The sequence below is a fragment of the Ancylobacter lacus genome (genome assembly GCF_018390635.1).
Classification (GTDB): Bacteria; Pseudomonadota; Alphaproteobacteria; order Rhizobiales; family Xanthobacteraceae; genus Ancylobacter; species Ancylobacter lacus.
Map to the genome: position 1 here is coordinate 1 of NZ_JAHBGE010000047.1, position 53,735 is coordinate 53,735.

The following is a 53,735-nucleotide window of genomic DNA, read 5'->3' on the forward strand; positions in this document are numbered from 1 at the left end:
GAACGGTGGCCGGATAATGATTGGAATAGGTGGCCGGTTACGTCGGAATCCGCACTCAATCCCCGCCAGACGGTCGGTACCGTGCTCGCCCGGCCGCTTGCGCTCTACGACCGCGTGCGCGGCGGAGCGGCGCGGAAGCGGCGCGTCGAGGCATTGCTGGAGGCGGTCGAGCTCGATCCGGCCCTGCTCGCGCGCTACCCCGCCGCGCTGTCCGGCGGGCAGAAGCAGCGCGTCTGCATCGCCCGCGCGCTGGCGGCCGAGCCGGATGTGATCGTCTGCGACGAGCCGACCTCGGCGCTCGATCCGCTGGTCGCCGAAGGCGTGCTCGATCTTCTCGCGCGGCTCCAGGCACGGACCGGCGTCGCGCTCCTGTTCATCACCCACGATATCGCCATCGTGCGCGCGCTGGCCCATTCCGTGGCGATCATGGCGCGCGGGCGCATCATTCGGCAGGGCCCGACGCGCGAGGCGCTGGCCCCGCCCTTCGACGCCGAGACCGCGCGGCTGCTCGACGCGGTTCCCGAACTCGATGCCGGCTGGCTCACGGGCTGGCGCGAGCGCCGGGAGCGCCGGGAGCGCCGGGAGCATGACAAAGGCACAGCCGGGCAGCGTGTCAGCGTCTAGGGTCCAGACTCATAACCGGTGGCTGACGGTCGCGGCGACGCGGACGGCCGCGAGGACGTTGACGGCGTTGCGGTCGTATCGTGTGGCAACGCGCCAGAAGTATCGCCGGATCTGTAATCGCGAGTTGGTCAAGGCGGTACAGCGCATCGCCGGCAACGGCACCGGCGATATGCGCTGGAAGGCGCCGGGCGCGCTCGACTGGTCGACGGGAACCTACAATCCGCGTGTCGACACCACGCGGCGTGTGAAGGACCTGACTGACGCGGACATGAACAAGGCCCTCAAAGACATCATGGCCGGCACAACCCGAGCCACGCTCAAGACGAAGAACCTACGCGGCAAGGCCATCGTGCGGTTCGACATCCGCTAAATCACTGAGGCGTCGTCCGCGTGGCGGATCGTGATCACGGCGCCAGGATGGGCATCGCTCACGGTGAGGGTCGCGCCCAGATTTCGGGTCAGCGCCTCGACGATCCGGGAGCCAAGGCCCGCCTTGGGTGCATCCGTCCCGCTCCGCAGGCCGATGCCGTCATCGGACACCGACAGGGTCCAGTTCTTGCCGGACGAACGGTAGTCGATCCCGATCCGACCCTTTGCCTGATCGGGAAAGGCATGCTTCAGCGCATTGATGACCAGCTCCGTGACGATCAGCCCCAAGCTGATGGAGCTGGCCGCCTCGACGGCGCTGTCATCCGCCGACACGATGATCGACAACCGAGCCGGATCGGCAATCATTGAGGCGCCGAGGCTCTCGCACAGTTGGGTAAAATAGTTCCGAAGCTCAACTTGCCCTGTGTCCGAGGCCGCGAGGTGCTTCTGAACCGCCGCGATGGAGACGACCCGGAAATGGGCGTTCTGGAGGTGCCCGCGCGCTTCCTCCGACTGAACCTGCCGGGCGCTCTGCATGAGCACGCTGGCAATGATCTGGAGGCTGTTCGCCACCCGATGCTGGATTTCCTGCAGCAGGATCGCTTTCTCCCGCACGAGGTCTTCGCGCTGCCGCGTCTCGGCGCGTGCGTCGGTGACGTCGCTCACGGCCATGAGCAGACGGGTTCGATCCATGTCCCCATCTTCCAGCCGGCGTGCATTGATCACCAGGCGCCGTGAGCTTTGGCCCGGCCGCACAAGGTCCATTTCATAGGCATCAATGCCGGTGCCTCCCGCCGCCACAACCTTGAGAAGCGAAGCCAGCGTGGGCAGGCCCCACTCCCCTTGCCCCAGCTGGCTCAGCCGGCGACCCGGGATCGTCGCCGGATCGATCTGGAAGGTGCGGCAGAAGGACGTGCTGGCGGCAATGAGCGTCTGATCTGCGTGCAGGAACAAGAGCGGCTCGTTCGACGAGACCACGACCGCAATGGTGCTCGCCGCCTCGAAATGCGCAGTCGGTTCCAGTGTCACAGCCTACGCTTTCATGAGCCGAAAACGCGCGGGGCGTGTCATCACTCGGCGGCGCCGGCCCCGTTCATAGCTCGGGCTGAGGCTGGTCCGAACCTTAGCACATCGGTTGAAATCCTGGCGGTATTCTGGAGGTGGCGCAACGTGCGCGCGTATTGCTGAGCTTGGTGCGCGGGGGGCCGGGGCGGGGGCGGGGGACAGCTCATCGCGTGCCCTGCCACACGAGTAGCTCGTGCGACCGGCCATCGAGGGCAATGCGCACCGGCCCTTCCGGCAGTGGCCCGCGCCGGCCATCCAGCACCAGGCCCGGTGCCCCGTCGCCCTCCGCCGGTCCTGACCGCACTTCGATGTGCCACACGGTCCCGTCCAGGCGCACCGTGGCGGAAAAGCCCGGCCAAGTGGCGGGAATACACGGCTCCACCAAAAGCCACTCACCCTGCCGCCTCAGGCCGAGCAGGCCCTCGATGCCGGCCCGCTGCATCCAGCCGGCCGACCCCGTGTACCAGGACCAGCCGCCGCGGCCCACATGGGGCGCCACCGAATAGACGTCGGCCGCGACCACATAGGGCTCGACCTTGTAGCGCCCCGCCTCCTCAGCGGTGCGGGCGTGATTGATCGGATTGAGCAGCGAGAACAGCGCGTGCGCCCGGTCGCCGGACCCCAGCTTGGCGAAGGCCAGAACAGCCCACATGGCGGCGTGAGTATATTGCCCGCCATTCTCACGCAGGCCCGGCGGGTAGCCCTTGATATAGCCGGGATCGAGCGGCGTCCGGTCGAAGGGCGGCGTGAACAGGGGGGCGATCCCGTCCTCCACACGGACCAGGTGGCGCTGGAGGGAGGCCATGGCGGCCTCGGCCCGCGACCCATCCGCTGCCCCGGAGAGAACGGCCCAGGATTGCGCGATGGAATCGATGCGGCATTCCGCGTTGAGTTTCGAGCCCAGCCACGTGCCGTCGTCGAAGGTGGCGCGGCGATACCATTCGCCATCCCAGGCGGAACGCTCGATGGATCGGGTCACCGATTGCGCATGGTCCCGCCAGCGGCGGGCGCGCGCGGGATCGCGCGCCTCGGCGCACGGCGCGAACATCTCGATGGTGCGGATGAGCAGCCAGCCGAGCCAGACGCTCTCCCCCTGCCCCTGCTCGCCGACACGGTTCATGCCGTCATTCCAGTCGCCGGTTCCCATGAGCGGCATGCCGAGCGCGCCGGTGAGCGCCACCGCGCGATCGAGAGCGCGCGCGCAGTGCTCGAACAGGGTTGCGCGCTCCTCGGAGGGCATCGGCAGGAAGAAGGCGTCGTGCTGGCCCGGTTGCAGTGCCGGCCCTTCGAGAAAAGGAACGACCTCGTCCAGAATCGAGGCATCCGCCGTGGACTCCATATAGGTCGCGGTGGCGAACGCCAGCCACACCACGTCGTCGGAGATGGCGGTGCGCACGCCCTGCCCCGTTTGCGGCAGCCACCAGTGCTGGACGTCGCCTTCGACGAACTGCCGGCCGGCGGCACGCACGATATGGGCGCGGGTCTCCTTGGGCAGGGCCAGCGTCAGGGCCATGCCGTCCTGCAACTGGTCGCGGAAGCCATAGGCGCCGCTGGCCTGATAGAAGCCGGAGCGCGCGGTGATGCGGCAGGCGAGTGTCTGATACAGCAGCCAGCCATTCAGCATGATGTCCATGGCCCGGTCCGGCGTCTTCACCTGCACGGTCCCGAGCACCTGCGTCCAGTGCGCCGTCACCGCGGCCAACACCGCGTCGAGGTCGGCCTGACGGTAGGCGGTGATCAACGCGCGGGTCTGCTCAACGGACGCGCCCTGCCCGAGGAACGCGACCACCTCGATGCTTTCGCCAATGCCGAGCTCGACGACCGTCTGAAGGGCGGCACAGGGATCGAAGCCCGCGCCGGTGATGCCGGATAGGGGCCGGCCGCTCGCAAGACCGAGCGGCGCGGCAAGGCTGCCGCCACGGCCCAGAAATTCGGTGCGGTCCGCTGTCCAGGCGGTCTGCCGCCCGCAAAGATCGAGAAAGGCGACACGGGAGCCGAAGGCCGTGCTCCAGCGGTTGCGCGCCAGCATCGCGCCGCTGTGCGGATCGATCTCGGTAAGAATGAAGGGGGCGGACGCCCCGCGCGACGTGCCGAGGACCCAATCCGCATAGGCGGTGACGGAGAGCCGCCGCGGCCGGCCGGAGAGGTTGGTGAGCGTCAGGCGGGAAATCTTGATCGGGTCGTCCAGCGGCACGAACTGGAGCAGGTCGAGGCCGAGGCCGTTCGACTCATGGGAAAAGCGGCTGTAGCCGAAGCCGTGCCGGGCCACATAGGTCCCTGAGTCGCGCAGCGGCTGCGCCGTGGGACTCCACAGCTCGCCCGTGGCCTCGTCGCGGACATAGAAGGCCTCGCCGGGTGGATCCACGACAGGATCGTTCGACCACTGGGTCAACTGGTTCTCGCGGCTGTTGCCCGCCCAGCTGAACCCGCTGCCCTCGGCCGAAACCTGAAAGCCGAAGCCCTCATTGGCGATCACGTTGATCCAGGGCGCCGGGGTTGTGTCGCCGTTGGAAAGGACGGTGACATATTCCCGCCCGTCCTTGTCGAAGCCGCCCAGCCCATTGAAATACTCAAGCACCGGCGGCGGGCGAGCCGCGTTCGCAGGGGCCGGCCTGGGCTGCGCGGGCCGGTGCGGCAGCAGCGCCCCGGATGCGCGGCCGATCCGGGCAAGCTGGTCGGCCAGCGGCCCGCCCCGGGCCAGCAGCACCACGCGCGCGGCGGATTGAAGGAGGTCGCGGGACTCGATGCTCATGAGATCGGCGCGCAGCACATGGACGGCCCCCAAGACCTGCGCGTCGCCCAATGGCGGGCGGGTCTCCTGGGTCCGTGCTGCCGTTTCGATGGCAATCTGCAGGTCCTGCACATAGGAGGCCGCGCGCTCGTTGACGATCACGATGTCGATGGCGAGGCGCTTCATCCGCCAGTATTCGCGGGCGCGCAGCAATTGCCGAACCTGCGCGATATCCTCAATTTCATCAATGCGCATGAGTACGATCGGCAGGTCGCCGGAGATGGCGTGCTGCCACAGACCGGATTGTGGCCCGGCACCGCGCCGGATGATCTCGGAGGAGGACCTGAACCGGCGATCCATACAAAGCAGCGGGGCGGTGAGCCGCTGGAAATCCGAGGCCTCGGCCAGATCCACGTCGATGTGGCGCAGCTGTACCTGCGCCTGCGTCCAGGCCAGCGTTCGGGCACGGTCGAAGGCATTGCGGTCATGATGGGCGTCGATGAGGCCCATCAGTTCCTCGCGCGTCGACGCCACCACCGTCCAGAAGGCGATGCGGGCGCTCCGGCCCGGTGCGATGCGCACGCTCTGGCGCAGCGAGAAGATGGGATCGAGTACCGTGCCGACCGTCTGGGAGAGCGCCGCGCCGTCCGTGATGGCGCGGGCCGTCGCAACGGTGCGACCACGGCCAATGAAGCGGGCGCGGTCGGTCTCGTATTGCGGGTCGCCAGCGCTCTCGCCTTCCACCACCATAAAGTGCGCCGCCCAGATGCGCGGTTCGCCCGGAGCGCGAGGACGCCGTGTCGCGACGAGGGCGCCGAATTCCGGCAGGTGCTCGGTCTGAACGAACATCTTGGCGAAGGCGGGGTGGGCCGTGTCGATGGCGGGTGTCGTGAGGACCAGCTCGGCATAGGAGGTCAGCTCGATCTCCCGCGCGCGTCGACCGGTATTGGTCAGGCAAACCCGCCGCACCTCGCCATTGTGCTCACCGGAGACGATCACATCCATGGTGGTGGTGAGGCCGGCATCCTGGCGGATGAACTCGGCATGGTCCTCGCCGAACAGGACATCTCCATGCGCGTCGTCGCCACCCTGCGGTTGGCTGGTGGGCGACCATAAGGTGCCGCGCCTCAGGTCCCGCAGGAAGATGAAGGATCCCCTGTCATCGCGGGTGGTGTCCTCGTGCCAGCGTGTCACCGCAATGTCGCGCCAGCGGCTGTAGCCGCCGCCGGCTCCTGTCAGCATGACGGTATAGCTTCCGTTGGAGAGCAAATGCGTTACCGGCGGACCTGACAAGGGCAATGTCAGGTGGCGCACGGTGGTTGAGTCGTCCCCGGCCACCACCGCGGCGGCACGGACCTCCTCCGCGCGCGGGCGGGCTATGAAGACGTCGCGCGGTGACCGTTCCTGGAGGAGCAATTCGCTGGCGCGGATCATGGGCTCGCGGTGAAAACGGCTCCGCATTTCGCCGTCCCGCAGCGTATTGGCAACGGCAACAATGGTCATGCCTTGGTGGTGGGCCATGAAGCTGCGGACGATGGCGGCGTCCTCGCCGTCGGGCACGCGGGTGCGCGTGAAGTCGAGGGCTTCATAGAAGCCATAGCGCCCGCGCGCTCCCATCTCGGTGAGGCGGTCATAGTTTCGGACCGCGTGCTCGGGCGAGACCATGCTGGCCAGGCCCGTCGCATAGGGCGCAACGACGATATTCTCGGCCAGGCCACGCTTGAGGCCGAGCCCGGGGACGCCGAAATTGCCATATTGGTAAGTAAATTCAATGTCCCGCGCATTGTAGGCGGACTCGGACATTCCCCACGGCACGCCAAGGGACCGGCCATAGGCCTGCTGCCGCTCCACCACCAGGCGGCTGGTCTGTTCGAGCAGGCTGCCACTCGGTGCCCGCATTACCAGCGAGGGCATGAGATATTCAAACATCGACCCCGACCAGGAGATCAAAGCGGACGCATTGCCCAGCGGCGTGGCGAGGCGCCCGAGCCGGAACCAGTGGCGTGTGGGCGCGTCCCCCTTGGCGATAGCGAACAGGCTCGCAAGCCGGGCCTCGGAGGCCAGCAGGTCATAGCAACTCGGATCAAGGCCATTCTCGGTCAGCGCATAGCCGATGGACAGCAGCTTGCGCTCGGGATCCAGCAGGAAGGCGAAGTCCATCTCCAGCGCCATGGCGCGGGCGGTGGCGGCGAGCGCGGTGAGCCGCGCGGGAGTGTCTTCACTTACGCCCGGCATACGCAGGCGAAGGCGATCCTGGTCATGGCTGTTGACCGCCCGTCCGATGGCCTCGATCCAGAAAGCCACATCCGCCGATGGATCCTCCCCCGTCGCCGGCGCGACCTGAAGCGCCAGCCGGGACGCCTTGTCCACCAGGCGCTTCAGCACGGGTGTCATCACCTCCACGGTCTGGGTGCCCGTTAACTGCCCATCGATTTCAGCAAGCACCTCCTCCAGCGCCCGGGCAGAGGGGCTGCCCGCGCTCGGCAGCGCGGCACAGGCCGAGCGCGCCAGCGCAAGGGTGTCGGCAATGCCTTGCAAGGCGTCGGCGGCGAGCGGCGCCTGGACCCATTCCTCGCACGCATTGGCCAGCGTGATGAGATGTCCGGCAAGATTGCCGCTGTCCACCGACGAGACATAGTCGGGTGGCAGAGGCGCGAGATCCCGGGTGCCGTACCAGTTGAAGAAGTGTCCCCGGAAACGGGGCAGCTTCTTCAAAGTGGCGAATGTGGCTTCCAGCCGTTCGAGCGTCTCGATCGTCCCCGCCCAGCCGAAATCCCGCGCGGCCACCGCCGAGAGCAGATAGAGGCCCATATTGGTGGGCGAGGTCCGATGCGCGAGGACGGGCCGTGGCACTTCCTGGAAATTGTCAGGGGGCAGCATGTTGTCGTCGGGCGTGACGAATGTCTCGAAATAGCGCCAGGTGCGCCGGGCGATCAGCCGCAAGGCGGCTGCATCGGACGGGCCGATGGCGAGGCGGACGGGCACGCTGGGCGAGCGGCTGACCACCAGGGCCACGGCCGGCGCGGCGAGCCAGAGCAGCGCGAGGGGCAGGATCAGCGGCCATGTGCCGGGCGCCAGGAACAACGCGGCCGCAGCCGCGACCGTCACGAGCCCCATTCCCCCGGCCATTTGCCGGCAGAAGCCCGACAGGGTCAGGCGGGGCCCCGCCGAGAATGTGGCCGCCGTGGCCCATTCCAGCAGATGTCGCCGCGTCACGAACAGCCGCACGAGTGTGCGAACCGCCGCATCCCCCGCGGACCAGGCCTGATCCGCCAGGAAGGCGAGGGACAAAAGAGTCTGCGAGGCGGCGAGCCTGAGGTCGTCCAGCACCTGAAGAAAGTGGCTGCGCACGCGCAAGCCGGGGCGGGGCGGCATGAAGTTGAAGAGAACCGGCAGGAGGGCGGGCACCGCAAGGGCGAAAACCAGGAGCGCGGTGCCGGTGAGCGCGGCCGGCAGGGGAAACAGCCAGCACAGCCAAAGCGCAAGGAACGTGAACGGAGCGAGCAGCGCGCGCCGCAGATTGTCGAGCATCTTCCAGCGACCCACCGGCATCACGACGCCCGGCACCGTGCGCCCGCCGATCAGCCAGGGCAGAAGCTGCCAGTCGCCGCGCATCCAGCGGTGCTGCCGACGGGCAACCACGTCGTAGCGGGACGGAAATTCTTCCACGACCTCCACGTCCGAGGCCAATCCTGCGCGGGCGAACATGCCCTCCAGAAGGTCGTGGCTGAGCAGCGTGTTGTCCGGAATGCGCCGGGCAAGCGACGCCTCGAAGGCGTCCACCTCATAGATACCCTTGCCGGTATAGGAGCCCTCGCCGAAGAGGTCCTGATAGACGTCGGAAACGGCTGCCGCATAAGGGTCCATGCCATCGCCACCGGAGATGACCCGCTGGTAGAAAGACCCCTCGCGTCCGATGGGCAAAGAGGGTGTGACGCGCGGCTGGAGAATGCCATAGCCCCCCGTCACACGCTGCGCGGCCGGGTCGAAGATCGGCCGGTTGAGGGGATGGGCCATCTTGCCGATGAGCCGCAGCGCCGCATCCCGCGGCAGCCGTGTATCGGCGTCGAGCGTGATCACGTAGCGCACTTCCGCCGGCACCCAGGGGGCACGGCCGGCGATGGCCATGAACGAGGTATCCGGCGCGCCGCGCAGCAGGCGGTTCAATTCATGCAGCTTGCCGCGCTTGCGCTCCCATCCCATCCATTTGCCTTCGCCCGGATTGAAGCGGCGATGCCGGTGCAGCAGGAGAAAGCGGTCGCCGGCCGGGCCGGGGCCATGGCGCTGGTTGAGGTGCGCGATCGCCTGCGCCGCCCGGTCCAGCAGCGGGGCATCGGACGGCAGGACCTCGCCATCGGCATCCGGGAAATCCGACAGCAGCGCAAAGGTGAGGTCGCCGGCGGCGCCTGAAAGATAGTGGACTTCGAGTTGCTCGATCTGCTCTTCCAGATCCGCCGCATGGGTCAGCAGGGTCGGCACCGCCACCAGCGTGCGCAGGGAGGCGGGAACTCCCTCCGCAAGCTCGAGACCCGGCAGGATGGCGCAGCCGAACAGCCACGCCACGCCCCGGTTCACCAGCGCCGTCGCCACCTCGCTGGCCGGAAGCAGGCCCACAATCCCGAAGACGGCGAGCCAGATACCGGAGAGGCCAGCCGCGGAAACCGCCCAGAGCGCCAGGGCCAGGAGACCGAGCGTCACGGCCAGGATGGTCCCCACATAGCCGATGATGCCCAGGCGGATGCTCAGGCGCGTGAGCCGAGCCTTGGCCGGCGGTCGAAAGCCGATCGTGGCCTCGAACGCCACCCGGCCATGGCCGATGAGGTGGTGACCGGGGTCGCCGGCGGGTTCACAGACGCCGTCCAGGGCGGCGGGCGAGGCCGCCGCAGCCGCCAAGGCCAGGCCGGCGACGTCCAGCTCCGTCACCGGCGAATGGCGGGCAAGCTGTTCGATTGCGCCCCGGTAGAGGTCGCGTGTCGGAAAATCCATCGCCGCAAAGGCACTGTCCGCCCGCAGGCGCCTGTCGACGAGGCTCACGCTTTCGAACAGATCGGCCCAGTCGATGTCGGAGATCAGGCGCATGCTGGTGATGACGTTGCGCACGCTGACATTGGACGCGCCGAGCCGCTGCTGAGCGTGCTGAACGACGCTCTCCATCGAGGCGCCTTGCGCCGCGAGCCGGACCTCCAGCCAGGCGAGGCCGGGGGTGGTGCGGGGATCCTGGTCCCGCAGCCGCTTGGACAGCTGCGCGGCGAACACCTCGTCCAGCGGCTCCGACGACCGGGTGAGGAAATCCGCGTCAAGCGCCACGGAGGCCTCGCCGGCGGCAAGCAGCTGACTGGCCAGGACGTCGGCCTCGTGTCGCCACTGGCGCCCGGCGGTGATCTGGTCCGCAAGGCGCCGCAAATTTTCCACCAGAACGATGCGCAGGCTGATGGCCACGGCCCACAATTCGCCGATAGTCAGAGGCTCGACCTGCTGGTACGCCGCAAGAAAGCGTCGCAGCATCTCAGGGTCGAAATAGCTGTCCGTATGCGCCACATAGGCCCAGGCGAGGCCGATGACACGGGGATAGCCCGCGAGCGGGCCGTCCGCGAGCTTGGGCAATTGCCGGTAATAGCCGATGGGCAGGTCATCGCGGATTTCACGGACCTGCTCTTCCACCAGATGATAATTGTCCAGGAGCCATTCAGCGGCAGGCGCGATTGACCGCCCGCCTTCCGCATCCGCCGCCGTTTTGCGATACGCGGAGAGGAGAACCGCGGCATTTTCCTTCAGGCGCCCGTTCAGGTGCGGCACCTTGGGCGGACGGGATGTGACGGGCTGAGCGGCCGCCAGGCTGCGGGCATGCTGTTCCAGGCGCTCGGCGCCGAACAACTCCTCGCGGATCGGATGCTGATCCGCCCAGAGCGGACGTTTCGGGTTCAGGCCGATGGCAGCGGACAGGAAATGAAGCGGATTCGGAAAGCGTTCGGCCCGCGCGGTCATGCCCGAAGGCCAGCTTGGAGCGACCGGGCCCCCGCAGACCGGAGAAGGGAGACCGTGCCCCAAATGCGTTCAACGCTCATTCCACCACCTCATTGACCGTGAAAACTATCTGCCCTCGTCCGCTGCGAGGGCCTGCATCAGTTCATCGTAATTCACCACGAACACTTGGCTTGCGCCCTGCACATCCACGGCCGGCGTATGCAGCATCGTCGCGGTGCGTCGATAGGCGAGAAAGCTGATGTTCGGGATGTCCTCCTCATCAATCACCACAAGGTAGCGGCCGGCAGGCTGCTCCTCCCGGAGGGCCTTGAGGGAAAAGGGGTAACGGAATGAGACCGTCATTTCTTTGGTGCGGGTGGCCATGGTGGCCCGTCACCCCTTCTTCTTCGGTAGCGCGATGGCAGTCACGGAGCCTTTCGCAGCCGTGGACGCCTCCACGGGCGGTTTGATTTTCTTCGGCTTCTTGGCTTCGCGGTTGCCGCGCACTTGGCCTTTAGCCATTGTCATTACCTCAACATTTAGGGTTGCTGGAGAACTCAGGACGAGGACCATCCCGCGACCGGGATGGCGACGGCGCAGGCCATTGGATCGACGCCGCCGATCCGGGTGTCGCGCGCAGTCGCACCGCCGGCGCGGGTTGCGACTCACGCTCCTAACGTATCGATTTCAACGCCCCTGGCCCGTGCGCTCTCGAGCACCAAGGGCATCGGCTTAGCCATCACGGACGAGGGATCGTCCCCCGAGCTTCGAAATCCACGGCCTCAGCCGCCCATGTCGGGGAAACACCGCCCGGTCAGACATAAGGCACCAAAAACCCAGACACCAAATGTGGCGTATTCCTGGAAACTCCACGCGATACGCCGGTCAAATGACAGTCAGTTCGGGTTTTTAATTCAGATAAATTTCGATATTTATTTTCATTAGTAATTATGGATGATGGACTATATTATTACAAGGGAAATAATCTCGCACCAGAAGCGCGCGATCGCCCCCCAAGAAAGCAGAATTTGAAACGGAAGCTGAGCAGGAAGAGGCCCGTGCGGTGCCCGTTCCAGGGCGGCGTCCACTTTCGGCGGTCCGCCCCCGGGGGCGCGGATCGTGCCGATCTGCCCGAATACGGAGAGGCCTGTGATCACGCTCAGCATCCATCATCGCACGATCTACCATTATCACCGTCCCGTACTCCTGGGCGCGCATCGCCTCATGGTGCGTCCGCGCGAATCTCGGGAGCTGCGCCTCAACGCCATGACGGTGTCCATTGAACCGCGCGCCGCTCTCACATGGGCACACGACGTATCCGGCAATGCGGTTGCGACCGCGACCTTTCAGAACTTCACCGACCACTTGTCGATCGACAGCCTTGCCGAGATCGAGCTCGACGCTGTGGAATGGCCGGTGTTCGATGTTGCTGCATCGGCGATCACCTACCCGTTTGTTTACAGCGCGGACGAATGGGCAGACCTCGGCGCCTTGGCCAGCCCTCAATACAATGACCCCGTTGGACGGCTGCGGGCCTGGAGCCAAGCCTTCGTGCGCGGCGCCTCCACCGACACCCTGGCGCTGCTGAAGGACCTCAATAGCGGGGTGACCGCCTGGATCTCTTACCAGGAGCGGGACGACGAGGGCACTCAGACACCCGTCCAGACGCTCGATCGCGGTTGGGGATCGTGCCGGGACATGGCGTTGCTGCTGGTGGAAGCCGTCCGGATCCTGGGTTTTGGCGCACGCGTCGTCTCCGGATACATGCACAACCCCACCCTGGAGGGGACAGGCAGCGGGGGCGCTGGATCAACCCATGCCTGGGCGGAAGTCTATGTTCCCGGCGCCGGCTGGATCACGTTCGATCCGACCAACCGCAGCGTGGGCGGTGCCAATCTAATCCCCGTGGCAGTGGGGCGCACCATGCGCCAGGTGATGCCGGTGACAGGCAGTTTCGCCGGCACGAGCGACGCATTCGATTTCATGTCCGTCGAGGTTGAGGTACGGGACCAATCGTCGGCCCTTGCGGCACCCTTCGGGGCATTGTAACCTAAGCCAGAGCAGCAAGGCCCATCGCCGCCGAAACGCTGGATGCGATGAGGATGCCGAGCTTGACCGTGTCCTGCAGGGCCGGCGCGAAGGCCCGTTCGGCGATGAACAGGGCCATGGCGAAGCCGATGCCCGTGAGCAGGCTGCCGGACGCGATCAGGCCCCAGCTGAGTTGCGACGGGCGGACGGCCAGCCGCAGGCGCACCGCAAGGAAGCTGAACAGAAGGACGCCCGCGGGCTTTCCGATCGCGAAGGCCGCCACAATGGCAAGGGTGAGCGTGGCGTCGAAGCCGACCGTGCCGAATGACGTGCCGGCATTGGCGAGCGCGAACAGGGGCATGATGATGAAAGCCACCCAGGGGTGCATCAGGATTTCGAGGCGTTCGATCGGGGACAGGGCTTCGCGGGCGGCAACGCCGACCCGCCGGAGATCGCCCCGCGCCCTGGTCCCCGCCTCCCAGCGCTCGCCAGGGGGATAGGCCGTCACCCGGTCCAGAATGGCGTGCAGCCTGAGATCACTGACCCAGCTTCGCGCTGGCGTCATGAGGCCGAGGAGCACGCCGGTGAGAGTCGCATGGACGCCCGACAGGTCGAACGCCAGCCAAATACAGCCGCCGAGCGCGAAATAAACGAACAAGCTCCGCACCCCGAACCGCGCCACGCCCCACACTGCGGCGAGACCTAAGCCTGCGGCACCAAGCGCGATGACGTTGAGGCCATGGCTATAGCCGATGGTTACGACAAGAATGGCGCCCACGTCATCAAAGATGGCCAGCGAAAGGATGAAGAGGCGCAGGGTTTCCGGCACACGGGAGCCGAGCAGCGCCAGGCATCCGATGACGAAGGCCGTGTCGGTGGACATCACGGTGCCCCAGCCGACGGCCCCCACCCCGCCCTGCATCACCAGCAGAAAGACCGCCACCGGCACCACCATGCCGCCCATCGCCGCAGCGAGCGGCAGTGCCGCGGCCCGCAGCTGGCGCAGTTCGCCGAGCACCAGTTCACGCTTCAGCTCAAGGGCGATCAGGAAGAAGAAGAGGGTCATCAACCCATCGTTGATCCACTGCTTGAGCGAGCGGACCGCCTCGACGCCGCCGGCCTGCAGGCCGATCTTCATCTCCCAGAAGCCGGTCACGGCTTCGGACAGGCCCGTATTGGCGAGAACAAGGGCGACCACCGTGCAGCCAAGCAGGATGGCACCGGCCATGGCCTCGATGCTCATGAACCGCTTGAAGGCTTGGGTGATCCAGTCGGCCGGCTCAGAGGGCAGGCGCCCCATCGCCTCGCTCATCAGTGTCGTTCGTCCGGAAGGGCGGCCCATGGCGTCGGAACGACCGCCACGTAGGGCACCTCATAGGTCCAGACCCGGAAGGATTTCAGCACATGGGGGCCAAAGGAATTGATGAGCGGGATATCCGCCGCATCGCGGCCCCGGGCGACGACGATCCGGCCGATGCGCGGCACGTTGTTGCGGGGATCGAAGGCATGCCAGCGACCGTCGAGATAGACTTCGATCCAGGCGCTGAAATCCATGGGATCCACCACTGGCACGCCGATGTCTCCCAGATGCCCGTTCACATAGCGCGCGGGAATGTTGAGGCAGCGGCAGAAGGTCAGGGCGAGGTGCGCGAAGTCCCGGCAGACGCCCACGCCCTCCTCGAACGCCTCGAATGCGGACCGGGTGGAGCGCGCCTGCATGTAGTCAAAGCGGATATGGGTGTGCACGAAGTCACAGATCGCCTGCACCCGGCCCCATCCCGGCGCAATCGCGCCGAACATGTCCCACGCAATCTGGCTGAGGCGATCGGTCTCGCAATAGCGGCTGCCCAGCAGATAGATGAGGCAGTCATCCGGCAGTTCGGGGACGGGCACCTCGCGTGCGGCAGTCATCGCCGGAGCGGGAAGGCCGCTGTCCTCGAGCGTGGCATCTCCCCACATCATGAAGTCGCCGGGCGTCGCCACCAGCCTGCGGCACCGATTGCCGAAGAGGTCCCGATAGACCGTGCTTGGCACGGGTGGGGTGGTGAAGAAGGTTTCCGGCGATCGAATATCCGGCCCGCGTTCATCGTGGAGGGACAGCAGGCAGACAAGCGCGGTTGGCTGCGGGCAGGTCAGCGTGATTTCGTAACCGTATCGGATCAGCACGGGTACATCCTGACATGAGGAGGGGTCATCGGATATCCGCCGCCGTGAGAACGTAGTAGGGACGGCGCGGGCCGCCGGCATAGACCTTGGAGGCCGCGGCGTGGACGGCGTTGCGCCGCCGGTCGAAGGCGGAGAGACAGGCATCTTCCTCAAGGCCCGTCAGGTGCGCCGCTGCGGAGGAGGCCCCGAGCGCGCCCATCTCGACGAGGAACGGGATTTCAAACATGCCGTCATGGCCGGCAAAGCGGACGGCGTTGCGGGCCTTGTCGAAACTGCGGCTGTGGTTGGGAAATGCCAGCGTCATGGCGTGCGCCTTTCATGGGACGGCAGGAGAAGAGCGAAGGCGCAGGAATGGAGTTCGCGCCCGGCTTCGTCGAAAATGGTCACGGCATCGGGTCGCTGCGGCATGTCGAGCGACCGGGCGAGGACGCTCGCCAAGGTGAGCGCCTCATCAAGGTTGCGCACCACACCGACTTCGCGGCCTACCTGCGCGTGCGCCCCGTCTTCGGGCCGGATGCGAAAAAACGTGATCACGATCCGCATGATGCGTCACAGCCCGATGCTCAGGTCCGCCCCCCGGACCGCGCCGGGGACGTGCCCTCGCCAGGCTCTTCGATCCGCACCAGGTCCAGGCTGTCTTCCGTCGCCACCCGCTCGAACGCCTCGCTGTCCTGGCGCAGGCGGTATTGAAAAGAGGCGCCCAAGGCCGGCATCAAACCTGTGATCCGGTAAACATCGTCGAGCTTCTGCGCGGGGTTGCCATACCCGCTGAGGAGCCGGACCGACTGGCCGATGGAAAAGCGGCGCATGGGTTCGGAAAAACGGGAAGCACCAGCACGGGCGGGGAAAGATGTTGTCACGATGTGTCTCCTCCTTGGAGAGCCGAGGCAAACTGAGAACCCGCGGCGTGTGAGGCGTGGGCAGCCGGGGTGCGTAAAGGACATCCCGACTGATCCGTGTTCGCTGCGAGGGACCTGCACCACATGGGGGCGCGCCCTTTGCCTTGCCTGATGGCAATGAAATCCCGGACATCCGCGCACGCCAGAGCGGTGGTCACTCGGCTCGCGACCTCCGGGGACGGCGCCCTCGCAACGGCGTTGGCCGGGTCCACTCCCAGATCCACCTGCCGCGTTGAGGTTGGCGCATGCCACGAGCCATTGTTCTATCGCAGACCCTAAATAAAATCGCGAAAAAGTCAATAAATTTATGACACACGTTCATTTTTATTAATTTTGTATCCGCCCTCAAAAATCAAACGGAAAATATATTCGACCAATGCCAAATAAACGGGAACTGCGCATCCGCTTTGAGGATTGAGCTTTTTGCAAACCCTTACGCTGTGAAACTCTGCGCTCCCGGTCAGGCCCTGCAGAACTGTTTCCATGGCAAAGCAAACGCTTGGAAGACCGTTGGCCAGGGCGCCGGAACAGCCACGCCCTTCACCCGTAGCGGGTTCCCTCTGTTCCGGTCCGATCTGCCGGCATCACCCGACGGCGCCGATGCACGTGGCGGCGTGTTCAGCCCGCATATGCGCCAGGATGATCTGACCTGTTGGCGCGATCATCAATCACCGGGCACGCAGTCTACAAAGGAGCTCACCATGGGTCGCGGAATTCTTCTTTGGCTGATCGGCATTCCGATCCCGATCATCATTCTCCTCGTTCTTTTTCTTCGCTAGGAGCTCCCAGATGACATCCACCTACCCAGCGGCCATCGCCGCGACCGCTTCCCTTGCTGCACGGGCCCCTTCGATGAATTGGGGGGCTGTCGTGGCGGGCGCTGTCGCGGCGGCCGCGCTCACCTTCGTTCTGATGCTTCTGGGCTCCGGCCTCGGCCTCACCATCGTCTCGCCCTGGGCCAGTGAGAGCACCAGCCTTTCCACCTTCGCCGTCTCCACGGCCATCTGGCTGGTGATTGTGCAATGGCTTTCCTCGGGCACCGGCGGCTATCTGGCGGGGCGCCTGCGGCCCCGGCGCGGCGGAGATGCCCACGATGAGACCTTCTTCCGCGACAGCGCACATGGCCTGGTCACTTGGGCCCTTTCGACCCTGCTGATCGTCATGCTGATCGGCGGCGCCATGTCCGGCGTTCTCGGCACCGGCATGCGGGCGGCATCGAACGTCGCGTCCGGAGCCGCCATGGGGGCCTCGGCAGGGGCCGCCAATGCTCCCTCGAGCAGGGGCGCCAATCCCGCGTCTTACTTCGTGGACCTCCTGTTCCGCGAGGGCACGGCGGCGCAGGCGAACCCCGCCGCAGACACCGATGGCGGCGCCGCAGCCCAGGCTTCGCGCATCCTCGCCGAGGGCGCCCTCTCAGGCGCGGTCACCGCGGACGACAAGGCCTATCTCTCCCAATTGGTCGCCAGCAGGACGGGACTCTCCCCCGCCGACGCCACCGCTCGGGTGGACGGGGTTCTCGCCCGCGTCAACGACGCCCGGATGAAGGCTCAGGAGACAGCGGAGAAGGCGCGCAAGGCCGGCGCCACCTTCGCTCTCTTGGGCACGCTCTCTCTGGTGATCGGCGGCTTCATTGCCTGTGTCGCCGCCGTGATAGGCGGGCGCCAGCGGGACGACAACGGACATCTGCCCCGGCGCATCGAGCTCTGAAGCCAGCACCGACCGGCCCCTCGCGGGGCCGGTCACATCAACACCAGCATTATTGTGCGACGCAGCAACATTTTGAATCGCGTGGCGTTGTCCGTGTAGTCATGCCTCCTGGCGAGCCGGGCCATCTTTGCCCATGTGGCGCAAAGCCATCGGTCAAGCGATCCCGCTCCACGCGTCAGCGGGCTCCACGACAAGGATGCCCCGATGAAAAGCCTCGCCGAACGTTTCGTGCACCTGTCCGGGCTGCGCTACTGGATGTCCCTGGAAGAGAGCGCCGCCGCCCCTGTCGGGCGCCTTGCCGCGCTGGACGACTTCGGATCCAATCCCGGCGGATTGGGCGCGCATTACCACATGCCTGGCTCGTGTCCGCCCCACGCTCCGCTGGTGGTGGTCCTGCATGGCTGCACTCAGTCCGCCGCCGCGTACGATCACCATGCGGGCTGGTCGCGACTGGCGGATGAGGCCGGCTTTGCGGTGCTCTATCCGGAGCAGCAACAGGCCAATAATCCCAATCGCTGCTTCAACTGGTTCCGGCCCGGCGACATCCGCCGCGATGGCGGTGAGGCGCATTCCATCCGCCAGATGATCGAGGCGCTGATCGTGAGGCACGATCTCGACCGTGATCGCATCTTCATCACAGGCCTGTCCGCAGGTGGCGCCATGGCCGCGGTCATGCTCGCAACCTATCCCGAGGTGTTCGCGAGCGGCGCCGTCATTGCGGGCCTGGCCTATGGTGGGGCCAAGACGGTGTCTGAAGCCCTCGACTGCATGCGCGGATCGCGGGCGACCTCTGACGCGGACCTTCTCGTCCTCCTGCGGTCGGCCTCCAGCCATGGCGGCCCCTGGCCCAGCATCACGATATGGCAGGGTGCCGCCGACCACACGGTTGCACCCTCCAATGCCGATCACATCTCCGCCCAGTGGCGCGGCATTCACGATCTCGGCGCGGTGCCGGACCGGTCGGAAACCCTCGGCATCCGCGCCCGTCAGAGCTGGTGCGACGAGAAGGGCAATACCCTTGTGGAAGTGAATACGTTGCGGGACATGGGCCACGGCGCGCCTGTGGGGGATGATCTGGGATCGGCTGGCCCTCATATGCTGGCCGTAGGTGTATCCTCCACGCGAGAAATCGCGCAGTTCTGGCAGATTTCGTAAAGCGGGCTGCGACCGATTTAAGGGCATTCCCGGCTTTTGGCAGCGCAACGCATCAGCAGACCTGCCGCGATGAACCGCCCGCCATGCCTGCGTGACTCAAGCCATCTGGCCTCCGGCAAACCCGGGGCGGTTCAGACTAGATACCGCTCGTTTTGACCGCCTTAGGTCCTTCAGAACCGGCGCAATCAAAAGCAGCATTGGCGCACCCGGCACGATTCGAACGTGCGACCTTTGCCTTCGGAGGGCAACGCTCTATCCAGCTGAGCTACGGGTGCCCGCGGGCGGCGCGTGGGCCGCCCGGAGAGACGCCGTCTTCATAGCCGAGGGCAGGGATGCCGGCAACAGGGCTTGTGCGTGATCCACCGTGACGGTTCGGGGGAGGAGACGGGCAGGCGGGCGGAAGGGGGCTCACGGCGGGGCATTCTGATGCTATTCGGCTGCATCCGTACCTGTCGGGGAGATGGATGATGCCCGCTTCGCCTGATCGTTTGCCCGAAGGCGGGCGCCGCCGGCCTGCCGAGCGCCCCGTGCCGCGCCCGGCCGGGCCCGGCGCCGCCGGCGCCTGGGGGATCGGCCTCGGGGTCACCGCGCTGTCGCTCGTGCTGCTGCTGGGGGCGGCGGCGACCTATCTCGGCCATCGCGTGCAGCAGCTCGATGCCGAGGTTCAGCAGCTCGCCATCGCCCAGGCCGAGATGAGGGACGCGCTGACGGCGCTGGACGCCGCCGCGGCCGCGCCCCCGGCCCCCGCACCCGCCGACGCGGCGCCGCCGGCAGCCTCTCCACCCCCGGCCGCGCCGCCCGCCGCGCAGCCCGGCCCGGCGGCCTCCGGGGAACCGCCCGCCGGCCCGGCCATTTCCGCGCCGGAGCTTTCGATGCCCTCGCTCACGCCGGAAGCCTCCGGCGCGAGCGAGGCGATGGCCCCCGCCCCATCGCCTTCCGTCAGCACCCCGGCCGCGCCGCAGCCGAACCCGGCCACCCCGAACCCGACGAGCCAGGCCCCCGCGGCCGCGAACGCGGCAACGCCGGCCGCGGATGCCGGCGCGGCGCCGGTGGCCGGCGCCCTGCTCGGCACCGGCTATACCGTGCGCATCTTCGCGCCGGCACAGAACATCGCGGGCGAGCGGCTGACCAGGCTGCAGAAGACGCTGGAGGGCCTCGGCTTCAGCGTCGGGATTTCGGATGACGGGCTGTTCGAGCCGCCGACCTCCTCCATCTCCTACCACCCCGCGACCAAGGCCATCGCCGACAAGCTCATGGCCAGCCTGCGCGCCAGCTTCCCCAAGCTCCAGCCCGACATCGTCGCGCCCGAGGCGATGCCGGATTCGACCCGCAAGATCATCATCCTGACGCTGGCGGCCGGCGCGCTGGGCTGAGGCGCGGCCGCGCTCGGCTCCGCCGCAGGGCCGCCCTCGCCACATCGACCCGGCCGGCCCCCTGTGGCGGCGGATCGCGGCTCGGGCGATCAGCGGGGCACTGGCCGGTTGTCAGGCGCCCTGCGGCGCCATCCGCCGACCGGCGGGATCACGGCTCCGCCTGGCGGTGGCGGGCCTCGGCCACCGCCAGGCGGAAGCCGTCGAGATCGAGGCCCGGCGTGCGCAGCGGCCCGATGAGGAAGGTCGGCGTGCCTTCGAGGCCGAGCGAGGTGGCCTGGTCGTTGTTGCGCCGGAGCAGGGCGCCGATGGTGCGGATCTTCGCCTTGAGGTCGGCGTCGAGCCGGGCCATGTCGATGCCGGCGCCGGCCAGCGCCTCGCGCATGCGCTCGTCGGTCATCAGCCGGCCCGGCATGGCCATCAGCGTGTCATGGGCGATCTGGTACTTGCCCTGCTCGCGCGCGGCGAGCGCCATCTGCGCGCCATAGACCGATTCCTTGCTGAGGATCGGCCAGTCCTTGTAGACGAGGCGGATGCCCCGGTCCTCCTTCAGGAGAGCCTCCAGCTCGGGTTCGGCTTTCTTGCAGTAGACGCAGCGGTAGTCGAAGAAGGCGACGATGGTGACATCGCCCTTCGGATTGCCGGCCACCGGCGATTCCGGGTCCTTGAGGATGGCCTGGGCGTCGATGTTCTGGGCGCCGGCACGGCGCGGCAGAACGAACGGGGCCGCCAGCAGGCCGGCGGCGAGGGGAAGAAAGCTCCTGCGGTCCATGGGCGGTTCCCTCGCGGCCACGCGGCGCCGCGCGCCGCTGCCGTTCCTTTCCCATGACAGGGGGCGGCTCGTACAGCGCTACCTCGATCACTTCCGCGCGGCCGGGGCGCCCTGCCCCGCCCCGGCCGCGCGCAGCCCTCACTTCAGGGTCGGCATCACGAATTCGGCGCCGGCGCGGATGCCGGTCGGCCAGCGCGTGGTGATGGTCTTCAGCCGGGTGTAGAAGCGCACGCCTTCCGGCCCGTGCATGTGGTGGTCGCCGAACAGCGAGGCCTTCCAGCCGCCGAAGGAATGATAGGCCACCGGCACCGGGATCGGCACATTGATGCCGACCATGCCGACCTTGATGGAATGGGCGAATTCGCGCGCCGCGTCGCCGTCGCGGGTGAAGATGGCGGTGCCGTTGCCGAATTCGTGCTCGTTGATCAGCGTGGCGGCGGTCGCGTAGTCGGGCGCGCGCACCACGGCGAGCACCGGGCCGAAGATCTCGTCGCGGTAGATGCTCATCTCCGGGGTGACGTTGTCGAACAGCGTGCCGCCGATGAAGTAGCCGTCCTCATAGCCCTGCAGCTTCAGGCCGCGGCCGTCGACCACCACGGTGGCGCCCGCCGCCTCGCCGGCATCGACATAGGAGCGCACCTTGTCGAGGTGCTGGCGGGTGACCAGCGGGCCCATCTCCGCCTCGGGATCGGTGCCGGGGCCGACCTTGAGCGCCCGCACCCGCGGCGCCAGCTTCTCGATCAGCGCCTCGGCGGTTTTCTCGCCCACCGGCACCGCCACCGAGACGGCCATGCAGCGCTCGCCGGCCGAGCCATAGGCCGCGCCCATCAGCGCATCGACCGCCTGGTCCATGTCGGCGTCGGGCATGACGATCATGTGGTTCTTGGCGCCGCCCAGCGCCTGGCAGCGCTTGCCGTGCTTCGCCGCGGTCTCGTAGATGTGGCGGGCGATCGGGGTGGAGCCGACGAAACTCACCGCCTGCACGTCCGGGTCGGCCAGCAGCGCCTCCACCGCCTCGCGGTCGCCGTTGAGGACCGTGAACACGCCGTCGGGAAGGCCGGCCTCCTTCAGCCATTCCGCCAGCAGCAGCGCGGCCGAGGGATCGCGCTCCGAGGGCTTGAGGACGAAGGCGTTGCCGCAGGCCAGCGCGACGGGGAACATCCACATCGGCACCATGGCGGGGAAATTGAACGGGGTGATGCCGGCGACGACGCCGAGCGGCTGGCGCAGCGCGTGGCAGTCGACCCGGGTGCCGACGCTCTCGCTCATCTCGCTCTTGAGAAGCTGCGGCGCGCCGGTGGCGAATTCCACCACCTCCATGCCACGCTGGATCTCGCCCACCGCGTCGGACAGCACCTTGCCATGCTCGGCGGTGATGACGGCGGCGAGCTGGTCGGTGCGCTCCTCGAGGATGCGCAGGAACCGGTTGAGAATGCGGGCGCGGCGCAGCGGGGTGGTTTCGCCCCAGCCCGCGGCGGCCGCGGCGGCGGTCTTGACCGCCTCGCGCACCTCGGCGGCGGAGGCGAGCGCGACCTCGCCAGTCTGCCGGCCGGTCGCGGGATTGAAGACCGGCGCGGTGCGGCCGGTGCCGGCGACGCGGCGGCCGCCGATGAAGTGGGGGATGCTCTCGACCATGGAAGCGACCTCGCGGGGAGCGCCGGCGCGGCGGGGGCCGCCGGCTTGCTGGGAGGCCTCTTTCTGCTGTAGCGTTTTACGCACATCAACGCCCCATTCGGCGCAAGCATTGTGCGGAATTTGAATAATGGATTGGGACCTGCTGCGCGTCTTCCTCGCCGTGGCGCGTGAGGGGCAGATGCTGGCGGCGGCGCGGCGGCTGGGGCTGAACCACGCCACCGTCGCCCGCCGGCTCGACGCGCTGGAGGCCGCGCTCGGCACCCCCCTGTTCGACCGCCGCCCCACCGGCTCGGTGCCGACCCAGGCCGGCGAGCGGCTGCTGCCCGCGGCCGAGCGGGTGGAGGCGGAACTGCTCGGCATCGCCGACGCCACCCGCAGCGCCGGGGCCTCGGTCTCCGGCACGGTGCGGCTCGGCGTGCCGGACGGGCTCGGCAACCTGCTGCTGGCGGCGGAACTCGGCCGCTTCGCCCGGCGCCATCCCGATCTGGTGGTGGAGCTGGTGCCGCTGCCCCGCGCCTTCTCGCTCTCGAAGCGGGAGGCCGACCTCGCCATCGCGCTGGATGTCCCGGCGGAAGGCCGGCTCACCGTCTCACGGCTCGGCGACTATACGCTGGGCGTCTATGCCGCGCGGGAATATGCCCGGGCCCACGGCGTGCCCGCCACGCTCGAGGAGATCGGCGGGCATCTTCTCGTCACCGGGGTGGAGGATTACGCCTATGCCTCCTCGCTGGACTACGCCCATGTGCTGGAGGCCCATGCGCGGCGGGTGTTCCGCTGCGCCGGCGTGGTCGGGCAGATGGCGGCGGTGCGGGCGGGGGTCGGCATCGGCGTGCTGCACGATTTCGCCGCGCGGGACGTTGCCGAGCTGGTGCGCATCCTGCCCGGCGTCGGGTTCCGCCGCAGCTACCACCTGCTCGCCCATCCCGATACCCGGGGTCTCACCCGCATCGCCGCGTGCCACGACTTTCTGGTGGCGCTGTTCCGTGAGCAGCGGGGCCGCTTCATCGCCGCCCCGGAGCCGGGTTGAGGCCACCGCGGCGGCGGGTGCCGCGATGGCCGCTCTTCAACGGATCACGCCGCCCGCAGGCTCTCGACGAAGCGGCGCACCTCGCGGTTGAGGTCGGCGGCCTGGCTCGAGAGCGCCTGCGACAGGCCCTGGAGCTGGACCGAGGCGGCGCCGGTGGTCTCCGCCGCCTCGCCAACGCCGGAGATGCTCTGGTTCACCACCACCGTGCCGCGCGCGGCGTGCTGGGTGTTGAAGGCGATCTCCTGCGTCGCCGAGCCCTGCTCCTCGACCGCCGAGGCGATGGCGGCGGAGGCGGCGCGGATCTGGCCGATGGTGCCGACGATGTTGTCGATGGACGTGACCGACCGCTCGGTGGCGTTCTGGATTTCCGCGACCTTGCTGGCGATCTCCTCGGTGGCCTTGGCGGTCTGGCCGGCAAGCTGCTTCACCTCCTGCGCCACCACCGCGAAACCCTTGCCGGACTCGCCCGCGCGCGCCGCCTCGATGGTGGCGTTGAGCGCCAGCAGGTTGGTCTGCGAGGCGATGGTGGTGATGAGGCCGACCACCTCGCCGATCTGCGCGGCGGCCTGGGTCAGCGCCACGATGTGGGCCTGGGTCCGGCTCGATTCCTCCGAGGCGGCGGCCGCGATCTCCGTCGCGCGGGAGACCTGCTGGGATATCTCGCGGACCGAGGAGGACATCTCCTCGGCCGAGGCGGCGACGGTCTGCACGCTGCTCGAGGCCTCGTCGGCGGCGTGGGAGACGGCGTGGGCCTGGCGCGTGGTCTCCTCGGCGGCGGCGGAAAGGCTGTTCGCCGCCTGCGCCACTTCGGTGGAGGAACTGTTGAAGGAGGCGGCGAGGGCGCCCATCCGCCGCTCGAACTCGCTGGCGATGCTCTCCTTCTCGGCCCGCAGGCGCTCGGCGGCGCGCTTCTCTTCCAGCGCCGCCTGCTCCCGCAGGCGCTGGTTCTCGATCAGCTCGCGGCGGAAGCGCTCCAGCCCGTTGGCGAGCCGGCCGACCTCGTCGCCCCGCTCGGTGCCGGCCACGGCGGTCTCGAACCGGCCGGCGGTGAGCGTCGCCATGGTGTCGACGATCCGCACCAGCGGCGTGACGATGCCGAACCGGGCCACCACGAAGGCCAGCAGCAGGCAGGCGCCGATCGCGATGGCGGTGCCGGCATACATCTCGAACAGGGTGTCGGACGCCTCCTGGTGCAGCGCCGCCTCGCGCTCTTCCATCTCATGGGTGAGGTCGCCGGTGAGGGTCACCAGTTCGCGCCGCACCTGGTCGAGCGCGGGCTCGCAGTCGGTCCGCATCATCTGGTCGGCGCGGCGATTGTCCTCGGCGGTGACGGCGGCGAGGGCGACCTTGACGGTGGGGCCGCAGGCCTGCTGGACCGCGGTGTCGACCGCGGCCGCGATGTCGCCGATGGCGGCCGCGTGGTCGGGCGCCTTCTCCGCCGCGGTCGCCGCATAGGCGCGCAGCTCCTCGAGGCCCGTCTTCAGCTCCTGCTCCGCCGCCCGGTTCTCCTCCTGCGAGGTGGAGCCGATGGCGTGGAACAGCGAGCGCTCGGTCCACACCACCTGCCGGTTCATCCGGGCGAGGGCCACGGCAGCCTTGGCGTCGCCCTCGATCACCTCGGTATAGGCGGCCTGCATGTGGCTGTAGCGCTGGCCGGCGAACAGGGTGCAGCCGGTCGAGCAGAGGCCGAGCAGCCCGATGATGAGCGATATCTTCCCGAGTATGGACCAGTTCTTGAACGACATGGCGACGCCTGGCGGGTTGTGGGGTTGGTGCGGCGCCACGCTGGCCCGCATCGGCAGCCGATAGGAAAGTGGGTGGGGCCGGCCTGCGGGTGGGAAGGTCCGGCCCCAAGACGGGCGAAAACCGCGCCGGTCCGGGTTCAGGAAGAAGCCGGCGGCGGTGCCGCCGGTGGAGCGGAGGGGGTGGCGCGCCGGCCCCTGTGCGGGGGCCGGCGCCGCCGGTCACGCCGCGTTCAGTTCCTTCACGAAGTTCTCCACCATGCCGCGCAGGTCGCTGGCCTGGGTGGAGAGACCCTGGGAGAGGGAGAGGAGCTGGGTCGAGGCCGCGCCGGTAACCTCCGCCGCCTTGCTGACGCCGGTGATGTTGTCGGTCACGTTCTGCGTGCCGGTGGAGGCCTGCTGGCAGTTCTGGGCGATTTCGCCGGTGGCGGCGCCCTGCTCTTCCACGGCGCCGGAGATGGACGCCGAGATTTCCTTGATGTTGGTGACCACCCGGATGATCTCCGCCATGGAGCTGACCGTGCCGCGGGTGGCGGACTGGATCTCGCTGACCTTGTCGGAGATGTCGGAGGTGGCCTTGGCGGTCTGGGCGGCGAGTTCCTTCACCTCGGAGGCGACCACCGCGAAGCCCTTGCCGGCCTCGCCGGCACGGGCCGCCTCGATGGTGGCGTTCAGCGCCAGCAGGTTGGTCTGGTCGGCGATGCCCTTGATGAGGTTGATGACGTCGCCGATGTCGGTCGCCGCGCTGGAGAGCTCGGCGATGCGCTGGTTGGAGGCTTCCGCCTCGCGGAAGGCGCGGTCGGCGACATTGGCGGAGTGGCCGACCTGGCCGGAGATCTCGCGGACCGAGGCCGCCAGCTCCTCCGACGCCGCGGCGACGGTCTGCACGTTGTTGGCGGCCTCCTCGGCCGAGGCCGAGACGTTCAGCGCCTGCTGCGAGGTCTGCTCGGCGGAGGCGGAGAGGTTGCGGGCGGCCTCGGCCACTTCACGCGAGGACTGCGAGAAGCTGGTGGCGAGGTCCTTCATGCGGTTGACGAAGTCGCGGGCGAGGTTGGCCCGGCGCTCCACGGTGGCGCGCTCCACCGCCTCGCGCCGCTGCTGCTCCTCGCGGGCGGCGCGGCCGGCCTGAAGCTGACCACGCAGCACCTCCAGCCCCTTGGCCATGGCGCCGATCTCGTCGCGCCGGTCGGTCCCGGCGACGACATCGTCGAGCTTCCCCTCGCCCAGCCCCTTCATGACGCCCATGAGATTCTGGATGGGTGCGACGATGCCGCGGCGGACGAGGAACAGGCCGATCAGCGTGACCACCAGCGTCGCCACCGCGATGCTGCTGATGGAGACCATGCGCACATTGTTCGTGGTGGCTGTGAGCCCGTCGCTGATCTCCGCCGCCTCGTCGATCACCGCGTCGTTGAATGAAACGGTCGCCGCGATCACCGCGTCCAGCGCGGGCACGCAGTGCTCGCGGGCTTCCTGGGAGGCGGCATTGATGAGCTCGAGCGTCAGCGGCTGCTGGGCAATTTCGGCCAGCTTCGCGCAGTTCTCCGCTACCACCGTCGCCATCTGCGCCTTGATCGCGTCGATGGCCGTGGCGCGGTCGGGGACCAGCGTCTTGGCTTCGTCCGCCAGCTTCTCGAAGCGGGCGACCGCGTCCTTCTGGGCGTCCGTCGCCTTGGCGATCAGCACCGGGTCGGACTGGATGAGGCCGTAGAGCATCTGCGCCTCGAACGTCACCGCCGCCCGGGCGGCCCGGGCGATCCGCACGGTCGCCTTCTGCGGCCCGTCGATCAGCGCGGAATACTCCGCGTCGATCTCCGACATGACGGTGGCGCTGTAATAGGCGCCGCCCAGGCTGGTCAGGCCCAGGGCTATGAGAAGGCTCACCACCTTCCAGCTCATCGAGAGATTGGCGTATTTCACTGTGAAGGCTCCGCTTGACGTGATCGCGCTCCGCCGCCCGGAACACCCTTCACGGGTGCCGGGCCAGACACGGTTTCCCTAACGGTTAGGGAGGCGAGCTTGCACGGCGCTTGCGTACCCCCGCGGAAGGCGAGGGCGACAGCGGAGCCTCCGGGAGCGACACCGGACGCAGCGGGGCATGGGAGAGGCGACGGCGGCGCCCGGATGGGCTATCGCTCGGCGGGCCCCGTCGCCCGCCCGACCCAGCCCGTACCCGAGAGACCGATGACGACACCGCCGCGCGCCGCCAGCGCCAGCCCCACCCGAACCGTCCCGGCCGGCGCGGCGCCCTCCGCGCCCCTCGTGCGGGAGGCGCGCGACGCCGACCTTCCCGCCCTCCACTCCATCTACGCCCACCACGTCCTCACCGGCACGGCGAGCTTCGAGACGGCGCCGCCCACCCTGGAGGAGATGGCGGCGCGGCGTGCCGCCGTGCTCGCGCAGGGCCTGCCCTATCTGGTGGCGACGCTGGACGGCGCGGTGGCGGGCTATTGCTATGCCTCCGCCTATCGCCCGCGGCCGGCCTATCGCTTCACGGTTGAGGACTCGGTCTATGTGGCGCACGGCCTCGGCGGGCGTGGCGTCGGCTCGGCGCTGCTCGGCGCGCTCATCGCCCGCTGCGAGGCCGGGCCATGGCGCCAGATGATCGCGGTCATCGGCGACAGCGCCAATGCCGGCTCCATCGCCCTGCACCGCCGCCACGGCTTCGCCCCGGCCGGCACGCTCGGCGCGGTGGGCTTCAAGTTCGGCCGCTGGATCGATTCCGTGCTGATGCAGCGCGCGCTCGGCGCCGGAGACGCGACACCGCCGGCAGGCTGAGCGGAACCGGCATCCCCTGCCGGCCGTTTCCCTCGCGAGGCACTTCATGCCCATGGAGGAAAACATGTCCGATATCAGCAGCACCGCCGGTTCCGCCAGCAATGGCGGCAGCCAGTCCGCCACCAATGGCGGCCAGCACAACGACACCGGCAACACCGGCGCCCGCGCCGAGGAGCTGGCGAGCACCGCCTCGAAGAAGCTCGGCGAGGCCGGCGAGGCGGCGCGCGAGACCTTCGACAGCGCCCGCGAGCGCGCCAGCCAGCTCTACACCCGCGGCAATCTGGCGCTGGTACGCAACGCCGACCCGATTCCGAGCCTCGCCATCGCGGCCGCGCTCGGCTTCCTCGCCGGCTACGCCATCAGCGGCCGCCGCTGACGCAGCGACCACGCGCCGGCCGCCCCGGGGCGGCCGGTGCCGTCTGCGGCCCCGCGCCGCCGCTCTGGACCGCGTGAGCCCGGCTTCTCAGCGCGAGGAGTTGGTGAGGTCCGAACCCGAGGACGGCGCCATCGCGCCGGCCTTGTCGTCGACCGGGGAAACCGCCTTCTTGCCGCCCTTCTTCTTGGCGTCCTTGCCGCCCGCGGCGGCGGGCCGGCGCTTCTTCGGCACCTCCAGCGTGCGCTCGATGGTGTCGATGGCGCTGACCGGCTCGTTCTCCGCCGGCGCGGTCTCGGCGGCAAGGGTCTCGTTCTCCGCCGGCGCGGCCGCGGCCTCCGGGGCCTCCGGCTCGGGGGCGTGGGGAATCACCATCTCGCCCTGATCGGTGGTGGTGGGAAATTCGCCGGCATTCTCCAGCGCCTCCACCGGCTCGACCGGCTCGCCGGCCTCGCCGATCGGCAGCAGCGTGTCGCGCTGGCTGTCCTCGATGGCGACCAGCTCGCTCGCCAGTTCCCAGTGCCGCTCGTGCCGGCCATGCGGGTAACCCTCGGCGACCCAGAGGTGGTAGGCTTTCTCGCGTATGCGCTGCTCGCGGTCGTCCATGTCGGCTCTCTCCAGAAACGGGGCGGTGACGCTCAACGGGCGGATCGGCGGGCCGGTTCCGGCGGGACTGCCGGACCCGGCGAATCGCACATCCCATGACCATAGGCCAATCCGCCCCCGGCCGGCGTGACACTGCGCAAATACCGCCGCGCTTTTCCACGCGTGTCAGCGGGGGACGGCACCGGTACCCACGCGGAGGGCGAGGAAATCGACGAAGGCGCGGATGCGGGCGGCGAGATGCTCGTGGCCGACATAGAGCGCGTGCACGGCCTCGTGATCCTGCGGGTTGAAGGGCTCCAGCAGCGGCACCAGCGCGCCGTCGCGCAGGTCCGGCTCGACATGGAAGCGGGCGATGCGGGCGATGCCCAGCCCGGCGAGGCAGAGCTGGCGCAGGGTGACGCCGTTGTCCACCAGCACGTTGCCGAACACCTCCCGCGTCCAGGTGGCGCCGCTCGCGGGATCGCGGAACGGCCAGCCATCGAGGCTGCGGCGGAAATTGAAGCTGAGGCAGTTGTGCCCCTCCAGCGCCTGCGGCACCTCCGGCGTGCCGTGGCGGGCGAGATAGCCGGGCGCGGCGACGATGACGCGGGGGCTCTCCAGGATCTTGCGCGCCTTCAGCGTCGAGTCCCGCAGCGCCCCGGCGCGCAGCGCGACATCGGTGCGCTGGTCGATCAGGTCGATCACCGTGTCGGTGAGGGAGAGGTCCAGCTCGACCCGCGGGTGGAGGGCGAGGAATTCCGGCACCAGCGGCACCACGCAGCGCGTGCCGAAGCCCACCGAGGCGCTGACCCGCAGCCGCCCGCGCGGCTCGGCCCGGGCCCCGGCCGCCACGGCCCGCTCGGCTTCCTCGATCTCGCCGAGCACCCGCCGCGCCCGCTCGGCATAGACCTCGCCCTCCGCCGTGAGGTGCAGCGCCCGGGTGGAGCGGATCATCAGCCGGGTGCCGAGCCGGTCCTCGATCCGGGCGATCGCCTTGCTCACCGCCGAGGGCGACATGCCGAGCCGGCGCCCGGCGGCGGAGAAGCTGCCAAGCTCCACCGCCTCGACGAAGATCATCATCTCGCCCGCGCGATTGTCCAACGCCGCCACCTGTGAATGCGATTCACCGCAGGGTGGATGCAGAAGCGTGCCGCCGGCAAGAGCGGAGCCGGCGTCCGGCGCGCCGGGCTTGCGCCCGCCCCGGCGCCGCCCGCCCCTCGATCCCGCACCGTGGCCCGAGGCGCGACCGGAAGAAGCGGGCGGGGGCGCGACTCTGGGTCCATGGCGCGCCCCGGCGCGAGGCACTAGTCTGCGGCCCGTCCCGGAGTGCGGCCGGCCCGATCGAAGCGGTCGGGCCGGCAACGGCGCTCCCCCAGTGAAGGCGAGCGCGCGGCCCCGGCGGGCGGGCGCACGCTCCATGACCGGCCGGCGAGGTGCGCATGAGCGATTTCGACCTGATCGTGGTGGGCGGCGGCATCGTCGGCATCGCCACCGCCCGCGCCTTCGCCCGGGCCTTTCCCGGCTTCACGGTCGGGGTGCTGGAAAAGGAGCCGGCGCTGGCCTGCCACCAGACCGGCCGCAACAGCGGCGTCATCCATGCCGGCGTCTACTACGCCCCCGGCAGCCTGAAGGCCCGCTTCTGCCGCGAGGGCTCCGCCGATACGCTCGCCTTCTGCCGCGAACACGGCATCGCGTTCGACCAGTGCGGCAAGCTCATCGTCGCCACCGAGCCGGCGGAGCTGCCGCGGCTGGCCGATCTCGCCGCCCGCGCCCGCGCCAACGGCCTCGCCATCGAGGAGATGGACGGGCCCGAGCTCGCCCGGCGCGAACCCCACATCCGCGGCGTCGCCGGCTTCCTGGTGCCGTCCAGCGGCATCGTCGACTACCGCGCCGTGACCGAGGCCATGGCCGGCGAACTGACCGGGCGCGGCGGGACGATCCTCACCGGGGCGGAGGTCGCCGGCATCGCCGAGACCGCCGGCGGCGTCACGGTGGAGACCACGCGCGGGCGCTTCCGCGCCCGCCACCTCGTCGCCTGCGCCGGGCTGATGGCCGACCGGCTGGCGCGGATGTGCGGGGTGCGCGCGGATTTCCGCATCGTGCCGTTTCGCGGCGAATATTACCGCCTCGCCAAGCGGCGCGACCATATCGTGCGCCATCTCATCTACCCCGTGCCGGACCCGGCGCTGCCCTTCCTCGGCGTCCACCTCACCCGCATGATCGGCGGCTATGTCACGGTCGGGCCGAACGCGGTGCTCGCCTTCGCCCGCGAGGGCTACCGCTTCGGCGACGTCAGCCTGCGCGACCTCGCCGAGATGCTGGCCTATCCCGGCTTTCGCCGCACCATCGCGCGGAACCTGCGCTCCGGCCTCGGCGAGATGCGCAATTCGCTCAGCCGGCGGCATTACCTCGCGCTGTGCCAGCGCTACTGCCCGGAGCTGACGCTGGACGACCTGCAGCCCTACCGCGCCGGGGTGCGGGCGCAGGCGGTGCTGCGCGACGGCACGCTGCTGCACGATTTTCTCATCGAGGGCACCGCCGCCACCATCCATGTGTGCAACGCGCCCTCCCCCGCCGCGACCTCCGCCATGCCGATCGCCCGCCACATCCTGGCCCATGCCTGCCAGCACTGGGGCCTGCCCGCGCCGCTGGCGGCGTGAAGGAGAAATTTCCATGGTGCGATCGAACCGCCCCGGGCGCCCCGTGTTAGCGGTCTGCGCCGGGTTTTCGGGGCGCGCAGCAGCCAGGATCGCGTGATGAGCCGACTTCCGCCCGAATCCCCGACCGTGTCGCGCCGGCTCGACGGGACCGAGGGCTGGCAAAGCGGCCTCGGCTGGGACGGCGAGATGGAGCGCCTCATCCGGGGGCACGACTGGTCGGGCTCCCCGCTCGGCCTGCGCGAGCGCTGGTCGACCGCGCTCGAACAGGCGGTGCGGCTCATCCTGCCGGCGCGCGCGCAGATCGTGCTGTTCTGGGGCCCCGACTTCTGCGCGCTCTACAACGACGCCTACCGCCCCACCATCGGCGACAAGCATCCCCGCGCCTTCGGACGGCCGGCCCGCGAGGGCTGGGCCGAGCTGTGGGACGATCTCCACCCGCTGCTCGCCCATGTCCGCGACACCGGCGAGACGCTCTACGCCAAGGACCGGCGCTTCTACATCGAGCGCCACGGCTTCGGCGAGGACGTGTTCTTCGACATCTCCTATTCCGCGGTCACCGACGACGACGGCAGCGTCGGCGGCGTGCTGTGCCTCGTCAACGAGACCACCGAGCGCATCCGCGCCGAAATCGCGATGAAGGACAGCGCGGAGCGGCTGCGCCTCGCCACCCAGTCGGCGGCGATCGGCACCTGGGACTACGACCCGCTCGACGGCACGCTGCTGTGGGACGACCAGTGCCGCCGGCTGTTCGGCCTGGCGCCGGAGGCCCCCGTCACCTTCGAGGGCAGCTTCAAGGCCGGGCTGCACCCGGACGACCTCGCCCCCACACTCGCCGCGGTCGAGGCCGCGATGGACCCCGCCGGCAGCGGCCGGTTCGCGGTGGAATACCGCACCGTCGGCCTCTCCGACGGGGTGGAGCGCTGGGTGGCGGCGACCGGCAAGGCGCTGTTCGCGGGCGGGCGGGCGGTGCGCTTCATCGGCACCGCCCGCGACATCTCGCGCGACAAGGCGGCGGAGGCCGCGCTCTCCGCCTCCAGCCGGGCCCTGCGCGAGGAGACCCATGCGCTCGAGATTCTCAACGTCACCGCGATGCAGGTGGCGGCCGAGCTGGACCTCGACCGGCTGGTGAGCACCGTGGTCGCCGCCGACGCGGCGCTCACCGGGGCGGAGTTCGGCAGCTTCCTGCACAATCCCGGCGATGGCCTCGCCCATGGCTGCGGCGGCGCCGGCGTGTCGGATTTCCCGAGCCCGCTCGGGCCGGCGCTGCTGGCCGCCACCTTCCAGGGCCGCGGCCCGCTGCGCTGCGAGGACCTCACCCTCGACCCGCGCGTGGCGGACGGCGACCCCGCCGCGCGGGGCGGCGGCGATGCCGTGCGCAGCTACCTCGCCGTGCCGGTGATCTCGCGCTCCGGCGAGGTGATGGGCGGGCTGTTCTTCGGCCATTCCCTGCCCGGCATCTTCACCGAGCGGGCGGAGCGGCTGACCCGCGGCCTCGCCGCGCAGGCCGCCATCGGCATCGACAATGCCCGGCTGTTCCAGGCCCAGCAGCGGCTGAACCGCAGCCTCGAGGAACAGGTCGCCGCCCGCACGCTGGAGCGCGACCGCATCTGGACGCTCTCGCGCGACCCCTTCGTCGTGGTGGACGGCGACGGCCGCTGGGTCAGCGCCAGCCCGGCCTGGACCGACCTGCTCGGCTGGAGCCTCGAGGAGCTGACCGGGCGCGGGCCGAGCTGGATGGAACATCCCGACGATATCGGGCGCGCCGAGGCGGAGATTGCCCGCCTCGCCGCCGGCGACACGCTGACGCGGGTCGAAACCCGGTTCCGCGACCGCCAGGGCCGCTACCGCTGGTTCTCCTGGAGCGCGGCGCCGCAGGGCGACCTGATCTACTGCGTCGCCCGCGACGTCACCCTGGAGCGGGAGGCCGCCGAGGCGCTGCGCCAGGCCGAGGAGACCCTGCGCCACGCCCAGAAGATGGAGACCGTCGGCCAGCTCACCGGCGGCATCGCCCATGACTTCAACAATCTGCTGCAGATCGTCACCGGCAATCTGGAGATCATCGCCCGCAACCTGCCGGAGGAGCCGGCGCGGCTGCGGCGTTCGCTCGACAACGCCATGACCGGGGCGCGCCGCGCCGCCACCCTCACCCAGCGGCTGCTCGCCTTCGCCCGCCAGCAGCCGCTGGCGCCGAAGAAGGTGGACGCGAACCGGCTTGTCGCCGGCATGTCGGAGCTGCTCCACCGCACGCTGGGCGAAACCATCGAGATCGAGACCGTGCAGGCCTCCGGGCTGTGGCCGGTGGAGGCCGACCCCAACCAGCTCGAAAACGCCATCCTCAACCTCGCCATCAATGCCCGCGACGCCATGCCGGAGGGCGGCAAGCTCACCATCGAGACCTCGAACGCGATGATCGACGGCGCCTATGCCGGCCGCCACCCCGAGGTGCCGCAGGGCCAGTATGTCGTGGTCTGCGTCTCCGACACCGGCAGCGGCATGGACGAGGCGACGCTGAACCGCGCCTTCGAGCCCTTCTTCACCACCAAGGAGGTGGGACGCGGCACCGGGCTCGGCCTTTCCATGGTCTATGGCTTCGTCAAGCAGTCCGGCGGGCATGTGAAGATCTATTCCGAGCCCGGCCACGGCTCGACGGTGAAGATCTATCTGCCGCGCTTCGTCGGCCCCGGCACGGCGGAGGAGGACGAGCCCGCCGGCATCCCGGCGCCGGAGGCGAGCCGCGACGAGACCATCCTCGTCTGCGAGGACGATGCCGGGGTGCGCTCCTATTCGCTGGAGGTGCTGCGCGAGCTCGGCTATCGCGTGCTGGAGGCGGAGGACGGCGCCGCCGCGCTGCGGCTGCTCGACCGCACCGGCCGCATCGACCTGCTCTTCACCGACGTGGTGCTGCCCGGCGGGATGACCGGGGCGGACCTCGCCGAACGCGCCCGGAAGATGCGCCCGGGCCTCAAGGTGCTGTTCACCACCGGCTATGCCCGCAACGCCATCGTCCACCACGGCCGGCTCGACCCGGGCGTCGAGCTGATCACCAAGCCCTTCGGCTATGCCGATCTCGCCGCCCGGGTGCGCGACCTGCTGGACGGGCTTGCCGGCGCCGCGCCGGCGCGGGAGGAATGAGGCAACCTGCCCTCCCGGCCGCCGGGGATGCCGCCGGCCTCACGGCGGGGAGGCCGGCTCGTCCACGATGGAGGGCACGCCCGGGCCGACCACGACCTCGTCGCGGACCAGCCCGACGATGCCGAGGATGACGAAGACGATCACCAGCGCCGCCAGCAGGCCGCCGAACAGGCCGCGCGGACCGCGCCAGCGATGGCCGAGGAAGCCGCCACCGAGCAGCACGAGAATGAGGATCAGGATGAGGACGGTCTGCATGGAAGGCTCCCCCGCCGCCCCGCGCGGCGACGGCCGGCGGGGACGCTGTCAGCCGGGAACGCCGCTGGCGGCATCCGGCTCCTCCCGGCCCCGCCGCGGAACGCCGCGATGAGCGCGGCCGAGCTGGCGCTGCGCGGCGCCCGGGTCGTGGGTCATGACGGGCCGGTCGACATCCTCGTCTCCGGCGGCCGCATCGCCAGCCTCGCCCGCCCCGGCGAGGCGGCGGAAGCGGCGCGGGAGATCGCGGCGGGCGGGCGGCTCGTCATCCCCGGCTTCGTCGACAGCCACATCCACCTCGACAAGGCCTGCCTGAACGGGCGCTGCGGCCATCTCCAGGGCGGGCCCGGCGGGCTCAAGGCGGCCATCGCCGCCGTTTCGGCGCTGAAGCGCGATTTCACGGTGGAGGATGTCCACCGCCGCGGCGCCCGCGTGATCGAGAAGGCAATCGCCCGGGGCACCACCCATATGCGGACCCATGTCGAGGTCGACCCGCGGGTGGGTCTGCGCAGCTTCGAGGCCATCCGGGCACTCAGGCGCGACTATGCCTGGGCGCTGGACCTCTCCATCTGCGTGTTTCCGCAGGAGGGGCTCACCAACGACCCCGGCACCGCCGAACTGCTGGAGGCGGCGCTGGCCGGCGGGGCGGACCTGCTCGGCGGCTGCCCCTACACCGACACCGATCCCGCCGCCCATGTCGCGGCGCTGTTCGATCTCGCCCGGCGCCACGACGTCGACCTCGATTTCCACGTCGATTTCGACCTCGACCCCGGTTGGAACCACCTCGAGCTCATCCTGCGCCACACCGAGGCGGCGGGCTATGGCGGGCGGGTCGCGGTCGGTCACGCCACCAAGCTCTCCGCCATGGACCCGGCGGTGCGCGACGCGCTGGCGGACCGGATGGCGGGGGCCGGCGTCGCCCTCACCGTGCTGCCGGCGACCGATCTCTACCTGATGGGCCGCGAGGCCGACCGGCGGGTGCCGCGCGGGCTCGCCCCGCTGCACCTGCTGGCCGCGCGCGGCGTCACCGGCTCCATCGCCACCAACAATGTGCTGAACCCCTTCACCCCGTTCGGCGACGGCTCGCTGCTGCGCATGGCCAATCTCTATGCCAATGCGGCGCAGGTGGACCCCGGCGCTTTCCCGCTGTGCCTCGACCTCGTCACCCGCCAGCCGGCGCGGCTGATGCGCCTTGCCGGCTACGGCATCGCGCCCGGCAACCCGGCCGACCTCGTGGTGCTGGATGCCGCCGGCCCGGCCGAGGCGGTGGCGGAGATCGCCGAGCCGATCCTCGGCTTCAAGGCGGGGCGGGCCTCGTTCGAGCGCCCGGCCGCCCGGCTGCTGCCGCCCTGAGCGCGGCGAGCAGCGCGGGGGACGCGGGCGGAAGCGCGCACGGCAGCCATGCAGGGACGTAATCACGGCCCGTTCGTCACGGAAAGCGGCTATGCTGGCGCTTTACAACCTCCGGCCCCCGAAAGGCGCCCATGACCGCCCCCGATACCGACCTCGACGCCACGCTGACCCGGATCGCCGGGCAGCTCGGCTTCTCGCCCGACGCGGTGCGCGAGGTGTTCGCCGGGCTGCGCCGCAGCGGCGGCAGCATGGCGCAGTTCTCCCACCCCGATCTCGGCGGGATGGGGCAGTGGTCGAACGGCATGCTGATGATCGGCGACATGTTCAACCAGGGCCTCGCCTACCGCGTCGGCCAGCTCTGCGGCGAGCTCGCCGCCCTCGTCGCCCGGCTGCCGCCGGAGCCGCCCATGGGCTGGAACAGCGGCGGCGGCTGGCCGGCGGAACTCGGCAGCCCCTCCTCCTCCGGCGCGCAGAACCAGATGGCCTATGCGGTGTTCCCCGCCACCCGGCGGCTCGCCATCCGCGAGGGCGACCGGCTGAGCGTCTACGACACCGGCGAGCATTCCATCGGCGGGGTGTCGCAGCAGCAATCCGCCGGGCAGGACCTCGTCTTCACCAGCCAGTTCGGCACGGTACGGCCGCGCGATCTGGTCCGGGTCGACATCGGTGGCACCGGCCCGGCCGCCGCGCACGCGGAACCGCTTTACCCCGAACCCGCACCCGTCGTGCAGCCGGCGCCCCTCCAGCCGGCGCCTGCGGACCCCGCGCCCGCCCCCTATCGGGCGGAAGAGCCGCCGCCGGCCCCCGCCTTCCAGCACGCCCCGGAGGCCCCGGCCGTGCCGCAAACCCCGGCGTCTCCCCCTCCCCCGGCCTCTCCCCCTCCCGCCCAGCGCCCGGCCGCCGCGCCCGCCGGGGAACTCGATATCGGCGCACGGCTGGAGCGGCTGGCCGATCTCCACCGCCGCGGCCTCCTCACCGACGGCGAATACGCCGCCAAGCGCACCGAGCTGATCGCGCTGCTCTGAGGCGGCGCGACGGGTTTTCAGCGCGGCCGCGCCGCCGGGCGCGGGGCCGGGGCCGGCTCCGCCGCGGCGGCCTCGGCGGAGGCGCCCGTGGCTTCGGCCGTCACCAGCTTCAGCGCCACCAGTTCCGCCGGGCTGAAGTAGAACAGCTCCTGCGGCGGGGTCTCCATGGCGTGGATCCACACCCGCGCATCGACGCCCATGGCGAGGAGGTGGCGCTGCGCCTCGGCGGAGACCGCCTGCGCCCGGGCCATGCCCTCGCCCGCGCCACCCGTGCCCACCCCCGCCACCGCACCGGGCACGGCGAAGACCTGGTGCACGCCGATCGCCGCCCCGGCCTCCGCCACCCGGCGCACCCCGCCCGCGAAGAGCAGCGGGCAGGACGAGGCGCACAGCCCGCCGGCCGGAACCCGGCTGTCCAGCCCGCGTTCGCGCACAAGCCGGGCCATGGCCAGCGCCTCCTGCACCACCCCGCCCGGCGAGTTCAGCACGATCCGGGTGGCGTAGCCGCCGCGCTTCTCCAGCTCGGCGCGCAGCCGCTCCGCCGTGCCGGGCACGATGGTGCCGGTCATCTCCAGCCGGCCCTGCGGCCCCAGCTCGATCGTCATCGCCGCGCGCAGCCGCTCCTCCGGGGCCCGGGCGGGTCCGCCGGTGCGGGTGGGGTCCACCTCGCGGCGGATCGAGGGCAGGAAGGGCTCGATGCGCGGCCGCTCGCCGGGAATGGCGGTTTCCATCGGCGGCGGGGCCGGCGCCCTCAGCCGCTCGATCAGGTCCCAGCCGAGCACGGCGACGGTGAGGCCGAGAAGCAGCGCGAACACCGCCTGCAGCGCCACCGCCTCGGGATCGGCGCCGACCCGCCGGCGCCACAGCGGCGCCACCGGCGGGGCCGCCGCCGGCTCCGGCCCGGGCGGGGCTGCCATCTCCGGCGCCATCGGCCTCACTCCTTCTTCGGCCGCGCCGCCGCCAGCGGGGTCACGCTGCCGCCGCCGGCCGGCTCCGCCCCCGCCGGCCCGGCATCCACCGCCACGGCCTCGCCCGGCGCCGCCGCCGGCAGGAGGGGACCGGCGAGGGCGCGCTCGCCCTCGATGTCGCGCACCAGCCGCAGCGCGACGAGGAGCTGGCCCGCCGACAGGGTCTCCGCATCCGCCGGCTCGGCCTCGCGGCGGATGGCGGCCTGCACCACGCACAGGATGAGCACCAGCACCGCCGGCAGCAGGTCGATGGAGATGGCGCCGGCCCAGCTCGGCAGGAAATCGCCGGCATAGCGCAGCACCGCCTCGGCGGTGGAGAGCGGCTGGAACCGGGCCGGCTCCACCGGGCCGCTGCCGACGATCTTGTCGGCGGCCTGCGAGAGCGCGGTCGCCTGTGCCGCCACCGCCTTCTCGACGCTGCCGACCACCGCGTTCTGCCGGCCCGCCAGCTCGGCGGTGCGCCCGTCGGCGGCGGGGGCGATGAAGCCGGTGGCGAGGTCGTCCGCCGCCCGCTTCACCGCCGGGGCCATCGAGGTCTGCTCCAGCGAGGCGATGGTGCCGACCAGCTTCATCGCCTCGGCGCCGAACGCATCCGAGCGCGCCTTGATCTCGCCCTGGCCGGAAACCAGCTCGCGCATGCGCGCCACCTGGGCGCTGCCCTCGGCGTAGAGCGCGCGGGTGCGCTCGCCGCTCGCCACCACCTCGCGGCCGAGGTCGTCGAGCTGGCTCGACATCTGCGAGAGAAGCTGCACCACCGTGCCCGAGCCGCCGGTGCCGGTGAGGGCGCCGCCACGCTCGGCGTCGGCGAGGCGGGCGAAGCGGGTCGAGGCGAGCTGGATGTCGGGCAGCAGGCTCTGGGCGCCGAGCGCGCGGGTGTGGGCGCCGTCGAGGTCGCGGGTGTAGTTCTGCAGCGTCACCGCGAGGTGCTGCTCGATCGCCGCCGAGCCCGCCAGCGCCGCCGCGTTCAGCCAGGACGACATGGCGACGATCATCAGCGAGCCCAGCGCCATGGCGAGGCCGAGCCACAGCCGGCTCGACACCTCCCGCACATGGGGCAGGAACCGCATGAGGAACGACCAGAAGGCGTAGATCGCCACCGAGACCGCGGCGGAATAGATCAGCGCGGCGAAGAAGGTGATGAGCGGCGAGCCGTCCAGCAGGTCGCGCACGCCGAGATAGGTGTAGACGCCCGACGCCAGCGCGAGCACGGCGAGCGTCGTGCGGGTGAGCCGGTCGAGCCCGGTCACGCCCGCGCGCAGGGCCGAGCCCTTCGGATTGGCCATGGGATTGATCCTTCGACGATTTTTCCGAAGGCTGGGCAGGCTTTGCGCCACGAGTGCGGCAGCCCGGCGCACCCTGCGTCACGGCTGCGTGACGCAGCGGCACTCCGGTGCCGCCGGCGGGGCGCGGCGTCAGGCCGATACCGGCATCTTCAGCAGCGCCAGCGTGCGCTCGTCGGCCTCGCCGTCCCAGCACAGCGCGAGCGCGCGGCGGAACGGGCTGTCGGGCGCGCCGGAGGCGAGGTCGAACAGCGTCATCGAGGAGCGGAACTTGAGGTCGTCCGGGGTGCCGAACACCGCGCAGGGCGGCCGTCCCCCATGCGCCAGCACCGCCTCGGTCGTCTCGGCGAGCCGCGCCCCCAGCACGGGATGGGCGAGATAGGCCTGCGCCTCCTGCAGGCTGCGCACGGCGTAGCGCTCGGCCATGGGCGAGCTGCCGAGGCCGCGAAGCTGGGGAAAGACGAACCACATCCAGTGGGTCTTCTTTCGCCCGGCGCGCAGCTCGCCCAGCGCCACGGGGTGGACGCCGTCCTGCGCGGCGAGGAAACGGCGGAGCTCGAACGGGTCGGTCGCGGTCACGGCTGTCCTCCGGGGATGGAACGCGGCGGCGGCGCGCCGGGTTGGTGCGACAACGCCCAGCAGCGGAGAAGGACACATGCAGAGCGAGATTTATGAAGTGATCGGCCGCGAGGGGGAATGGATCGTTTCCCATGGCGGCTCCGACGGCATGGGCTACGCCACCAAGGAAGCCGCCTTCGAGGCCGCGGTCGCCGCCGCCTCCAACGCCATCAAGACCGGCGCCGAGGTGTCGATCGTGGTGCAGGGCGCCGAGCGCGGCGAGAGCGCGCTCGGCAACGCCCTCGACGAGCTGTCCTGACCCGGCGGCGACCGCTCGCCCTTCCGGCCGCTGGCGCTGAACGGTCGACCGCCGCGAGGCGGGCCGCGCGTCCCGTCACGCCGGCGTGATGGGCGGCAGCACGAAACCGGGGGAACCCCTCCCCCTCCCGCCCATTACCCCACCGGGATCACCTTGGGTCAGCAACGGGGGACAGGTGGCAGCACGCACGGCGCCTTGCCGCGCCATTGTCTCCGGCAGGCCCGGCTCCGTCATGCTGACGGGAAGGCCGGTTCACGCCGCCGCAGCCGGCAGGCCCGGCCGGGTCGCCGTGGCCCGTCGCGCGGCCGCCGGGGCGCTCGCGCTCACGCTGGCGGCCTGCTCCGGCCCGCAATCCGCGCTCGATCCGGCCGGCGACGCGGCGGAGGCCATCGCCGGGCTGTTCTGGGTGCTGCTCGCCGGGGCGGCGGTGATCTGGGCGCTGGTCATCGGCGCGGCGGTGTTCGCGCTGCGGTTCAAGACGCGGCCGATCAGCGAGCGCGCCGGGCTGCGGCTGGTGCTGTGGGGCGGCGCGGTGGTGCCGACCCTGATCCTGTCCGTCCTGCTGGTCTATGGCCTGCGGCTGATGCCGCTGCTGCGCGACCCCGCCGCCGAGCTGCGGGTGGAGGTGGTGGGTGAGCAGTTCTGGTGGCGCGTGACCTACCGCCCCGAAGGCGGGCCGGCGGTGGTGAGCGCCAATGAGGTGCGCGTGCCGGTGGGCGCGCGGGTGGAATTCAGCCTCGACGCGGCCGACGTCATCCACTCCTTCTGGATTCCCGCGCTCGGCGGCAAGGTCGACATGATCCCCGGCCGCAGCAACCGGCTGGCGCTGCGCGCCACCCGCACCGGCACCTTTCGCGGCGTCTGCGCCGAATTCTGCGGCCCCGCCCACACCCGCATGGCCTTTCCCGTGGTGGTGATGGAGCCGGAGGCGTTCCGCGCCTGGCTGGCGGAGCAGGCGCGGGAGGCGAGCCCGGCAGGGAACGAGACCTTCCTCGCCAATGGCTGCGGCGGCTGCCACGCCGTGCGCGGCACGCCCGCCACCGGCACCATCGGGCCGGACCTCACCCATCTCGCCAGCCGGCTCTCCCTCGGCGCCGACCTGCTGCCCAACGACGCCGCCTCGCGGGCGCGCTTCGTCGCCGAGGTCGACACGCTGAAGCCCGGCGCCCGCATGCCCGGCTTCGGCATGCTGCCGCCGGCCGAGGCCGCCGCCATTGCCGACTATCTCGGGAGCCTCGAATGAGCGGCGCCACCCTCGACCGCGACGCGGCCCGCGACGAGGCCCGCCGCACCGCCCAGCGCCAGCGGCTGCGCGCGGCGTGGAACCTGTCGCGCGGCTGGCGCTACTTCGCCAACGTCAACAACCAGGTGGTGGGGCTCTGGTACATCATCACCGCCTTCGCCTTCTTCCTCTTCGCCGGGGTGCTGGCGCTCATCATGCGGGCCCAGCTCGCGGTGCCGGAGAACGACCTCGTCTCCGCCGCCACCTACAACCAGCTTTTCACCCTGCACGGCACGGTGATGATGTTCCTGTTCGCCGTCCCGATCTTCGAGGCGGTGGCCATCCTCATCCTGCCGCAGATGCTGGCGGCGCGGGACCTGCCGTTCCCGCGGCTCTCCGCCTTCGGCTACTGGTGCTTCCTGATCGGCGGCTGCTTCGTCTCCGGCTCCATCTTCTTTGGCGCGGCGCCCGATGGCGGCTGGTTCATGTACCCGCCGCTCACCACCGACACCCGGCTGTCGGGCATCGGCACCGACATCTGGCTGCTCGGCCTCTCCTTCATCGAGATCGCCTCCATCGCCGCGGCGGTGGAGCTGATCGTCGGCGTGCTGAAATGCCGGCCGCCCGGCATGCGCATCAACCTGATGCCGCTCTACGGCTGGTACGTACTGATCGTGGGCGGCATGATCCTGTTCGCCTTCCCCCCGCTGATCGCCGGCGACATCCTGTTCGAGCTGGAGCGGCTGGCGAACTGGCCGTTCTTCGACGCGGCGCGGGGCGGCGACCCGGTGCTGTGGCAGCACCTGTTCTGGATCTTCGGCCACCCGGAGGTCTACATCATCTTCCTGCCGTCCATCGCGCTGCTGGCGATGATCGTGCCGACCTTCGCCCGGCGGCCGATCCTCGGCTATGGCTGGATCGTGCTGGCGGCGGTGGGCACCGGCTTCCTCTCCTTCGGCCTGTGGGCCCACCACATGTTCACGATCGGGATGCCGGCGATCTCGCAGGGCTTCTTCTCCGCCGCCTCGGAAGCGGTGGCGATCCCGACCGGGGTGCAGATCTTCGTGTTCGTCGCCACCCTGCTGGCGGGCCGCGCAGTCTACGGCACGCCGATGCTGTTCGCCACCGGGGCGCTGGCCATCTTCGTGTTCGGCGGGCTCACCGGGGTGATGGTGGCGCTGGCCCCGTTCGACTGGCAGGCCCATGACAGCTACTTCGTGGTGGCGCACCTGCACTACACCCTGATCGGGGGCATGTTCTTCCCGCTCATGGCCGGCATCTACTATTTCCACCCCTTCGTCTGCGGCACCATGCTCTCGCCCCGGCTGGGGCGCTGGGCGTTCTGGCTGATGTTCGCCGGCTTCAACATCGCCTTCCTGCCCATGCACATCACCGGCCTGCGCGGCATGCCGCGAAGGGTCTTCACCTACCCCGAGAATCTCGGCTGGGAGACGCTGAACCTCGTCTCCACCGCCGGCGCCTTCACCATGGCGGCGGGGGTGCTGGTGCTGCTGTGGGACGTGCTGCGGCCGGGCAAGCCGAAGGCGCCGCGCAATCCCTGGAACGCCGGCACGCTGGAATGGGTGGCGGGCGACCCGACCGAGCCGTGGGGCATACGCTCGGTGCCGCCGGTCTCCAGCCGCTACCCGCTGTGGCAGCAGGAGGGCCTGCTCGCGGGCATCGACGCCGGCGCCTACTACCTGCCCGACGCCCGCGAGGGCCGCCGCGAGACGCTGGTGAGCGACCCGCTCGACGCCACGCCGCGCCAGGTGCTGCGGGTTCCCGGCGACAGCTTCCGGCCGATGGTGGCGGCGGTGCTGGTGGGCGGCTGCTTCATCCTCGGCACCTTCCATTTCTGGATCGCCGCGCTCCTCTCCGGCCTCGCCGGGGTCGGCGCCATACTGGCGTGGCTGTGGACCGGCACCGCGGTGATCCCGGAAAAGCCGGAAAAGGACGCCGGCATGGGCCTCACCCTGCCGCTTTATGCCTCCGGCGCCGCCTCGGTGGGGTGGTGGGCGATGTTCATCACCATGACCGGGGACGGCACCGCCTTCATCAGCCTCGTCTTCGGCTATTTCTACTACTGGACCATCCACCCGGTGTTCCCCCCGGCCCATGCCGGAGGGCCGGGCCTGCTGTGGCCGCTGCTCGCGGTGGCGGCCGGCCTCGCCGGCTGGGGGGCGATGCTCGCCGCCCGCGCCGCCAACGCCACCGGCCGGGTGGCGGGCGCCCGCGCCGCGCTGGCGCTCGCCATGCTCTTCTCCCTCGCGGGCGCGGCGGCCTTTCTGCTCGGCCCCTGGCGCACCGGGCTCGACCCCACCCACCACGCCTATGACGCCATCGTCTGGGTGCTGGTCATCTGGGCGGCGGTGCACAACGCGGTGGGGGTGCTGATGCAGGGCTACTGCCTCGCCGGCTCCTTCGCCGGCAAAATGACCCCGACCCACGACATCGACCTGCGCAACGTCACGCTCTACGGCCACTTCGCCGCGCTCACCGCGCTGACCACCGGGGCGGTGGTCGCGCTGTTCCCCCTGGCGAGCTGAGGAGGCGGCGATGGTCTATGGCCGCGACGACGCCACTCTCTGGACCCTGCTGACGCCGCCCACCGTGTGGGCGCTGCACTTCCTGTTCGCCTATGTGGCGGCGGCGATGGCCTGCGGCGAGACGCCGTTCGCCCTCGGCCCGGTGCGGGTGGCGATCGGGGTGGCGACGGCCTTCGCCCTCGGCCTCATCGCGCTGGCCTGGAGGCAGGCCTACCGGCACTGGGGCAGGGGGGCCGACCGACCGCCGCACGACGCCCCCACCGACGAGGACCGCCAGCGCTTCCTCGGCTTCGCCACCCTGCTGCTGTGCGGGTTGAGCGCGGTCGCGGTGGTGTTCAGCGCCCTGCCGGCGGTGTTCCTGTCGGACTGCCGGTGATGGCGGCACGGACGCGGCGTCGGGCCGCCATCCTCGCCGGCCTCGCCCTGCTCGCCCTGCTGTGGGCCGGGCCGCTGCGCGGCGCCGGGCATCACGGCTTCACCGCCCATATGGCGATGCATATGGGGGTGGTGGCGCTGGCGGCGCCGCTGCTGGCGCTGGGCCTTGCCGGCGGCCGGCTCGACCCCACCCCGCGCCACGGCGCGCTGCTGGCGCCGCTGCCGCTCGCCATGCTGGAATTCGCCGCGGTGTGGAGCTGGCACGTGCCCGCCTTGCACGAGGCGGCGCGGGCGAGCGGCGCGGTCTTCGCGCTGGAACAGGCGAGCTTCCTCGGCGCCGCGCTGCTGCTGTGGCTCGCCTGCCTCGGCGCGGCGGAGCGGGAGGGCCGCCGGCTGCTCGGCGCGCTCGCCCTGCTGATCACCTCCATGCACATGACCCTGCTCGGCGCGCTGATCGCCTTCGCCAGCCGGCCGCTCTACGGCCATGGCGGGCACGGCGCCGGCCCCGCCGCGCAGGTGGCGGAACAAGTGGCGGAACAGGTGGCGGACCAGCAGATGGGCGGCATCGTGATGCTGCTGGTGGGCGGCGCGGTCTATCTCGCCGGCGGCGTCGCGCTGATGGCGGGGGTGCTGTTCGCCGAACCGGACCGGGAGACCGCGCGATGAAGGGGCTCGACCGTCGCCTCCGGCTGCGCCACCTCGCTTATGGGCTCGCCGGCCTCGCCCTTGCCGGCGGGCTGGTGGCCTGGGCGGGGCTGGTGAACATCGGCGCCTCGTCCGGGCACTGGTCCGTCACCAATGTCGCGCTGCACTGGGTGATGCGGAACGCGGTGCGCACCTATGCGCTGCTGGAGCCGGCCCCGCCCGCCGGGCTCGACGAGGCCGCGCGGGTGCGCCGCGCCGCCGGCCATTTCGAAGCGGCCTGCGTGTTCTGCCATGGCGCGCCGGAACGCCCCTCCCCGCTGCTCGCCGCCCGCATGACGCCGCCGCCGCCCCCGCTCACCCATGTCGCCGAGCACTGGGGCGCGCGCGAGCTGTTCCGCATCGTCCGCCACGGGGTGAAATACACCGGCATGCCGGCGTGGATCGCGCTCGGCCGCGAAGACGAGGTGTGGGACATGGTCGCCTTCCTGAAGGCGCTGCCGGCGATGGACGACGCCGCCTATCGCCGCGCCGCGCTCGGCCCGCAGGGGCCGGAGCCGACCGCCGACACCGCGCTGGCCGGCTGCGTGCGCTGCCACGGGCGCGACGGCGGCAGCGACGGCGGCGCCTTCCCGGTGCTGGCCGGGCAGAGCGAGGCCTATCTCGCCGCCAGCCTCGCCGCCTTCGCCAGCGGCCGGCGGGCGAGCGGCGTCATGCAGTTCGCCGTCGACGGGCTGGAGGAGGCCGAGCTCGCCCGCCTCGCCCGCTATTACGCCGGCCTGCCGGGCCTCGGCGAGGCGCCGCCGGCCGCGGAGACGGCGAGCCCGGCCACCGCCACGGCGGCGCCGGGAACCGGAGGGGGCGGCGGCCCCGCCGCCGGCCCGGGCGCGTGGGGGCTGGAGATCATCGCGCGCGGGCTGCCGGCCGAGGGCGTGCCGGCCTGTGCCGGCTGCCACGGCCCCTCCAGCGCCCGCAACCCGGCCTATCCCCGCCTCGGCGGCCAGGACGCGGCCTATCTCGCCAATCAGCTCCGGCTGATGAAGGCGGAGGCGCGCGGCGGCGGGCCCTACCAGCGGGTGATGCAGGTGATCGCCGGGCGCCTGCCGGAACAGGCCACCGACGCGGACGCCGCCGCCTATGCCGGTCGGCCGGCGGGTCCCGCGCCCGCCGCCCGGCCGGACTGACCGGCGAGGCCCGGCGCGCCCCGGCACGGGCGCCGGAAGCGGCGGGCGGCGCGGTCCGGCGCGGCCCCGTGGCGGCACGGCAAGGCGGCACGCGAAGACGCAGAGAGCGCCGCCTCTCCGGCGCGCGGAGAGCCCCGCGCGGCACCGCGCCGGAAGCGGCGACGACGGGCGGGCTCCGGCCGACGCAAAGCGGACGATACGACACCACGGGGACAGGGCTGCGACCGGGAGGCGGCCTGTCCGGGAGCCGCCGAAAAGCCGGCCCGGGGGAAGGGAAAGCGGCGGTGAGCCGCTTGCCTCCACCCGCGCGCGTCAGCCGCCGGAGGACGGCGCCGGCCCGGCCGGGGCGGTCGCCGCCGGGGTCTGCCCCCGCACCCGCCACACCGCATTGCCGACATCGTCGGCCACCAGCAGGCCGCCGCGCCGGTCCACCAGCACCCCGACCGGACGGCCCTGCGCGTTGCCCTCGCCGTCGAGGAAGCCGGTGAGCAGTTCCTCCGGCATGCCGGAAGGCCGCCCATTGGCGAACGGCACGAAGATCACCCGGTAGCCCGCCGGCGGCTCACGGTTCCACGAGCCGTGCTGGCCGATGATCGCCCCGCCCTGGAAGCGCGCGCCGAAGGCGGGGTTGTCGACAAAGGTGAAGCCCAGCGAGGCGGTGTGGGCGCCCAGCGCGTAGTCCGGGCGGATCGCCCGCGCCACCAGCTCGGGGCGCGGCGGCTTCACCCGGTCGTCGACGTTCGATCCGTAATAGGAATAGGGCCAGCCATAGAAGCCGCCCTCCTTCACCGAGGTCATGTAGTCCGGCACCAGATGGTTGCCGATCTCGTCGCGCTCGTTCACCGACACCCAGAGTTCGCCATTGGCGGGGTTCCAGTCGATGCCGACCGGGTTGCGCAGCCCGCCGGCGAACACCCGGCTCGCCCCGCTGGCGACGTCGATCTCCAGCACGGCGGCGCGGTTTTCCTCCTCCTCCATGCCGTTCTCGGCGGCGTTGGAGTTGGAGCCGACGCCGACATAGAGCCGGGCGCCGTCGGCGCTGGCGAGCAGGCTCTTGGTCCAGTGGTGGTTGCGCCCGGCCGGCAGCGCCGCGAGCCGGGTGCCGGGGGCGGTGATCCCGGTCGCGCCCTCGGTGTAGGGAAAGCGCATCACCGCATCGGCATTGGCGACATAGAGCTGGTCGCCGATCAGCGCCATGCCGAAGGGCGAGAACAGGTTGGACAGGAACACGGTCTTCGTCTCCGCTACCCCGTCGCCATCGGCGTCGCGCAGCAGGGTGATGCGGTTGGCGCTCTCGGTCTGCGAGCCGGCCTTCTTCATGAAGAGCCCCTGCACCCAGCCGCGCAGGCCCCCGCTCGTCCCCTCGGGCTTGGGCGGGGCGTCGCTCTCGGCGACGAGGACGTCGCCATTGGGCAGTTCGTAGAGCCAGCGCGGGTGCTTCAGGTCGCGGGCGAAGGCGGTGACCGCGAAGCCCTCGGCCGGGCGCGGGGCCGCGCCGTCCCGCCAGCCCACCGCGTCGGCGACCTTGATGGTGGGAAGCCAGCTCGCCTTCGGCTCGGGCAGGGTGGGGTTGGCGCCGTATTCGGCGGATTCCGGCAGGGTCGGCCCGCTCTCGCCGCAGCCGGCGAGCAGCAGCGCGGCGACTCCGACCAGCGCGAGGCCGCCGCCGTGGCGAAGCGGGGGGCGGCGGACGGGGCGGACAGGCGCCCCGAGGGGACGTGGGATGGCGCGCATGATCGTGATGCTCCTGATGCGGAGGTGAGTCCGGTGATGACCGGAAGAGCCGGCCGGTCCGAGAGGGGCGAGGGCCGGCGGCGCGGGAGCGCCGGCGGCCGGGTCGCCCGCAGCCGGGGCGCCCGATAGGGAAAGGCGCGAACGCGCCGCGCGTTCCGCCCTCTCCGCCAGGGCCGGCCGGAAGAGCCGCGATGCCGTCTGACAATCCGGTGAGGCGGGCCGCACTCACGACCCGGGCCCGGCAGCCCGTCTCGTCAGGAACCACCCCGGGGCAGGACACCCGGTCCCCAGAGGCCGGGCCGGCAGGCGCCCGGCGCCGGCCTTGCCGCGGCGGATGCGGTGGCCGCTCAGGGCGGCGTCATGATGGTGGGGGTGCCGCAATCGGCCGTGGCGCAGGCCGGCGGATCGCTCGGCGTGGCGCCGCCGCCGGCTCCCGGCAGGCCGGGCGTGCCGATGTCGCCCGCGCCGCCGGTGCCGGGCATGCCCGGTGTGTGCGGGGTGCCGATGTCGCCGGGCGAAGCGGGATTCGCAGGGTCGGGCCGCCGCACCGCCGGGGCGTCGGGCGGGGTGGCGAGGCCGGGACGCGGGGTGTTGGCGGAGGGGTTGCGCAGCGCCGGGTTGCCGGCGTCCGGCGCGGTGAGGCCGGAACCGCCGGTGGCGCCGGCGCCGGTCGGGCCGCCGGTACCACTGCCGCTCGCTCCGCCGGTGCCGCTGCCGCCGCTCCCGCCACCGCTCTGGGCGAGGCTCGGCCCGATCGCCAGCGCGACCGCGAGCAGCACGCCCGCCGCCGCCAGGGTCGCCCGGCCGAGCGCTTCCGTGAGCGGCGCCGGCCGCCGCCCGGCCTCTCCCGCCCGGAGCCGGAAGGCGCCGTGCCGGGTGGAGGGAAGCGCCGCCGGCGCAACGCCGCGCCGGGGCGCCATCGCGATAAGCGGCGCGGCGGCGGCGTGGTTTCGGGCGGCGTGATGGTGGCGGCGGGTGGTCGGGTTCGGCATCGGAACGCTCCCTGCGCGCAGGACCTCGACGCGCCAACGCGCCGCGGCCGGACCCGTTCCGGCCCGCTCCCTTCCCGGCGGAAGCCCGCCGGCTCCGCGCCGGAGGTTTCGCCCGGCCTCAGGCGGCGCGGGCGCCGTAGCGGCGGGCGGCCTCGATGGCGAGCCCGGTGCCGACCGAGCCGAAGGTGTCGCCCTCCACCAGCCGGGCCTGCGGCGCCGCCGCGACGATGGCGGCTCGGACATGGGGCAGCCGGGTGGAACCGCCGGTGAGGAACAGCGCGTCGATGTCGGCAAGGCCGAGCCCCGCCGCGCGCACGCAGGATTCCACCCGCGCCGCGATGCGCCGCGCCAGCTCGGCGGTGTGGGTCACCAGCGCCGGGGCGAGGATCTCCCGCGCCAGCCCCGGTTCCAACCAGCCGAGATCGACCGTGGTGGAGGGACGCGAGGAGAGCGCGATCTTGGCCTCCTCCGCCTGCATGGCGAGGGTGTGGCCGCGCTGCTCGGCGAGCACGTGGATGAGGCGTTCCACCCGCTCCGGCTCGGCCGCCTCCCGGCGCACCTCCTGCAGTTCGCGCAGGGTGCGGGCGGTGTAGAGCCGGTTGATGCGCGACCAGGTCGCCAGCTCGTGGAAATAGCCGCTCGGCACGTCGCGGCCGGGCCGCTTCATCGGGCTGCGGTAGCCCAGCAGCGGCATCAGCTCGCCGAGGCTGAGATGGCGGTCGAAATCGGTGCCGCCGATCCGCACGCCGTCATTGGCGAGGATGTCGGCGGCACGCTCGGCCGCGCGGTGGCGCTCCGGGCTCAGCCGCACCACCGAGAAATCCGAGGTGCCGCCGCCGATATCGGCGATGAGCGCGATCTCTTCCGCCCGCACCTGCTGCTCATAGTCGAAGGCGGCGGCGATCGGCTCGAACTGGCACGACACCTCGCGGAAGCCGACCGTGGCGGCGACCTCGCGCAGCACCGCCTCGGCGCGGGCATTAGCGGCGGCGTCATTGTCGACGAAAAAGACCGGCCGGCCCAGCACCACCGCCTCGATGGCGCGGCCCTCGCCGGCCTCGGCCCGGCTTTTCACCGTGCGGAGAAAATCGGCGATCACCTCGCGAAAGCCGATCGCGCTGCGGCCGACCTGGGTCTTCTCCTCGATCAGCGCGCTGCCGAGCACCGACTTGATGGAGCGCAGCAGCCGGCCGTCCTGCCCGTCGACATAGCGGGCGATGGCGGCGCGGCCGATCTCGGCATGGCCGTCGCGGTCATAGAACAGCGCGCTGGGCACGGTGACGGCGTCGCCCTCCAGCGCCGCGAGACGCGGGCCATTCGCCCCGGCGAGGCCGAGTGTGGTGTTGGAGGTGCCGAAATCGAGGCCGCAGGCGATCATCCGAAGCGCTCCCGGGGGGTGGGGGAGCGCGGTCTCATACAGCAATGCGGCGGCAATGGCGCGGGCCGGCGGCGGAAATCAACACCCCCGGCGTCTCAGGCCGGCAGGTGGAGGAAGCCCTGCACCCCGACATAGACCCCGACCAGCGCGATGAGCACGCCCGACACATAGGGCGCCCGCCGCGCCAGCCCGCCGAACCACGCCCACCGCGCCCCGGCATGGCGCACGCCGAGCGCCGCCACCACCCCGACCGACACCATGGTGACGGCAAGGCCGATTGAAAAGCACAGCACCAGCACGCTGCCCAGCGCGAAGGCGCGCAGCTGCAGGCAGAGCAGCAGCACCGTCACCGCCGCCGGGCACGGCATCAGCCCGCCGGTGAGGCCGAACAGCACGATCTGCCCGGTGCTGGCCTGCCCACCGGCGAAGCGGCGGCGGAGATCGGCGGCATGGGCCCGCTCATGCGCGTCCTGCCAGCCGCCGTCGCCGATCTCCCGTCCCTCGGTATGGGCGTGGCCGTGGTGGTGGCCGTGGTGGTGGCCGTCGGCGGGCTCGGTGAAGGTAAGGTCGTGCCGTTCGGCGGCGGCACCGCTGCCAAGGGTAAGCTGAACGGCGAAGGCGTGCGGCTCCGGGATCGTCTCGCGCGATTCGAGACGGTCGCCGTGCCGCTGGAAATCGAAGGCCTGCCGGGCACCATCCGGCCGGCGGGTCTCCAGCCGCACCTCCGGCCAGCCCGGCCACGCCGGCGCGCCGCCGGGCACCCCCGGCGCCGTCTCGTCCGGCTGCGCCGGCACCCCCGGCGCTATCTCGTCCGGCTGCGCCGGCACCCCCGGCGCTATCTCGTCCGGCTGCGCCGGACCTGCCGCCCGGCGCAGCCGCCAGCGCGCACCGGACGCGTCTTCATGGAGTTCGAGCACGAGCCGCCCCCCTGCGCTCGCCACCGCGCGCGTCTCGGGCTCCGGGTGGGGGTGATCGTGAGCGTCGTGATCGTGGTGATCGTGCGCGGCGCGGGCCTCCGCCGCCGTGCGCCACAGCATCCAGCCGGCGATGGAAAGGATGATCACCGCCGAGCCGATCTGCAGCCAGGGCTCGGCCTGCGCGACGTCGAGCCCCTGCCACAGATACATGCCGGTGAGGGCGATGCCCCAGACCACCGCCGTGTGGGACACCGTTGCGGCCAGCCCCAGCAGCACCGCCTGCCCCACGGTGCCGCGCACCGCGACGATGAACGCCGCCATCAGCGTCTTGGAATGGCCGGGCTCCAGCCCGTGCAGCGCGCCGAGCAGGATCGCGCTCGGAATGAAGAGCCAGGCATGGGCGGCACCCTGCTGAAGCAGCTCGGCGAAGCTGGGCATCGGGTTCCTCATCCCTTGCGGCCAGCGCCGCACCCGCGAGCGGCAGGCGGCAGGCGGCAGGCGGCAGGCGGCAGGCGGCAGGCGGCCGCACCTTGGGAGCGCCCGGCGGCGGGCGTCAATGTTGCCCGGAGGGAACAAGAGTTTGAACGCGCTGTGGGTCCTTCTTGCGGCCGCTGCCGACCGAAGGCCGAGAGATGCCGGGGTCGTCCAGCCCCTCCGCACGCGATCTCACAGCTCCGCCATGGCAGGCTAGATCAGCTTCCCCGGACCTGAACTGCCGGGAAATTGCCAACCCATAGCAGTCACAGTGTCCATGATGCTACAAATGATCTCGGTAACATTCGCCTGAACCTGCTTCAGGTCTTCCGAGTCGATGGGGGTATCAAATATTTCCTTCGGTCCATCCTTATTATAAGGCACAAAAAACGGAACCGATGCCCCGCGCTCGTCGGGCGGTCGCCACGAACCGTGACAAAGCACGTTGCGAAAGCGGGCGGCCGCCTTGATGTGCTCTACAATCTCATCGACATTTTCGGTGACGTTTTCCGGATTTTTCCGCGCCGCCCTGCCGAAAGAATCAGCAAGTTGACCAAGTTTACCGGTCAGGGCCAGATCAAGCTGAGAAGACCAGGCCTTATACCCGGCCTCGAATTCCTTCAGATTGCAGCGCCGGGTCCCGGTCAGAGCGTAGATAGCCCTGCCGAGGGTTTCCTCGAGAAAACCAAAAGAGGCGACAGTCCTGCCGAGCTGCTCCCAAAAATCCGGTGAATGCTTGTGCGTCGGAAAAAGAGGAGGCAATTCCGCGCGATTGATGAAGAACCGACTCATGACGTCGTCGCTCATGACCGCCCACCGAATCATCGTATTGCAATCCTTGGACCGGATCGTAACACATGGCACGGTCTGCCACCCGCAGTGGCGGGCAGGCTCGTTGTTATCATTTTTACACGACATGATGAGCGCTCTCGGCGGCCTTGTCTTCACACGGGAGTGGCGTCAAACAAGCCGCCACGGAACGGCATAAGCGGCCGCCGACAACGCCCCGTCCCACCCCCTGTCCGCCGATCCACGACACACACCCCGGAGACCCGCCATGCGCCTGATCCACGCCCCGACCTCCCCTTTCGTGCGCAAGGTGATGGTGGTCGCCCATGAGAGCGGGCTCGCCGACGCGATCGAGACCGTGTTCAACCCGGCGAGCCCGCTGCAGCGCGACCCCGCGCTGACGGACGCCAACCCGCTCGGCAAGATCCCGGTGCTGGAGCTGGCGGACGGCACCGCGCTCTATGACAGCCCGGTGATCTGCGAATACCTCGCGGGGCTCGGCGGGGCGCCCGGGCTGTTCCCCGCCGCCGGCCCGGCGCGCTGGGCGGCCCTGACCCAGCAGGCGCTCGGCGACGGGCTGCTCGACGCCGCGCTGGCGGCGCGCTACGAGGCGACCCTGCGGCCGGAGCCGCTGCGCTGGGAGGGCTGGCGCGACATCCAGCTCGGCAAGATCGCCGGGGCGCTGGCGCGGATGGAGGCGCTGGTGCCGGAGCTGCCGGAGGCCCCCAGCATCGGCACCATCACCTTCGGCTGCGCGCTGGGCTATCTCGACTTCCGCTTTCCCGACCTCGACTGGCGCGGCCGCCACCCCGGCCTCGCGCCGTGGTTCGCCGCCTTCGACGCCCGCCCCGCCATGGCGGCGACCCGCCCGCACGAGCGGCGCGGCTGACGGCGGGTCGGCGGGTCGGCGGGTCGGCGGGTCGGCGGGTCGGCGGGTCGGCGGGT

At 70.7% G+C, this 53,735-nt stretch carries 43 protein-coding genes, 1 tRNA gene and 2 pseudogenes; 21 read left to right on the top strand and 25 right to left on the bottom strand.

The annotated features are described in order from the left end of the window. On the top strand, positions 1–624 hold a 624-nt coding region (locus KHC27_RS11490), incomplete at its 5' end, for an ATP-binding cassette domain-containing protein (RefSeq protein ID WP_213339154.1). A 9-nt stretch (positions 625–633) separates the two neighbouring features. Here the strand turns inward: KHC27_RS11490 and KHC27_RS22110 are convergent. Beyond that, positions 634–723: pseudogene (locus KHC27_RS22110) on the bottom strand (IS5/IS1182 family transposase); the annotation flags it as partial. Between KHC27_RS22110 and KHC27_RS11495 the strand changes: the two are divergent. Further along, positions 704–892, top strand: a pseudogene (locus KHC27_RS11495) (DUF932 domain-containing protein); the annotation flags it as partial. The pseudogenes KHC27_RS22110 and KHC27_RS11495 sit on opposite strands and share 20 nt — an antisense overlap. Before the next feature lie 98 nt (positions 893–990). Here the strand turns inward: KHC27_RS11495 and KHC27_RS11500 are convergent. The 3 genes from KHC27_RS11500 to KHC27_RS11510 all read right to left on the bottom strand — a co-directional run bounded on the left by KHC27_RS11500 (position 991) and on the right by KHC27_RS11510 (position 11,137). Continuing rightward, positions 991–2,022, bottom strand: coding sequence for a sensor histidine kinase (locus KHC27_RS11500; protein ID WP_213339156.1), 1,032 nt, complete (start codon positions 2,020–2,022; stop codon positions 991–993). A gap of 199 nt (positions 2,023–2,221) precedes the next feature. Then, entirely contained in the window at positions 2,222–10,774 is an 8,553-nt protein-coding gene (locus KHC27_RS11505; protein WP_213339158.1) for a GH36-type glycosyl hydrolase domain-containing protein, read from the bottom strand. A gap of 105 nt (positions 10,775–10,879) precedes the next feature. After that, positions 10,880–11,137 (bottom strand): hypothetical protein, encoded by a 258-nt coding sequence (locus tag KHC27_RS11510; RefSeq protein WP_213339160.1) that lies wholly within the window; start codon positions 11,135–11,137, stop codon positions 10,880–10,882. Between the two features lie 765 nt (positions 11,138–11,902). Between KHC27_RS11510 and KHC27_RS11515 the strand changes: the two genes are divergently transcribed. After that, positions 11,903–12,802 carry a transglutaminase family protein gene (locus KHC27_RS11515; protein WP_213339162.1) on the top strand — a complete coding sequence of 300 codons (900 nt, stop codon included), beginning with the start codon at positions 11,903–11,905 and terminating at the stop codon, positions 12,800–12,802. A 1-nt stretch (position 12,803) separates the two neighbouring features. Here KHC27_RS11515 and nhaA read toward each other — a convergent pair whose 3' ends face one another. Genes nhaA through KHC27_RS11540 form a run of 5 tightly spaced genes read right to left on the bottom strand, consistent with a single transcriptional unit; the run spans position 12,804 to position 15,807 of the window. Next, on the bottom strand, positions 12,804–14,093 hold the full coding sequence (gene nhaA, locus KHC27_RS11520) for a Na+/H+ antiporter NhaA (RefSeq protein WP_213339163.1): 1,290 nt from the start codon (positions 14,091–14,093) through the stop codon (positions 12,804–12,806). Next, the gene (locus KHC27_RS11525) at positions 14,093–14,947 is read right to left on the bottom strand and encodes a transglutaminase-like domain-containing protein (RefSeq protein ID WP_213339164.1); all 855 of its coding nucleotides are present in this window, start codon (positions 14,945–14,947) and stop codon (positions 14,093–14,095) included. The genes nhaA and KHC27_RS11525 overlap by 1 nt, the downstream gene beginning before the upstream one ends. Positions 14,948–14,972: 25 nt before the next feature. Next, positions 14,973–15,251 (bottom strand): DUF1488 family protein, encoded by a 279-nt coding sequence (locus KHC27_RS11530; RefSeq protein WP_213339165.1) that lies wholly within the window; start codon positions 15,249–15,251, stop codon positions 14,973–14,975. Continuing rightward, a complete protein-coding gene (locus KHC27_RS11535) occupies positions 15,248–15,490 on the bottom strand; it encodes a hypothetical protein (RefSeq protein WP_213339167.1) in 243 nt (80 codons plus the stop codon). The genes KHC27_RS11530 and KHC27_RS11535 overlap by 4 nt, the downstream gene beginning before the upstream one ends. Before the next feature lie 20 nt (positions 15,491–15,510). Next, positions 15,511–15,807 (bottom strand): hypothetical protein, encoded by a 297-nt coding sequence (locus tag KHC27_RS11540; RefSeq protein ID WP_213339169.1) that lies wholly within the window; start codon positions 15,805–15,807, stop codon positions 15,511–15,513. A 446-nt stretch (positions 15,808–16,253) separates the two neighbouring features. Here KHC27_RS11540 and KHC27_RS11545 point away from each other — a divergent pair, with 446 nt between their 5' ends. The 3 genes from KHC27_RS11545 (at position 16,254) to KHC27_RS11555 (ending at position 18,708) form a co-directional block, all read left to right on the top strand. Next, on the top strand, positions 16,254–16,625 hold the full coding sequence (locus KHC27_RS11545) for a hypothetical protein (protein ID WP_213339573.1): 372 nt from the start codon (positions 16,254–16,256) through the stop codon (positions 16,623–16,625). A 10-nt stretch (positions 16,626–16,635) separates the two neighbouring features. Then, on the top strand, positions 16,636–17,553 hold the full coding sequence (locus tag KHC27_RS11550) for a hypothetical protein (protein ID WP_213339171.1): 918 nt from the start codon (positions 16,636–16,638) through the stop codon (positions 17,551–17,553). 204 nt (positions 17,554–17,757) lie between these two features. Next, entirely contained in the window at positions 17,758–18,708 is a 951-nt protein-coding gene (locus tag KHC27_RS11555; RefSeq protein ID WP_343210896.1) for an extracellular catalytic domain type 1 short-chain-length polyhydroxyalkanoate depolymerase, read from the top strand. Between the two features lie 198 nt (positions 18,709–18,906). Here KHC27_RS11555 and KHC27_RS11560 read toward each other — a convergent pair. Then, positions 18,907–18,983, bottom strand: a tRNA-Arg gene (locus KHC27_RS11560). 192 nt (positions 18,984–19,175) lie between these two features. Here KHC27_RS11560 and KHC27_RS11565 point away from each other — a divergent pair. Then, the gene (locus KHC27_RS11565) at positions 19,176–20,081 is read left to right on the top strand and encodes a hypothetical protein (protein ID WP_213339173.1); all 906 of its coding nucleotides are present in this window, start codon (positions 19,176–19,178) and stop codon (positions 20,079–20,081) included. Positions 20,082–20,229: 148 nt separating this feature from the next. Here KHC27_RS11565 and KHC27_RS11570 read toward each other — a convergent pair whose 3' ends face one another. Together KHC27_RS11570 and KHC27_RS11575 are read right to left on the bottom strand one after the other, a co-directional pair. Next, positions 20,230–20,850: a DsbA family protein gene (locus tag KHC27_RS11570; protein WP_213339175.1), complete on the bottom strand. Its 621-nt coding sequence runs from the start codon at positions 20,848–20,850 to the stop codon at positions 20,230–20,232. Between the two features lie 138 nt (positions 20,851–20,988). After that, a complete protein-coding gene (locus KHC27_RS11575) occupies positions 20,989–22,485 on the bottom strand; it encodes a CoA-acylating methylmalonate-semialdehyde dehydrogenase (RefSeq protein WP_213339177.1) in 1,497 nt (498 codons plus the stop codon). 127 nt (positions 22,486–22,612) lie between these two features. Here KHC27_RS11575 and KHC27_RS11580 point away from each other — a divergent pair, with 127 nt between their 5' ends. Further along, positions 22,613–23,512, top strand: a complete 900-nt coding sequence (locus tag KHC27_RS11580) for a LysR family transcriptional regulator (RefSeq protein WP_213339178.1) — start codon at positions 22,613–22,615, stop codon at positions 23,510–23,512. A gap of 44 nt (positions 23,513–23,556) precedes the next feature. Here KHC27_RS11580 and KHC27_RS11585 read toward each other — a convergent pair whose 3' ends face one another. Further along, positions 23,557–25,257, bottom strand: coding sequence for a methyl-accepting chemotaxis protein (locus KHC27_RS11585; protein WP_246519874.1), 1,701 nt, complete (start codon positions 25,255–25,257; stop codon positions 23,557–23,559). A 219-nt stretch (positions 25,258–25,476) separates the two neighbouring features. Next, a complete protein-coding gene (locus KHC27_RS21685) occupies positions 25,477–27,174 on the bottom strand; it encodes a methyl-accepting chemotaxis protein (protein WP_213339179.1) in 1,698 nt (565 codons plus the stop codon). Between the two features lie 264 nt (positions 27,175–27,438). Between KHC27_RS21685 and KHC27_RS11595 the strand changes: the two genes are divergently transcribed. After that, a complete protein-coding gene (locus tag KHC27_RS11595) occupies positions 27,439–28,032 on the top strand; it encodes a GNAT family N-acetyltransferase (protein ID WP_213339180.1) in 594 nt (197 codons plus the stop codon). Between the two features lie 64 nt (positions 28,033–28,096). After that, a complete protein-coding gene (locus KHC27_RS11600; RefSeq protein ID WP_213339181.1) occupies positions 28,097–28,408 on the top strand; it encodes a hypothetical protein in 312 nt (103 codons plus the stop codon). Positions 28,409–28,495: 87 nt separating this feature from the next. Here KHC27_RS11600 and KHC27_RS11605 read toward each other — a convergent pair whose 3' ends face one another. Together KHC27_RS11605 and KHC27_RS11610 are read right to left on the bottom strand one after the other, a co-directional pair. After that, a complete protein-coding gene (locus KHC27_RS11605; RefSeq protein WP_213339185.1) occupies positions 28,496–29,011 on the bottom strand; it encodes a DUF2934 domain-containing protein in 516 nt (171 codons plus the stop codon). A gap of 165 nt (positions 29,012–29,176) precedes the next feature. Then, positions 29,177–30,091, bottom strand: coding sequence for a LysR family transcriptional regulator (locus tag KHC27_RS11610; RefSeq protein ID WP_213339187.1), 915 nt, complete (start codon positions 30,089–30,091; stop codon positions 29,177–29,179). A gap of 338 nt (positions 30,092–30,429) precedes the next feature. Here KHC27_RS11610 and lhgO point away from each other — a divergent pair, with 338 nt between their 5' ends. Then, positions 30,430–31,650, top strand: a complete 1,221-nt coding sequence (lhgO, locus tag KHC27_RS11615) for an L-2-hydroxyglutarate oxidase (protein ID WP_213339189.1) — start codon at positions 30,430–30,432, stop codon at positions 31,648–31,650. Between the two features lie 96 nt (positions 31,651–31,746). Continuing rightward, positions 31,747–34,782: a PAS domain S-box protein gene (locus KHC27_RS11620; protein ID WP_213339194.1), complete on the top strand. Its 3,036-nt coding sequence runs from the start codon at positions 31,747–31,749 to the stop codon at positions 34,780–34,782. A gap of 39 nt (positions 34,783–34,821) precedes the next feature. Here KHC27_RS11620 and KHC27_RS11625 read toward each other — a convergent pair whose 3' ends face one another. After that, positions 34,822–35,037, bottom strand: coding sequence for a hypothetical protein (locus KHC27_RS11625; protein ID WP_213339198.1), 216 nt, complete (start codon positions 35,035–35,037; stop codon positions 34,822–34,824). A 108-nt stretch (positions 35,038–35,145) separates the two neighbouring features. Between KHC27_RS11625 and KHC27_RS11630 the strand changes: the two genes are divergently transcribed. Continuing rightward, entirely contained in the window at positions 35,146–36,387 is a 1,242-nt protein-coding gene (locus KHC27_RS11630; RefSeq protein ID WP_213339201.1) for an amidohydrolase family protein, read from the top strand. 131 nt (positions 36,388–36,518) lie between these two features. After that, positions 36,519–37,412, top strand: a complete 894-nt coding sequence (locus KHC27_RS11635) for an SHOCT domain-containing protein (RefSeq protein ID WP_213339202.1) — start codon at positions 36,519–36,521, stop codon at positions 37,410–37,412. A 17-nt stretch (positions 37,413–37,429) separates the two neighbouring features. On the opposite strand, the gene KHC27_RS11640 is transcribed toward KHC27_RS11635, so the two are convergent. The 3 genes from KHC27_RS11640 to KHC27_RS11650 form a co-directional block, all read right to left on the bottom strand. Next, a complete protein-coding gene (locus KHC27_RS11640) occupies positions 37,430–38,341 on the bottom strand; it encodes a COG3904 family protein (RefSeq protein WP_213339204.1) in 912 nt (303 codons plus the stop codon). A gap of 5 nt (positions 38,342–38,346) precedes the next feature. Further along, a complete protein-coding gene (locus KHC27_RS11645; RefSeq protein ID WP_246519875.1) occupies positions 38,347–39,663 on the bottom strand; it encodes a hypothetical protein in 1,317 nt (438 codons plus the stop codon). Positions 39,664–39,792: 129 nt separating this feature from the next. Then, positions 39,793–40,239 carry a DUF1810 domain-containing protein gene (locus KHC27_RS11650; protein WP_343210897.1) on the bottom strand — a complete coding sequence of 149 codons (447 nt, stop codon included), beginning with the start codon at positions 40,237–40,239 and terminating at the stop codon, positions 39,793–39,795. A 76-nt stretch (positions 40,240–40,315) separates the two neighbouring features. Between KHC27_RS11650 and KHC27_RS11655 the strand changes: the two genes are divergently transcribed. The 6 genes from KHC27_RS11655 (at position 40,316) to KHC27_RS11680 (ending at position 46,506) form a co-directional block, all read left to right on the top strand. Beyond that, positions 40,316–40,537 carry a DUF2188 domain-containing protein gene (locus tag KHC27_RS11655; RefSeq protein WP_213339208.1) on the top strand — a complete coding sequence of 74 codons (222 nt, stop codon included), beginning with the start codon at positions 40,316–40,318 and terminating at the stop codon, positions 40,535–40,537. A 289-nt stretch (positions 40,538–40,826) separates the two neighbouring features. Then, positions 40,827–41,780 (top strand): cytochrome c oxidase subunit II, encoded by a 954-nt coding sequence (gene coxB / locus KHC27_RS11660; protein WP_343210898.1) that lies wholly within the window; start codon positions 40,827–40,829, stop codon positions 41,778–41,780. Then, positions 41,777–44,305, top strand: coding sequence for a cytochrome c oxidase subunit I (gene ctaD, locus KHC27_RS11665; protein WP_213339212.1), 2,529 nt, complete (start codon positions 41,777–41,779; stop codon positions 44,303–44,305). The genes coxB and ctaD overlap by 4 nt, the downstream gene beginning before the upstream one ends. Before the next feature lie 10 nt (positions 44,306–44,315). Then, positions 44,316–44,681 (top strand): hypothetical protein, encoded by a 366-nt coding sequence (locus KHC27_RS11670; RefSeq protein ID WP_213339213.1) that lies wholly within the window; start codon positions 44,316–44,318, stop codon positions 44,679–44,681. Beyond that, entirely contained in the window at positions 44,681–45,346 is a 666-nt protein-coding gene (locus tag KHC27_RS11675; protein ID WP_213339215.1) for a cytochrome c oxidase assembly protein, read from the top strand. Before KHC27_RS11670 ends, KHC27_RS11675 begins: the two co-directional genes overlap by 1 nt. Next, complete coding sequence (locus tag KHC27_RS11680) at positions 45,343–46,506, top strand: c-type cytochrome (protein WP_213339217.1); 1,164 nt, start codon at positions 45,343–45,345, stop codon at positions 46,504–46,506. Before KHC27_RS11675 ends, KHC27_RS11680 begins: the two co-directional genes overlap by 4 nt. A gap of 312 nt (positions 46,507–46,818) precedes the next feature. Here the strand turns inward: KHC27_RS11680 and KHC27_RS11685 are convergent, their stop codons facing one another. From KHC27_RS11685 to KHC27_RS11705, 5 genes are all read right to left on the bottom strand, one after another. After that, the gene (locus tag KHC27_RS11685) at positions 46,819–48,240 is read right to left on the bottom strand and encodes a PQQ-dependent sugar dehydrogenase (RefSeq protein ID WP_213339219.1); all 1,422 of its coding nucleotides are present in this window, start codon (positions 48,238–48,240) and stop codon (positions 46,819–46,821) included. 347 nt (positions 48,241–48,587) lie between these two features. Beyond that, positions 48,588–49,232, bottom strand: coding sequence for a hypothetical protein (locus KHC27_RS11690; protein ID WP_213339221.1), 645 nt, complete (start codon positions 49,230–49,232; stop codon positions 48,588–48,590). 118 nt (positions 49,233–49,350) lie between these two features. Further along, positions 49,351–50,610, bottom strand: a complete 1,260-nt coding sequence (locus KHC27_RS11695) for an Hsp70 family protein (RefSeq protein ID WP_213339223.1) — start codon at positions 50,608–50,610, stop codon at positions 49,351–49,353. Positions 50,611–50,705: 95 nt separating this feature from the next. Then, positions 50,706–51,965 carry a nickel/cobalt efflux transporter gene (locus tag KHC27_RS11700; protein ID WP_213339226.1) on the bottom strand — a complete coding sequence of 420 codons (1,260 nt, stop codon included), beginning with the start codon at positions 51,963–51,965 and terminating at the stop codon, positions 50,706–50,708. Positions 51,966–52,214: 249 nt separating this feature from the next. Then, positions 52,215–52,808, bottom strand: a complete 594-nt coding sequence (locus KHC27_RS11705) for a hypothetical protein (protein WP_213339228.1) — start codon at positions 52,806–52,808, stop codon at positions 52,215–52,217. Positions 52,809–53,058: 250 nt separating this feature from the next. On the opposite strand from KHC27_RS11705, the gene KHC27_RS11710 reads away from it, so the two are divergent. After that, on the top strand, positions 53,059–53,679 hold the full coding sequence (locus tag KHC27_RS11710) for a glutathione S-transferase (RefSeq protein ID WP_213339230.1): 621 nt from the start codon (positions 53,059–53,061) through the stop codon (positions 53,677–53,679). The last annotated feature ends 56 nt before the right edge of the window (positions 53,680–53,735 follow it).

Bases quoted from the DNA above. Each gene is read 5' to 3' on its own strand.
- KHC27_RS11505 (WP_213339158.1), bottom strand. From the start codon at position 10,774: ATGACCGCGCGGGCCGAACGCTTTCCGAATCCGCTTCATTTCCTGTCC.
- KHC27_RS11510 (WP_213339160.1), bottom strand. From the start codon at position 11,137: ATGGCCACCCGCACCAAAGAAATGACGGTCTCATTCCGTTACCCCTTT.
- nhaA (WP_213339163.1), bottom strand. From the start codon at position 14,093: ATGAGCGAGGCGATGGGGCGCCTGCCCTCTGAGCCGGCCGACTGGATC.
- KHC27_RS11530 (WP_213339165.1), bottom strand. From the start codon at position 15,251: ATGACGCTGGCATTTCCCAACCACAGCCGCAGTTTCGACAAGGCCCGC.
- KHC27_RS11535 (WP_213339167.1), bottom strand. From the start codon at position 15,490: ATGCGGATCGTGATCACGTTTTTTCGCATCCGGCCCGAAGACGGGGCG.
- KHC27_RS11550 (WP_213339171.1), top strand. From the start codon at position 16,636: ATGACATCCACCTACCCAGCGGCCATCGCCGCGACCGCTTCCCTTGCT.
- KHC27_RS11555 (WP_343210896.1), top strand. From the start codon at position 17,758: ATGAAAAGCCTCGCCGAACGTTTCGTGCACCTGTCCGGGCTGCGCTAC.
- KHC27_RS11565 (WP_213339173.1), top strand. From the start codon at position 19,176: ATGCCCGCTTCGCCTGATCGTTTGCCCGAAGGCGGGCGCCGCCGGCCT.
- KHC27_RS11570 (WP_213339175.1), bottom strand. From the start codon at position 20,850: ATGGACCGCAGGAGCTTTCTTCCCCTCGCCGCCGGCCTGCTGGCGGCC.
- KHC27_RS11575 (WP_213339177.1), bottom strand. From the start codon at position 22,485: ATGGTCGAGAGCATCCCCCACTTCATCGGCGGCCGCCGCGTCGCCGGC.
- KHC27_RS11580 (WP_213339178.1), top strand. From the start codon at position 22,613: ATGGATTGGGACCTGCTGCGCGTCTTCCTCGCCGTGGCGCGTGAGGGG.
- KHC27_RS11585 (WP_246519874.1), bottom strand. From the start codon at position 25,257: ATGTCGTTCAAGAACTGGTCCATACTCGGGAAGATATCGCTCATCATC.
- KHC27_RS11595 (WP_213339180.1), top strand. From the start codon at position 27,439: ATGACGACACCGCCGCGCGCCGCCAGCGCCAGCCCCACCCGAACCGTC.
- KHC27_RS11600 (WP_213339181.1), top strand. From the start codon at position 28,097: ATGTCCGATATCAGCAGCACCGCCGGTTCCGCCAGCAATGGCGGCAGC.
- KHC27_RS11605 (WP_213339185.1), bottom strand. From the start codon at position 29,011: ATGGACGACCGCGAGCAGCGCATACGCGAGAAAGCCTACCACCTCTGG.
- lhgO (WP_213339189.1), top strand. From the start codon at position 30,430: ATGAGCGATTTCGACCTGATCGTGGTGGGCGGCGGCATCGTCGGCATC.
- KHC27_RS11620 (WP_213339194.1), top strand. From the start codon at position 31,747: ATGAGCCGACTTCCGCCCGAATCCCCGACCGTGTCGCGCCGGCTCGAC.
- KHC27_RS11625 (WP_213339198.1), bottom strand. From the start codon at position 35,037: ATGCAGACCGTCCTCATCCTGATCCTCATTCTCGTGCTGCTCGGTGGC.
- KHC27_RS11630 (WP_213339201.1), top strand. From the start codon at position 35,146: ATGAGCGCGGCCGAGCTGGCGCTGCGCGGCGCCCGGGTCGTGGGTCAT.
- KHC27_RS11635 (WP_213339202.1), top strand. From the start codon at position 36,519: ATGACCGCCCCCGATACCGACCTCGACGCCACGCTGACCCGGATCGCC.
- KHC27_RS11640 (WP_213339204.1), bottom strand. From the start codon at position 38,341: ATGGCGCCGGAGATGGCAGCCCCGCCCGGGCCGGAGCCGGCGGCGGCC.
- KHC27_RS11645 (WP_246519875.1), bottom strand. From the start codon at position 39,663: ATGGCCAATCCGAAGGGCTCGGCCCTGCGCGCGGGCGTGACCGGGCTC.
- KHC27_RS11655 (WP_213339208.1), top strand. From the start codon at position 40,316: ATGCAGAGCGAGATTTATGAAGTGATCGGCCGCGAGGGGGAATGGATC.
- ctaD (WP_213339212.1), top strand. From the start codon at position 41,777: ATGAGCGGCGCCACCCTCGACCGCGACGCGGCCCGCGACGAGGCCCGC.
- KHC27_RS11670 (WP_213339213.1), top strand. From the start codon at position 44,316: ATGGTCTATGGCCGCGACGACGCCACTCTCTGGACCCTGCTGACGCCG.
- KHC27_RS11675 (WP_213339215.1), top strand. From the start codon at position 44,681: ATGGCGGCACGGACGCGGCGTCGGGCCGCCATCCTCGCCGGCCTCGCC.
- KHC27_RS11680 (WP_213339217.1), top strand. From the start codon at position 45,343: ATGAAGGGGCTCGACCGTCGCCTCCGGCTGCGCCACCTCGCTTATGGG.
- KHC27_RS11685 (WP_213339219.1), bottom strand. From the start codon at position 48,240: ATGCGCGCCATCCCACGTCCCCTCGGGGCGCCTGTCCGCCCCGTCCGC.
- KHC27_RS11690 (WP_213339221.1), bottom strand. From the start codon at position 49,232: ATGCCGAACCCGACCACCCGCCGCCACCATCACGCCGCCCGAAACCAC.
- KHC27_RS11695 (WP_213339223.1), bottom strand. From the start codon at position 50,610: ATGATCGCCTGCGGCCTCGATTTCGGCACCTCCAACACCACACTCGGC.
- KHC27_RS11700 (WP_213339226.1), bottom strand. From the start codon at position 51,965: ATGCCCAGCTTCGCCGAGCTGCTTCAGCAGGGTGCCGCCCATGCCTGG.
- KHC27_RS11705 (WP_213339228.1), bottom strand. From the start codon at position 52,808: ATGAGCGACGACGTCATGAGTCGGTTCTTCATCAATCGCGCGGAATTG.
- KHC27_RS11710 (WP_213339230.1), top strand. From the start codon at position 53,059: ATGCGCCTGATCCACGCCCCGACCTCCCCTTTCGTGCGCAAGGTGATG.